General features: G+C 59.1%; 53 protein-coding genes and 2 pseudogenes (2 of these 55 running past the window's edge). 20 read left to right on the plus strand and 35 right to left on the minus strand.

Features of this window, described 5'->3' with window-relative positions; all coding sequences use genetic code 11:
- The 8 genes and pseudogenes from ACSQ3J_RS22635 to ACSQ3J_RS22670 all read left to right on the plus strand — a co-directional run.
- Positions 1-308, plus strand: the 3' portion of a protein-coding gene (locus ACSQ3J_RS22635; protein ID WP_436040358.1) for a carbohydrate ABC transporter permease. 745 nt of this gene lie to the left of the window's left edge; the window shows 308 of its 1,053 coding nt (coding positions 746-1,053); its start codon lies off the left edge, out of view; it ends in the stop codon at positions 306-308.
- 9 nt (positions 309-317) lie between these two features.
- The gene (locus tag ACSQ3J_RS22640; protein ID WP_436040360.1) at positions 318-1,403 is read left to right on the plus strand and encodes an ABC transporter ATP-binding protein; all 1,086 of its coding nucleotides are present in this window, start codon (positions 318-320) and stop codon (positions 1,401-1,403) included.
- Positions 1,387-2,145 carry a 2-dehydro-3-deoxy-D-gluconate 5-dehydrogenase KduD gene (kduD, locus tag ACSQ3J_RS22645; RefSeq protein ID WP_436040362.1) on the plus strand — a complete coding sequence of 253 codons (759 nt, stop codon included), beginning with the start codon at positions 1,387-1,389 and terminating at the stop codon, positions 2,143-2,145. Before ACSQ3J_RS22640 ends, kduD begins: the two co-directional genes overlap by 17 nt.
- A 14-nt stretch (positions 2,146-2,159) precedes the next feature.
- The gene (locus ACSQ3J_RS22650; RefSeq protein WP_436040364.1) at positions 2,160-3,053 is read left to right on the plus strand and encodes an alpha/beta hydrolase family protein; all 894 of its coding nucleotides are present in this window, start codon (positions 2,160-2,162) and stop codon (positions 3,051-3,053) included.
- Positions 3,054-3,295: 242 nt separating this feature from the next.
- Positions 3,296-3,961, plus strand: a complete 666-nt coding sequence (locus ACSQ3J_RS22655; protein ID WP_060502339.1) for a L,D-transpeptidase — start codon at positions 3,296-3,298, stop codon at positions 3,959-3,961.
- Positions 3,962-3,971: 10 nt separating this feature from the next.
- Positions 3,972-4,508, plus strand: a complete 537-nt coding sequence (locus ACSQ3J_RS22660; RefSeq protein WP_060502338.1) for an OmpA family protein — start codon at positions 3,972-3,974, stop codon at positions 4,506-4,508.
- Positions 4,509-4,643: 135 nt separating this feature from the next.
- Positions 4,644-5,102: pseudogene (locus ACSQ3J_RS22665) on the plus strand (DDE-type integrase/transposase/recombinase); the annotation flags it as partial.
- 263 nt (positions 5,103-5,365) lie between these two features.
- The gene (locus ACSQ3J_RS22670; protein WP_436040367.1) at positions 5,366-6,052 is read left to right on the plus strand and encodes a GNAT family N-acetyltransferase; all 687 of its coding nucleotides are present in this window, start codon (positions 5,366-5,368) and stop codon (positions 6,050-6,052) included.
- 158 nt (positions 6,053-6,210) lie between these two features.
- Here the strand turns inward: ACSQ3J_RS22670 and ACSQ3J_RS22675 are convergent, their stop codons facing one another.
- Both ACSQ3J_RS22675 and ACSQ3J_RS22680 read right to left on the minus strand, forming a co-directional pair.
- Complete coding sequence (locus ACSQ3J_RS22675) at positions 6,211-6,603, minus strand: GFA family protein (RefSeq protein ID WP_060502335.1); 393 nt, start codon at positions 6,601-6,603, stop codon at positions 6,211-6,213.
- Between the two features lie 69 nt (positions 6,604-6,672).
- Positions 6,673-8,010: an aspartate aminotransferase family protein gene (locus tag ACSQ3J_RS22680; protein ID WP_436040369.1), complete on the minus strand. Its 1,338-nt coding sequence runs from the start codon at positions 8,008-8,010 to the stop codon at positions 6,673-6,675.
- A 142-nt stretch (positions 8,011-8,152) separates the two neighbouring features.
- Here ACSQ3J_RS22680 and ACSQ3J_RS22685 point away from each other — a divergent pair, with 142 nt between their 5' ends.
- Positions 8,153-8,701: a cupin domain-containing protein gene (locus ACSQ3J_RS22685; RefSeq protein WP_060502333.1), complete on the plus strand. Its 549-nt coding sequence runs from the start codon at positions 8,153-8,155 to the stop codon at positions 8,699-8,701.
- Between the two features lie 21 nt (positions 8,702-8,722).
- Here ACSQ3J_RS22685 and ACSQ3J_RS22690 read toward each other — a convergent pair whose 3' ends face one another.
- From ACSQ3J_RS22690 to ACSQ3J_RS22720, 7 genes are all read right to left on the minus strand, one after another.
- On the minus strand, positions 8,723-10,165 hold the full coding sequence (locus ACSQ3J_RS22690) for a M20 family metallopeptidase (protein ID WP_436040371.1): 1,443 nt from the start codon (positions 10,163-10,165) through the stop codon (positions 8,723-8,725).
- 119 nt (positions 10,166-10,284) lie between these two features.
- Positions 10,285-11,829 carry an ABC transporter substrate-binding protein gene (locus ACSQ3J_RS22695; protein ID WP_060502331.1) on the minus strand — a complete coding sequence of 515 codons (1,545 nt, stop codon included), beginning with the start codon at positions 11,827-11,829 and terminating at the stop codon, positions 10,285-10,287.
- 24 nt (positions 11,830-11,853) lie between these two features.
- On the minus strand, positions 11,854-12,717 hold the full coding sequence (locus ACSQ3J_RS22700; RefSeq protein ID WP_060511929.1) for a serine hydrolase: 864 nt from the start codon (positions 12,715-12,717) through the stop codon (positions 11,854-11,856).
- Between the two features lies 1 nt (position 12,718).
- Positions 12,719-14,347: an ABC transporter ATP-binding protein gene (locus ACSQ3J_RS22705; protein ID WP_436040374.1), complete on the minus strand. Its 1,629-nt coding sequence runs from the start codon at positions 14,345-14,347 to the stop codon at positions 12,719-12,721.
- The gene (locus ACSQ3J_RS22710; protein WP_060502328.1) at positions 14,344-15,162 is read right to left on the minus strand and encodes an ABC transporter permease; all 819 of its coding nucleotides are present in this window, start codon (positions 15,160-15,162) and stop codon (positions 14,344-14,346) included. The genes ACSQ3J_RS22705 and ACSQ3J_RS22710 overlap by 4 nt, the downstream gene beginning before the upstream one ends.
- Positions 15,159-16,103 (minus strand): ABC transporter permease, encoded by a 945-nt coding sequence (locus ACSQ3J_RS22715; protein ID WP_060502327.1) that lies wholly within the window; start codon positions 16,101-16,103, stop codon positions 15,159-15,161. The genes ACSQ3J_RS22710 and ACSQ3J_RS22715 overlap by 4 nt, the downstream gene beginning before the upstream one ends.
- Before the next feature lie 178 nt (positions 16,104-16,281).
- Positions 16,282-17,187, minus strand: a complete 906-nt coding sequence (locus ACSQ3J_RS22720; RefSeq protein ID WP_060502441.1) for a LysR family transcriptional regulator — start codon at positions 17,185-17,187, stop codon at positions 16,282-16,284.
- Positions 17,188-17,470: 283 nt separating this feature from the next.
- Between ACSQ3J_RS22720 and ACSQ3J_RS22725 the strand changes: the two genes are divergently transcribed.
- The gene (locus ACSQ3J_RS22725) at positions 17,471-18,742 is read left to right on the plus strand and encodes a Vps62-related protein (RefSeq protein ID WP_060502326.1); all 1,272 of its coding nucleotides are present in this window, start codon (positions 17,471-17,473) and stop codon (positions 18,740-18,742) included.
- A 36-nt stretch (positions 18,743-18,778) separates the two neighbouring features.
- Here ACSQ3J_RS22725 and ACSQ3J_RS22730 read toward each other — a convergent pair whose 3' ends face one another.
- The 6 genes from ACSQ3J_RS22730 to ACSQ3J_RS22755 form a co-directional block, all read right to left on the minus strand.
- A complete protein-coding gene (locus tag ACSQ3J_RS22730) occupies positions 18,779-19,990 on the minus strand; it encodes an MFS transporter (RefSeq protein ID WP_436040377.1) in 1,212 nt (403 codons plus the stop codon).
- 81 nt (positions 19,991-20,071) lie between these two features.
- Positions 20,072-21,508, minus strand: coding sequence for a M81 family metallopeptidase (locus ACSQ3J_RS22735; protein WP_060502324.1), 1,437 nt, complete (start codon positions 21,506-21,508; stop codon positions 20,072-20,074).
- A 23-nt stretch (positions 21,509-21,531) separates the two neighbouring features.
- Positions 21,532-23,451, minus strand: a complete 1,920-nt coding sequence (locus tag ACSQ3J_RS22740) for a beta-N-acetylhexosaminidase (protein ID WP_436040379.1) — start codon at positions 23,449-23,451, stop codon at positions 21,532-21,534.
- Positions 23,452-23,468: 17 nt separating this feature from the next.
- Complete coding sequence (locus ACSQ3J_RS22745) at positions 23,469-24,245, minus strand: SDR family oxidoreductase (protein ID WP_060502322.1); 777 nt, start codon at positions 24,243-24,245, stop codon at positions 23,469-23,471.
- Positions 24,246-24,272: 27 nt separating this feature from the next.
- On the minus strand, positions 24,273-25,136 hold the full coding sequence (locus tag ACSQ3J_RS22750) for a MurR/RpiR family transcriptional regulator (protein WP_060502321.1): 864 nt from the start codon (positions 25,134-25,136) through the stop codon (positions 24,273-24,275).
- A gap of 122 nt (positions 25,137-25,258) precedes the next feature.
- On the minus strand, positions 25,259-25,648 hold the full coding sequence (locus tag ACSQ3J_RS22755; RefSeq protein WP_060502320.1) for a RidA family protein: 390 nt from the start codon (positions 25,646-25,648) through the stop codon (positions 25,259-25,261).
- Between the two features lie 114 nt (positions 25,649-25,762).
- On the opposite strand from ACSQ3J_RS22755, the gene ACSQ3J_RS22760 reads away from it, so the two are divergent.
- On the plus strand, positions 25,763-26,254 hold the full coding sequence (locus ACSQ3J_RS22760; RefSeq protein WP_060502319.1) for a hypothetical protein: 492 nt from the start codon (positions 25,763-25,765) through the stop codon (positions 26,252-26,254).
- Between the two features lie 23 nt (positions 26,255-26,277).
- Positions 26,278-27,753 (plus strand): M81 family metallopeptidase, encoded by a 1,476-nt coding sequence (locus ACSQ3J_RS22765; RefSeq protein WP_436040382.1) that lies wholly within the window; start codon positions 26,278-26,280, stop codon positions 27,751-27,753.
- Between the two features lie 105 nt (positions 27,754-27,858).
- On the opposite strand, the gene ACSQ3J_RS22770 is transcribed toward ACSQ3J_RS22765, so the two are convergent.
- The 8 genes from ACSQ3J_RS22770 to ACSQ3J_RS22805 all read right to left on the minus strand — a co-directional run bounded on the left by ACSQ3J_RS22770 (position 27,859) and on the right by ACSQ3J_RS22805 (position 35,967).
- A complete protein-coding gene (locus ACSQ3J_RS22770; RefSeq protein ID WP_436040384.1) occupies positions 27,859-28,992 on the minus strand; it encodes an ABC transporter ATP-binding protein in 1,134 nt (377 codons plus the stop codon).
- 93 nt (positions 28,993-29,085) lie between these two features.
- A complete protein-coding gene (locus ACSQ3J_RS22775) occupies positions 29,086-30,249 on the minus strand; it encodes an extracellular solute-binding protein (protein ID WP_436040433.1) in 1,164 nt (387 codons plus the stop codon).
- A gap of 102 nt (positions 30,250-30,351) precedes the next feature.
- A complete protein-coding gene (locus ACSQ3J_RS22780) occupies positions 30,352-31,212 on the minus strand; it encodes a carbohydrate ABC transporter permease (RefSeq protein ID WP_436040386.1) in 861 nt (286 codons plus the stop codon).
- A complete protein-coding gene (locus tag ACSQ3J_RS22785; protein WP_436040388.1) occupies positions 31,209-32,096 on the minus strand; it encodes a carbohydrate ABC transporter permease in 888 nt (295 codons plus the stop codon). Before ACSQ3J_RS22785 ends, ACSQ3J_RS22780 begins: the two co-directional genes overlap by 4 nt.
- A 12-nt stretch (positions 32,097-32,108) precedes the next feature.
- Positions 32,109-33,266: a Gfo/Idh/MocA family protein gene (locus tag ACSQ3J_RS22790; RefSeq protein WP_436040390.1), complete on the minus strand. Its 1,158-nt coding sequence runs from the start codon at positions 33,264-33,266 to the stop codon at positions 32,109-32,111.
- 303 nt (positions 33,267-33,569) lie between these two features.
- Positions 33,570-34,130 carry a DUF922 domain-containing Zn-dependent protease gene (locus ACSQ3J_RS22795; protein ID WP_436040392.1) on the minus strand — a complete coding sequence of 187 codons (561 nt, stop codon included), beginning with the start codon at positions 34,128-34,130 and terminating at the stop codon, positions 33,570-33,572.
- A 173-nt stretch (positions 34,131-34,303) separates the two neighbouring features.
- Positions 34,304-35,002 carry an SMC-Scp complex subunit ScpB gene (scpB, locus tag ACSQ3J_RS22800; RefSeq protein ID WP_436040394.1) on the minus strand — a complete coding sequence of 233 codons (699 nt, stop codon included), beginning with the start codon at positions 35,000-35,002 and terminating at the stop codon, positions 34,304-34,306.
- Between the two features lie 2 nt (positions 35,003-35,004).
- Positions 35,005-35,967 carry a DUF1403 family protein gene (locus tag ACSQ3J_RS22805; RefSeq protein WP_436040396.1) on the minus strand — a complete coding sequence of 321 codons (963 nt, stop codon included), beginning with the start codon at positions 35,965-35,967 and terminating at the stop codon, positions 35,005-35,007.
- Positions 35,968-36,301: 334 nt separating this feature from the next.
- Here ACSQ3J_RS22805 and ACSQ3J_RS22810 point away from each other — a divergent pair, with 334 nt between their 5' ends.
- The 6 genes and pseudogenes from ACSQ3J_RS22810 (at position 36,302) to repC (ending at position 42,615) form a co-directional block, all read left to right on the plus strand.
- Positions 36,302-36,556 carry a type II toxin-antitoxin system Phd/YefM family antitoxin gene (locus ACSQ3J_RS22810; protein WP_060502309.1) on the plus strand — a complete coding sequence of 85 codons (255 nt, stop codon included), beginning with the start codon at positions 36,302-36,304 and terminating at the stop codon, positions 36,554-36,556.
- Positions 36,556-36,960, plus strand: coding sequence for a type II toxin-antitoxin system VapC family toxin (locus tag ACSQ3J_RS22815; RefSeq protein ID WP_060502308.1), 405 nt, complete (start codon positions 36,556-36,558; stop codon positions 36,958-36,960). The genes ACSQ3J_RS22810 and ACSQ3J_RS22815 overlap by 1 nt, the downstream gene beginning before the upstream one ends.
- Before the next feature lie 10 nt (positions 36,961-36,970).
- Positions 36,971-38,058 (plus strand): annotated as a pseudogene (locus tag ACSQ3J_RS22820) (tyrosine-type recombinase/integrase).
- 959 nt (positions 38,059-39,017) lie between these two features.
- Complete coding sequence (gene repA / locus ACSQ3J_RS22825; RefSeq protein WP_060502306.1) at positions 39,018-40,217, plus strand: plasmid partitioning protein RepA; 1,200 nt, start codon at positions 39,018-39,020, stop codon at positions 40,215-40,217.
- 3 nt (positions 40,218-40,220) lie between these two features.
- A complete protein-coding gene (gene repB / locus ACSQ3J_RS22830; protein WP_060502305.1) occupies positions 40,221-41,246 on the plus strand; it encodes a plasmid partitioning protein RepB in 1,026 nt (341 codons plus the stop codon).
- A gap of 154 nt (positions 41,247-41,400) precedes the next feature.
- Positions 41,401-42,615 (plus strand): plasmid replication protein RepC, encoded by a 1,215-nt coding sequence (gene repC, locus ACSQ3J_RS22835; RefSeq protein WP_060502304.1) that lies wholly within the window; start codon positions 41,401-41,403, stop codon positions 42,613-42,615.
- Positions 42,616-42,656: 41 nt separating this feature from the next.
- On the opposite strand, the gene ACSQ3J_RS22840 is transcribed toward repC, so the two are convergent.
- Complete coding sequence (locus tag ACSQ3J_RS22840; protein WP_436040400.1) at positions 42,657-44,654, minus strand: putative bifunctional diguanylate cyclase/phosphodiesterase; 1,998 nt, start codon at positions 44,652-44,654, stop codon at positions 42,657-42,659.
- 306 nt (positions 44,655-44,960) lie between these two features.
- Between ACSQ3J_RS22840 and ACSQ3J_RS22845 the strand changes: the two genes are divergently transcribed.
- Positions 44,961-46,004 carry a class I SAM-dependent methyltransferase gene (locus ACSQ3J_RS22845; protein ID WP_060502302.1) on the plus strand — a complete coding sequence of 348 codons (1,044 nt, stop codon included), beginning with the start codon at positions 44,961-44,963 and terminating at the stop codon, positions 46,002-46,004.
- Between the two features lie 34 nt (positions 46,005-46,038).
- On the opposite strand, the gene ACSQ3J_RS22850 is transcribed toward ACSQ3J_RS22845, so the two are convergent.
- The 11 genes from ACSQ3J_RS22850 to ACSQ3J_RS22900 all read right to left on the minus strand — a co-directional run bounded on the left by ACSQ3J_RS22850 (position 46,039) and on the right by ACSQ3J_RS22900 (position 56,269).
- Positions 46,039-47,316: an L-fuconate dehydratase gene (locus ACSQ3J_RS22850; protein WP_060502301.1), complete on the minus strand. Its 1,278-nt coding sequence runs from the start codon at positions 47,314-47,316 to the stop codon at positions 46,039-46,041.
- 88 nt (positions 47,317-47,404) lie between these two features.
- Positions 47,405-48,250: a fumarylacetoacetate hydrolase family protein gene (locus ACSQ3J_RS22855; protein WP_060502300.1), complete on the minus strand. Its 846-nt coding sequence runs from the start codon at positions 48,248-48,250 to the stop codon at positions 47,405-47,407.
- 24 nt (positions 48,251-48,274) lie between these two features.
- On the minus strand, positions 48,275-49,009 hold the full coding sequence (locus tag ACSQ3J_RS22860) for an SDR family oxidoreductase (RefSeq protein WP_060502299.1): 735 nt from the start codon (positions 49,007-49,009) through the stop codon (positions 48,275-48,277).
- Between the two features lie 14 nt (positions 49,010-49,023).
- Complete coding sequence (locus ACSQ3J_RS22865) at positions 49,024-49,473, minus strand: MaoC/PaaZ C-terminal domain-containing protein (protein ID WP_060502298.1); 450 nt, start codon at positions 49,471-49,473, stop codon at positions 49,024-49,026.
- A gap of 3 nt (positions 49,474-49,476) precedes the next feature.
- Positions 49,477-50,556 carry a Gfo/Idh/MocA family protein gene (locus ACSQ3J_RS22870; protein ID WP_060502297.1) on the minus strand — a complete coding sequence of 360 codons (1,080 nt, stop codon included), beginning with the start codon at positions 50,554-50,556 and terminating at the stop codon, positions 49,477-49,479.
- Positions 50,549-50,878 carry an L-rhamnose mutarotase gene (locus tag ACSQ3J_RS22875; protein ID WP_060502296.1) on the minus strand — a complete coding sequence of 110 codons (330 nt, stop codon included), beginning with the start codon at positions 50,876-50,878 and terminating at the stop codon, positions 50,549-50,551. The genes ACSQ3J_RS22870 and ACSQ3J_RS22875 overlap by 8 nt, the downstream gene beginning before the upstream one ends.
- A gap of 12 nt (positions 50,879-50,890) precedes the next feature.
- The gene (locus ACSQ3J_RS22880; protein ID WP_060502295.1) at positions 50,891-52,003 is read right to left on the minus strand and encodes a mandelate racemase/muconate lactonizing enzyme family protein; all 1,113 of its coding nucleotides are present in this window, start codon (positions 52,001-52,003) and stop codon (positions 50,891-50,893) included.
- 10 nt (positions 52,004-52,013) lie between these two features.
- Positions 52,014-53,111 (minus strand): ABC transporter ATP-binding protein, encoded by a 1,098-nt coding sequence (locus tag ACSQ3J_RS22885; protein WP_060502294.1) that lies wholly within the window; start codon positions 53,109-53,111, stop codon positions 52,014-52,016.
- Between the two features lie 4 nt (positions 53,112-53,115).
- Positions 53,116-53,982: a carbohydrate ABC transporter permease gene (locus ACSQ3J_RS22890; RefSeq protein ID WP_037110175.1), complete on the minus strand. Its 867-nt coding sequence runs from the start codon at positions 53,980-53,982 to the stop codon at positions 53,116-53,118.
- Entirely contained in the window at positions 53,982-54,878 is an 897-nt protein-coding gene (locus ACSQ3J_RS22895; RefSeq protein WP_037110178.1) for a carbohydrate ABC transporter permease, read from the minus strand. Before ACSQ3J_RS22895 ends, ACSQ3J_RS22890 begins: the two co-directional genes overlap by 1 nt.
- A gap of 74 nt (positions 54,879-54,952) precedes the next feature.
- The gene (locus tag ACSQ3J_RS22900; RefSeq protein WP_060502293.1) at positions 54,953-56,269 is read right to left on the minus strand and encodes an ABC transporter substrate-binding protein; all 1,317 of its coding nucleotides are present in this window, start codon (positions 56,267-56,269) and stop codon (positions 54,953-54,955) included.
- Between the two features lie 168 nt (positions 56,270-56,437).
- Here ACSQ3J_RS22900 and ACSQ3J_RS22905 point away from each other — a divergent pair, with 168 nt between their 5' ends.
- On the plus strand, positions 56,438-56,793 hold the beginning of the coding sequence (locus ACSQ3J_RS22905) for an IclR family transcriptional regulator (RefSeq protein ID WP_060502292.1). The gene runs 430 nt beyond the window's last position; the window shows 356 of its 786 coding nt (coding positions 1-356); its start codon is at positions 56,438-56,440; its stop codon lies off the right edge, out of view.

Genomic DNA, 56,793 nt, shown 5'->3' on the forward strand with positions numbered 1-56,793 from the left:
TGGACAAGGCATCGGAATGGCAGATCTATTGGCGGATCATCCTGCCGTTGACCGCACCGGCGCTCGCTGTGCTCGCCATCTTCTCCGTTGTCTGGCGCTGGAACGATTTCCTCTGGCCGCTGATCGTGCTGTCGCGCAAGGAACTCTATACGCTGCAAGTGGGGCTGAGCATCTATTCCGGCGAACTCAATGTGCAGTGGCATTTCATCCTGGCGATGACCGTCGTGACCATGATCCCCGTGGTTCTGGTCTTCCTCTTCCTGCAGCGCTTCATCACCACCGGCATCGCCGGAACCGGCCTGAAATAAGGGTGCATCATGGGACACATCAAACTCACCAATATCACCAAGTCGTTCGGCGCAATCGACGTGCTCCATGGCATCAATCTGGAGATCGCTGATGGCGAACTCGTCGTCTTCGTCGGACCGTCCGGCTGCGGCAAGTCCACGCTGCTGCGAATGATTGCCGGCCTTGAGAAACCAACCGGCGGCGAACTCGCCATTGACGGCAAGGTGGTTAACGCCATCCCCGCCGCCGATCGCGGCCTTGCCATGGTGTTCCAGTCCTATGCGCTCTATCCGCATATGAGCGTGCGCCAGAACCTCGCCTTCGGTCTGGAAAATACCAAGATGCCGAAAGCCGAGATCGCCACGCGCATTGCCGAGGCGGCCCGCATGCTGGAAATCGAGCACTATCTCGACCGGCGCCCAGGACAGCTTTCCGGCGGCCAGCGCCAGCGCGTCGCCATCGGCCGGGCGATCGTCCGCCGTCCTGTCGCCTTCCTGCTTGATGAGCCACTGTCCAACCTCGATGCGGAATTGCGCGGCTCGACCCGCGCCGAACTGGCGGCTTTGCATGCCCGGCTGTCGGCAACGATGATCTACGTCACCCACGATCAGGTCGAGGCGATGACTTTGGCTGACCGGATCGTCGTGCTGCGTGCCGGACGCATCGAGCAGGTCGGCACGCCGATGGAGCTTTACAATTCCCCGGCAAACCGTTTTGTCGCTGGCTTCATCGGCTCACCGCACATGAATTTCCTCGAGGGCTCGGTGGAACCTTCGTCTTCCGGCAAGGCCGTCGCCACCTTCGCCGGCGGCAACAGGCTGGAACTGCCGGTGGCCGCCAGCAGCCTTGCCAACGGCTCCGCCATCACGCTCGGCGTCCGGCCACAACATGTTTCGATTGGCAACGGCAGCGAAGGCATCGCGGCCAGGATCAAGCTGGTCGAAGCGCTCGGCTCCGAAACCATCGTCCACACCGATGTCGCCGGCCAGAAAATCCTGGTCGTGGCGCCAGGACAGCATAACCTGACACCGGGGTCGGATATCAATCTTTCGTTGTCTTCGGCCCCCCTCCATCTGTTCAACGAGAAGGGGTTGCGTCTTGAGCACGCTGTTTGATCTCTCCGGTAAGGTGGCGCTGGTCACGGGCGCGCGAACGGGACTTGGCCAGGGCATGGCGCTGGCGCTCGCACGTGCGGGCGCCGATATCGCCGCCCTCGGCTCCAGTCCGATGTCGCAAACGGCCGAAGTGATCCGGCAGGCAGGCCGCCGATTTCATGCGCTTGAAGTCGATCTCTCACAGAAATTCGACGCGAAAGCTATTATCGCCTCGGTTGTCTCTGAACTCGGTGGCATCGATGTTCTCGTCAATAATGCCGGTATCATCCGCCGCGCCGATCTGCTCGATCATTCGGAAGAAGACTGGGACGACGTCCTCGACGTGAACCTGAAGTCGGCCTTCCTGCTGTCGCAAGCCGTTGCCCGGCATATGGTCGAGACGAAGCGGGCTGGCCGCATCATCAATGTCGCCTCGATGCTGTCTTACCAGGGCGGCATCCGCGTGCCAGCCTACACAGCCTCCAAACACGGCATTGCCGGCCTGACGAAAGCCATGGCCAACGAGCTTGCCCCGCACGGCATCACCGTCAATGCCATAGCGCCCGGCTATATGGAAACGGACAATACCGAGGCCTTGCGCAACGACGCCAACCGTAACGCCCAGATCTCGGCCCGTATCCCGATGGGCCGCTGGGGTACACCGGACGATCTTGCCACATCCGTTCTGTTCCTCGCCTCGCCGAGTTCCGGCTACGTCACCGGCATCACCGTTCCCGTCGATGGCGGCTGGCTCGTGCGCTGAGGTGGGGATCGCAGATGCCTATCGCCATTGAACGGCTGAAGACCCTGCTTCGCGTAACGAAATCATCGCTGGATCTCGTGGCATCAACTGTCGTGGAGCATGACGATTACGCCGTCGAACGCCTGCGGTTTCGCCTGCCCGGCGGCGAAGAAATCCGTGGCTTCCTGACGAGACCACCCAGCAGCGCGAGATCCGGCCCAGCCGTCCTCTACGCCCATGCGCATGGCGCCCGCTATGATATCGGCGCCAGCGAACTGATCGATGGGCGGCCTGCCCTCCTTGATGCTCCCGGCCCAATCCTCGCCCGGGAAGGTTACGTCACGCTCTGCATCGACATGCCGACGTTCGGCGAGCGCGATCATGTCACCGAAAGCGCCGCAACCAAGGCGGCCCTCTGGCACGGCCAGACCCTGTTTGGCCAAATGCTCGGCGAGCAGGCCGCCGCTCTGAGCTGGCTTGCCGTACGCCCGGACGTTGACCCCACCCGTATCGGCATGACCGGCATTTCGATGGGCGCAACGCTCACCTATTTCCTGGCGGCCATCGACACACGCATTACGGCTGCCGCGCATCTCTGCTGCTATGCCGATTTTGCGACGCTGGTCGAGACCGGTGCACATGACTTGCATGGCGATTATCTTACCATCCCCGGACTTCTCGCAGAGACCTCGACCGGCGAGATCGCGGGCTTGATCGCCCCGCGGCCGCAATTGATCTGTGCCGGGCTGGACGACCCGCTTACGCCGCCACTCGCGATCAAGCGCGCTGTCATTCAGACGGTGGCTGCCTATGAAACAGCTGCTGCTACAAATGCCGTGACATTGTTGGAAGAGGCTGGCGTCGGACATCGGGAAACGTGGTCAATGCGGCGTGCAGTCCTCGGCTTCTTCAAGCGCCACCTCTCGTGATCACTCCGTTGAATAGCATCGGCTAAGGCAGCAACAGGCGATGTTCCCATTGTTGGTCCATCGGTACAGCCATCGACGGTTGATCCACCTCCCAAAACGCCCACGGTCGTGGCCTGTCAGCCGCCGAAGCGCACTGCGCAGAAGTTCGGCGAAAGATTCGATGCCGAAGAGTTTTCTGTTGTGGCAAATGAAAAATCTGATTTACTGCCATTTCGATAATTGGCTTTTGGGGGATATTGCCGATGGTGTCGACTCGCAGAGATATGTTGCTTGGCGGTCTGGCGTTACTTGGAGCCGGGACTGTCCCGAATCCGGTGTTTGCCGCAGCTGCTTCCTATTTTTCCGGTACGGCGGTCGATAACGGCGTCACGTTCCGGACGACCAATTTTGCCAAGATCGACAAGCAGTGGCGCCGCCAGGTCGTCAAGTATTTCAGTAGCGAGCCGATCGGCACAGTTGTTGTCGATACGAGACACCATTTTCTCTACGTGATCATGGAGAACAAGACGGCAATCCGGTACGGCGTCGGAGTCGGCCGTGATGGCTTCAAGTGGTTTGGCCGCGCCACGATTGACCAGAAATCCCTGTGGCCACGCTGGACGCCGCCAGCCGACATGCGCAAACGGCATCCAGAATTGCCTGAATTTGTTGATGGAGGCTCGCCGAAAAACCCGCTCGGCCCGCGGGCCATGTACCTCCACCGCGATGGTGTTGATACCGGTTACCGCTTTCACGGTACATTGGAGCCGGGCAGTATCGGCAAGGATGCCTCCAGCGGCTGCATCCGCATGTTCAACGAAGACGCGATCGACCTTTATCAGCGTTGCCCCATCGGCACGGCTGTGCAGGTTCTGCCGCATATTGCCGACCAGGCTCCCCAGGTCAGTGACGCCACCCCGGTCGAATAAGGAATCCCTGATGTCTGTTATGATCGGATACGCGCGGCACCTTTTGGCTGCGGCCACGCTCCTGGCGCTCGCCGCCTGCAACACCGCCGATATCGCCTCCGTCGAAGAGCCCGCGGCAGTGCCGATGACCGGCCAAACCAACGATCCGGCCCCCGGTTTCGAAACTGTCTCGGCCGGCAGTGAAGAGGATTTCATCCTCAATGTTGGCCGGCGGGTCTATTTTACGCAGGACTCTGCCGCGCTCGATTCCGTCGCCAAGGCAACCTTGGATAACCAGGCGGCTTGGCTCAACAGCAATCCGCGTTGGCTGGTCAAGCTTCAGGGATTTGCCGACGATTCCGGGTCAGGGTCCAAAATGGAGACGCTGTCGCAGAAGCGTGCCGAAGCGACGATGGCCTATCTCGCTTCGAAGGGTGTCGATCCAGGGCGCATGTGGGCCAAGGGCTATGGCAACGACCGTGAAGTTCGTGACTGCACGGATCGTTCGTGCAAGGTGCAGAACCGCCGCGTCGTCGCCAATCTGCGCACCCAGCGCGACGCAACCTAATCGCAAGAGAAGGTCTTAGCCGGAATCGACAGTTCTCTGGCGAATTGGTCCCAGCGATCGCCTCCGAGTGGATACGATACTCGATGTAGTCCGTTGCAAGCCGCGTTTCGCAACTGTCTGACCACCGTGCCCGCCGTGTCACCGACCCGCAATGCCAAAGCGGCCAAACGCTTTCTCGGCAAGCCTTGAATGGCCTGAAGGACTGGGAAAAGCCAACTGTCATCAATACCGACAAGGCACCGATTATGGCATTGCTATTGCGCAATTGAAGGCCGCAAACAAATGTCCCGTGGGAGTCGTGCACCGACAGGTCACGTATCTGAACAACGTTGTTGAGGCCGATCACGGCAAGCTGAAGCAACCGATCAAACCGGTGAGAGGGTTCAAAACGCTGAAACAGCCTATGCGACGATCAAAGGTTTCGAGGTCATGCGCACTCTGCGCGAAGGACAGGCTGCGATTTTCAACCTGACGGGCGACATCCGTGGAGAAGCACGCATTGTTGGGCGTGCTTTCGGCGTCGGACCAATCGCGCTGGCGGAGGCGGTGGCACTGCTCGCTCAGAGGCTCGAAAATCGCGAGGCTGCCAGGTAGTCGACACTCCTACCAACGGTCATTATGGCCAAAATCGAAATTTGCAACAGAGCCCTCAGGCTACAATGGGAAAGCCGGAAACCAAGGTGGCCGACCTTTGCGCCGAACTCGGTATCACGAGGCAAACTCTTTACCGCTTTGTTGGTCCTGACGGGAGCCTTCGAAAAGATGGTGACCGATTGTTAGCGCGTGGCTCACCTAACCGCGCCAAATGATTTTTGCCGCCATGGCATGCGCAAACACTTATATATGGAGCTGAAATAATGACTGAACCTGGCCTCGGTGTTGCGGTCGATCCGACACCTCGCCCATTTCCACAGAAGCTCGTTCATAGCGGAAGCTCCGTCACTTTAGAGCCGTTGTCAGAAAGTCATGTCCCTGAGCTTTGGGAGGCTGCCCGAAATGCGGAGCGAAGCTGGACATATCTTCGATACGGACCATTCCAGACGCGCGACGACATGAGCCGGCACGTTCAAGATCTGGCTCAGCGAGCCGACCAGCCATTTTGGGCAGTTCGCCCTAAATCAAGTGGTCGTGCTGAAGGGTGGTTGTCCCTCTGTGACATATATCCCGCAGACTCAGCCATCGAAGTAGGTAGCGTCTGGTTCTCCCCGTCGCTTCAGCGGACTCGGGCGGCGACCGAGGCGGTTTTTCTTTTGATTAGGCATGCTCTCGACGAGCTGGGCTACAAGCGGATGGTCTGGAGATGCCAAGCCTTGAATGCCCCGTCTCGCAGGGCGGCCGAACGATACGGGTTTAAACCAGAAGGGGTTTGGCGCGCAGCGGCGATCGTGAAAGGCTGGCAGCGTGATGTAGCCTGGTACTCGATGCTTTCAGATGAATGGCCTTCCCATCGAGCTGCGATATCTGCCTGGCTGGATGACGGCAACTTCCGCGCCGACGGGTCCGCTATCGCGACAGTGACGCGACTGCGAGGTCCGACGCCATAGGCTGTACCGTATATCTGTGCTCCTTTAATGTTCAGGGCCGAGACGGAGCCATTCCGTGACGCGACGGTGCTTGATCATTTCGTTGATGGTTTTCGCAGGGCAGGTCTTCCAGGGTGACCTAAAACGTCCCTGTCATCTCATAGTGGTCTTCACGCTGACTACGGCTCAAAGCGGGTCGTGTCATCGCGATCGCGATCGTATCCCTTTACGAGCGGAAACGGCGGCAGCCAGGATTCACGGCGAACTGTCCAGAGTTCGTAGGTCGGGATCAGTTGGCCGGGCGTGTCCAGAGAACCGAGGTTGACTTCGATTTCGTCTGCGCTGCGTGCAAAAACGGGAGAGCCACAGCGGGGACAGAAAAACCGCCCGGCATAGTCGCGTGTTTCGCCGGAGATTGTTACCGCCTCCTGCGGGAATATCGCGGAGGCATGAAAAATGGCACCGTGATGCTTGCGGCAGTCGAGGCAGTGACAAAGGCCGACCCGGTATGGGGAGCCTGACGCCACAATGCGGACATTCCCGCACAGGCAACCGCCGGTGAACCGGTCCATGCTGGATCTCCTTCAAAATCAACCGCCCGGCATGTTTACGACGAACTGCCGGGCGGCTCAAGCGTGGGGCTATTGGACCCGTTTCAACGCATCCCCGAGCATCGAGACGATGTCTTCGATATGGGATTTTTCGGCGATCAACGGCGGCGAGAAGGCGATGATATCGCCGGTGACGCGGATGAGGAGCCCGCGCTCGAAGCAATCGACGAAGACATCGTAGGCGCGTGCGCCGGGCGCCCCATCGCGAGAGGCAAGCTCGATACCAGCGATCAGGCCGATCGTGCGGATATCCGAAACGTGCGGCAGACCCTTCAACGAATGCATGGCCGCATGCCAATCGTCTTGCAGGTCGGCCGCCCGGGTCAGCAAGTCTTCGTCGCGGTAGATATCGAGTGTGGCGATACCGGCGGCGCAGGCGGCCGGATGACCGGAATAGGTGTAGCCGTGGAACAGTTCGATCTGGCCTTCGGGGCCGTGCATCAGCGCATCATGCACCTTGCGGCTGGCAAAGACGGCACCCATCGGGATAGCGCCATTGGTCAAGCCCTTTGCCGTGGTGACGAGATCGGGTGTCACGCCGAAATAGTCCGTGGCAAAAGGCGCGCCGAGGCGTCCAAAGCCGGTAATCACCTCGTCGAAGATCAACAGGATGCCGTGGGTCGAGCAGATCTTGCGCAGCCGCTCAAGATAGCCTTTCGGCGGGATCAGAACGCCGGTGGAACCGGCAACCGGCTCGACGATGCAGGCGGCGATGGTTTCGGCGCCATGCAGGGCGACCAGTCTTTCAAGATCGTCGGCAAGCTCGGCGCCATGCTCCGGCTGTCCTTTGACGAACGCATTCTTCGTAAGATCGTGCGTGTGGCGCAAATGGTCGGTGCCGGGAACAAGCGGGAAGACGCGGCGATTGTTGACCAACCCGCCGACGGAAATGCCGCCGAAACCGACGCCATGATAACCGCGCTCGCGGCCGATCAGCCGTGTCCTCGTCCCCTGCCCGATCGACCGCTGAAAGGCGATTGCAATCTTGAGGGCGGTGTCGACGGATTCCGAGCCGGAGCCGGTGAAGAACACGCGATCGAGCTTGCCATCCGGACCGCCGGGCGCAATCTCCGCCAGCCGCTCGGCAAAGTCGAAGGCGATCGGGTGGCCCATCTGGAAGGACGGTGCAAAGTCCAAATTGAGCAGCTGGCGCTCGACGGCAGAGGCGATCTGGCGGCGGCCGTGACCGGCATTGACGCACCAGAGGCCGGCGGTGCCATCCAGAATTTTCCGCCCGTCGATGCTGGTGTAATACATGCCTTCGGCCGAGGCGAGCAGGCGTGGCGCCGCCTTGAATTGGCGATTGGCAGTGAATGGCATCCAGTAACTGTCGAGTACCGGGGTGTTTGGCTTGCTGTGCTGGTTCATGGCGACCTCCTGTGAGAGTGCGATGACGCCATGATTTCATATGCCCAAACAAGTCCTTTTCTGTTGAGCCATAAGTCATTGAAAAAGCTTGGTGGGGGTTGTAATAGTTTCGATATTTCGAACATGCGAAACAGGAAAACTCATGTCGGTCGATATCGGAAACCGGTTGCGCCATGTGCGGCTGCTCAACAATCTGTCGCAGCGGGAACTGGCCAAGCGGGCGGGCGTGACCAATTCGACGATTTCGCTGATCGAGTCCAATTCCTCCAACCCGTCGGTCGGCGCACTGAAACGTATCCTGGATGGCATCCCGATCGGGCTTGCGGAGTTTTTCGCCTTCGAGCCGGACCGTCCGAAGAAGGCTTTCTACCGGGCCGACGAGCTGGTCGAAATCGGCAAGGGTCCGATCTCCTACCGGCAGATCGGCGATAATCTGTTCGGCCGCAGTTTGCAGATTCTGAAGGAATGTTATCAGCCCGGCGCCGATACGGGGAAAGTGCCGCTGGTGCACGATGGCGAGGAAGGCGGGATTGTTCTGTCCGGGCGGCTGGAAGTCACCGTCGATGACGAACGCCGGATCCTTGGACCGGGCGATGCCTATTATTTCGAAAGCCGCCGCCCCCACCGGTTCCGGTGCGTCGGCCCGGTGGCGTGCGACATCATCAGCGCCTGCACGCCGCCAACCTTTTGACCGGCGGGCGCGCCGATTGGCTTAATACTGTCCCGGCTTAACGTCCGTCGGGATCGGGCAGACATACGGCTGACCTTCCATCTTGCTCTCCCACTCCGCCTTCGCCTCAAAGCGAAGTTCCTCCGATGTTGCCAGATCAAGGCCGGTCGCCGCCAGCACCTTTGCGGCGTGCACCATCGCTTTGTGGGCGGCCGGGCTACGGCCCTGCGCCACCACCTGCCAGGTATGCGGGTTGGTGCCGATCGCCCAGGCGGGTGCCCAGCACTGTGCCGTCGGTGTCACCCGGCTGACGTCACCGACATCGGTCGAACCTGCCCGGAAATGCGATTGGCCTTCGAAGGCGCGCAATCCGAGATGCAGTGCCGTTGAGCCATCGATCTTGTCGTTGGAAAAGACGTCGCCCTTGATCTGATAGAGGCGAATGCTGCTTTTGACCGCTTCATCGGTAAAGGTGGCCTGGATTTTCCGTGCGAAAGCAATGTCATCATTGTCGAAAGGCACAGGACCGAGTGCGACCATGTTGTCATGGATGGCGTTTTCAAGCGTCAGATTGGGCAGAAGGTTGGTCGAAGCAGTATCGAAGACGGCTTCGACTTCCGTTTCGGTCATCGTGGCAGCACCTTGCGCGACTTTGCCGACCCGCTCGGCAAGGGCGAGCGCCTGCGTCATTTCCGGCGCGCGGATCAGGTAAAGGACTTCGGCCTTGGCCTGCACGACATTGGCGGCCCGCCCCCCGGCGTCGGTGATGGCATAGTGAACGCGGCAATCCTGCGGCATGTGTTCTCGCAGAAAATTGACGCCGACATTCATCAGTTCGACGGCATCGAGTGCTGAGCGGCCGAGATGGGCGCTGTTGGCAGCGTGCGCCGCCACGCCCTTGAACCGGTAATAGGTTTCGAGCACGGCCAGATTGTTGGTGGACCGAACCCCGTTGAACGGGGCTGGATGCCAGGTCAGCGCCGCATCGACATCATCGAACGCACCGGCGCGGACCATGAAGGTCTTGCCGGAGCCACCTTCTTCTCCGGGGCAGCCGTAATAGCGGATAGTACCTGGCAGGCTCTCAGCTTCCATGTGTTTGGCAAGCGAAATCGCTGCGAGTAACGAACCGGCGCCGAGAAGATTGTGGCCACAGCCATGGCCGGTGCCATCGGCTGTCAGTGGCTGCGGAGCATCGGCGCCTGCCACCTGGCTCATCCCCGTCAGTGCATCGAACTCGCCGAGAAAGGCAATTACCGGTTTGCCGCTGCCGAACTCGCCGATGAACGCCGTTTCCATACCCGCGATGTTCTTCCGGACGGTAAAGCCATTCTGCTCCAGCATTCCGATCAGCAGGGCCGACGACCGGTGCTCATCGAACTTCAGTTCGGCAAAATCCCAGATCTGGTCGCTGAGCGCGGTAAACTGCGGTGCCATGGCGTCGATGGCAGTGGTCAGGGAGAGCAGGGAAGACTTTTCGGGCATGGGTATCCTCGTATCGACGCAATTCCGGCGTCGGAAATCCGGTCTGGCGGATCGCAATCCGCCGGTTCTGTTCATCGTATAGAGAAGGTGATGCGCCGCCGCGGCGGCGCAATGGACGCTTAGTCGTCGACCGAAACTTCCCACAGCCGAGCGTTGGACTGCCAGACCGGCTGGCCCTTCAGCGTCTTGGTTGCGCCCCAGACGTCAACCATGTCGTAGAGGAAGATACCGGGCATTTCCTGCAGCATCAGTTCATGGAACTGGTCGAAGATCGCCTGACGCTTTTTCGGGTCGATTTCGGCATAGGCTGCCTTCATCAGTTCGCGCGCCTTCGGATCGTCCCACATCAATGAAGCATTCTTGTCCTTGTCGCCAACGTAGAAGCTGTACATCAGCGCCGGGTCTAGGCGCGGCGAGACGGATTGCGAGATGATCTGGTAGTTGCCGGAGCGGCGGCGATCGACCTGCGTGGCATAATCGATCACTTCGATCTGAACGTTGAGCCCGATCTGCTGCAGCATCGCCTGCGCCATCACCGCTGCCGGGAAGCTCGGCACGTTGCCACGTTTGTTGGCAATGATGCTGATCGGTTCGCCCTTGTAGCCGGAGGCGTCGAGTTCCTTCTTGGCCGCTTCCAGATCATACGGCAGACGCTTCTTCTGCACATCGCTGTAATAAACGCTGTCCGAGGAGATCATCGAACCGTTCGCCTCTCCCGTGCCGTTCGATGCGGCGGCGACCAGCTGATCGAGGTCGAGTGCCTGGGCCATGGCGCGGCGGATGGCCGGCTTGCCAAGGATGGGATCGCGGGTCTGGATATAGAACAGGTTCTTGCCGTTGTTGCGGGCAATGATCAGCTGCGTGGTTTCGCTGTCCTTGAATTCCGGGATGAGATCGGGGGAGATTTCAGCCGTGTCCAGCACACCCGATTGCAAGCCTGCCTTGACGGTCGAGGCATCCGGGATGACCATGAATTTGACACCATCGGCCAATGGCCGCTTCGAACCGACCATGCCATCCGGCTTTCCGTCGTTTTTCGGCGAGACATAACCGTCATACTTGGCCAGATGAACGTATTCGCCCTTCTTCCATTCGTCCCACTGGAATGGACCGGTTCCGATCGGCTTGTCGAACGTACCGCCGGCAGCCACCGAATCCGGTGAAATGATGCCGGTATAGCCACATTCCGGGCGCGACATCAGGCCGAGGAAAACGGCGGACGGCTTTTCGAGCGTCATGGTTACCGTCGCGGCGTCGGCAGCCTTGATACCGGTGACGTGCACCGCGCCATTGCCGTCGAAATCCTTGAGGCAGGTCCATTTGGTCGCCGGATCCATGTAGCGGTTCCAGTTCCAGACGACATCTTCGGCCGTCAGGGACTTGCCGTTGTGAAACTTCACGTCAGCACGCAGCTTGAAGGTGTAGCTCAGGCCATCCGGCGCCATGTCGACGCTTTCGGCCAGAAGCGGCTTGACTTCACCATTGTTGGCATAACCGACCAGGCCTTCAACGATATGAAGGATGATGCTGTCGGTATTGCCGTCGCGGTTGACGCCGGGATTGTTGCTGCGCAGGTCGGAGCTTTGCGCCACGACGATATCGCGGGCGGCGGCGGTGCCGGCAAGTGCTGCCAGCATGGTGCTGGCCAGGAGAATTGTCTTCATTGTTCTACCCTCTTTTTTGGTTGGTTATGACTGGAATTCGTCCCAGCAGGCGCGCGACAGCCTGCCGATGGTTTCAAGTGACATCGTGTAGCCCGGCGTCCCGTCCTCCATCGCCTGCGGCACCTGGTCCGTATAGGCGGCGATGATGTAGAACGGCGCGCCCTCGCGGTAGACGACGCCTGCATCCATGCGGCCGCGCTTGCCGCGTCCGCCCTTGCTTGCCACCTTGGTTTCGAATGGCAGGCGCGAATGAATGCCGTAGCGCAGGACCTGGTTCTTCAGCGTCTGCAGGGCATATTGGCAAAGCTCCATCGGGCAACCGAGCTTGGCAGCGGCGGCGCTTGAGGTCTGCGCATCAAGAATGGTCTGCAAGAGCATGACCTGGTCGTTTGCCGTTGTTGTCGTCACAGCACCGAGCGCGTGGTCTGGCGACAGCGCCAAAGGCGGGATCAGGAATCGGTGATGGGTGCCGCTCATGCCGATCGTCTTGCAATAGAGATCGACCTCTTCCAGCGTCAGCCGCTCGAACACCATCTTGGTGCAGACATTGTCGCTCAGCACCATCATGCCGGTGATCGCGTCGCGCAGCGAAATGACGATGCCCGGCGTCAGGTAACGGAAGATGCCGCTTGCCACTTCTTCAGCGAAGCGCTCCTCGTAGACGATCTGTTCGTTGAGATCGAGGCGGCCCTCGCCAACAGCCTTCAGCGCCGCCATCATGATCGAGGTTTTTCGCGTGCTGGCCGACGGGGTCTCTTCGTCCGCGCCGCGGCCAAAGGTTTCACCGGTCAACAGGTTGCGGACAGAGTAGCGGGTGACGAAGGGCTGCGCATCGCAGATCGCGTTCAGCCGGCCGGCCGTCTTGCTCGAAGTCGTCATCGTGTTCATCTCAGGCCTCCAGACGCCATTTCAGTTTGACCCCGCCATTTTCGTTCAGATCGAGCGCGGGGATGGCCGAAAGCAGACGGCGGGTATACGCCTCCTTCGGCTTGTCGAAGATCGTGTTGCGATCGCCCTGCTCGATGATCCGGCCGTCCTGCATGACGATGACACGATCGGCCACCTGCTCGACGACACCGAGATCGTGGCTGATGAACAGGCAGGAGAAGCCGTAGCGCTTCTGCAGATCGGAAAAGAGCGTCAGCACCTGCGCTCGGACAGTGACGTCGAGCGCGGAGACCGGCTCGTCGGCGATCAGGAATTTCGGCCGCCGGGCAATGGCGCGGGCGATTGCGACGCGCTGGCGCTGGCCGCCGGACAGTTCGTGCGGATAGCGCAGGGCGTATTCAGTGCCGAGCCCGACTTCCTCCAGCGTTTCATATGCACGCTTCTTTTTTGCGGCCCGGTCGATATTGGGCACCAGCCGCAGAGCTTCTTCGACCAGGGAAAGGATGGTCATACGCGGATCGAGCGACGAATAGGGATCCTGGAAAACCATTTGGCAATTCAGGCGGTAATCCCGCCAGTCGGCAGACCGTTCGCGGCCCTGAAACAGAATGTCGCCCGAACTCTGGTTGACCAGCCCGGCGATGGTGCGGCCAAGCGTGGTCTTGCCGGAACCGGAACCGCCAACCCGCGCGACCACCTCGCCTGCATGAATATCGACGCTGACGCCGTGCAGCGCCCGCTTTGGCACGGCCTTCTTGAACAGCGATTTGCGGCCGGGATAATCGACCACGATGTTGCGCGCCGAGATCATCGGTGCGGAGACGGTATCAATAGGGCGAACGTCGCCCCGGATCGGCAGCGACGAGAGCAGCTTGCGCGTATAGGGATGCTGCGGCTTTTCGAGGATCTGTTCGGTCGTCCCCTGCTCGACCAGAGATCCTTTTTCCATCACGACGATGCGGCTGGTGTAACGTGCCACCATTGGCAGGTCATGGCTGATCAGGAGAACTGCTGTACCCTCGGCCTTGGTCAGCTCGACCATCAGTTCCATGACGTCGCGCTGGATGACCGCGTCGAGTGCTGTTGTCGGCTCGTCGGCGATCAAAAGCGCCGGCTTCAGCAACATGACGGAAGCAAGCATGATGCGCTGGCGCATGCCGCCGGAGAACTCGTGCGGATAGGCGGACAGCGCGCCTTCTGGATCGCGGATTCCAACGCGCTGAAGCATGGCAAGGATGCGCTCGCGCCGCGTGGCGGGTGTCATGTTGGTGTGGAGCACGAGCCCCTCCTCCAACTGCCGGCCGATGGTCATCGACGGGTTGAGCGAGGTCATCGGCTCCTGGAAGACCAGACCGATTTCACCACCGCGCAATTCGCGCAACCCGGCTTCGCTCATCGACAGCACGTCGCGGCCCCTGAAGGTTACCTGCCCGCCCGTCACCTTGATGGCCGGAGGCAGGAGCGAGATGATTGCGCGGGTCGCCAGCGACTTGCCGGAGCCGCTTTCGCCGACGATGCCGAAGATTTCGCCCGGCTCGATGTCGAAGCTGACTTTCTTCACCACCTCGACGCCGCGATGGACGACCTGGAGGGACAGATCGCGCACGCTGAGAAGTCTTTCCTGTGTCATTTCAGACCTCGCATGCGGGGATCGAGTTTGTCGCGGAGCGCGTCACCGAGAAGGTTGATGCCAAGCAGTGTCAGCGCGATGCAGAGACCGGGGAAGAGGCCAAGCCAGACGGCCTGCTCGATGAATGGCCGGCCTGCCGCCAGCATGTTGCCCCAGGTGGGTGCCGGTGGCGGTACGCCGAGGCCGAGAAAACTCAAAGCACTCTCCGAAAGGATCGCCCAGCCAAACATCGAGGTGGCAAGAACGGTGATCGGCGCCAGGCAGTTCGGCAGGATATGGCGCATCATCGTGAACAGCTCGCTGTTGCCCATAATCTTTGAGGCTTCGATGAATTCGCGTTCGCGCAGCGACAGCACGGCGCCGCGGACCACACGGGCCATCGACGGCGTATAGGCGATACCGAGTGCAAAGATGATGCCGTACTGGTTCGCGCCGAATACGGCGAGCAGACCGAGCGCCAGAAGGATGCCTGGAAAGGCCAGCAGCGCATTGTTGATTGCCATGATCACCGCATCGACCCAGCCGCGTGCATAACCGCTGACCAGTCCGATCAGCGTCCCGGCGATTGCTGCGAGCGAGACCGTGAGGAAACCGATCCAGACGCTGGCACGGGCGCCGACGATGATACGGCTCAAGACATCGCGGCCGAACTCGTCGGTTCCGAGCCAATGTTCGGCGCTTGGCGCTGCCAGGCGGGCGGTGAAGCTGAGCTTCATCGGGTCGTACGGCGTCCAGAAGAGACCGAGGAGTGCGACGGCAAGCAGAAGAGCGATCAGGACACCGCCGATGAGGCCGTTAAACGTATAGTTTTTCATTCGGCCACCACACGCGGATCAAAGAGAGGATAGAGCAGGTCGACGATCAGGTTGACGAGCACATAGGACAACGCCACGAACAGCAGGCAGCCCTGAATGACGGGATAATCACGCTGGAAGATGGCATCGACCATCAGCCGGCCGAGACCGGGAATGGTGAAGACCGTTTCGATGACGGCGATGCCACCCAAAAGGTTGCCGAGGATCAGGCCGATCATCGTCCAGGTTGGTCCGAAGGCGTTCTTGAAGGCATGCTTCCAGAGGACGGCGCTTTCAGACAGACCCTTTGCCCGTGCATGCGTGATGTAATCGAGCCGGAGCACTTCAAGCGTCGAAGCGCGCGCCATGCGGATCAGCACGCCCATCTCATGGATGACCAGCGTCATGATCGGCAGGACGAGATACAGCAGCCCACCGACGAGATTGTCGCCGATCGAGACATAGCCGAGCACCGGTAGCCAACCGAGCTTCAGGCCGAAGAACAGGAGCAGCAGCAAGCCGAGCCAGAATGTCGGGATTGACAACAGCACTGTGGCAGTACCGACGAGCGCAAGGTCGGTCAGGCTGTTCTGCCGCCAGGCGGCAATGACGCCGGCCGGAACGGCGATCAGACTGGCCAGGAATACGGCGACAAGCACGATCTGGGCGCTGACGGCAAAATGTGAGACCACCAGTTTCAGCACCGGCTCACCGGTGACGATCGACTTGCCAAAGTCGCCGGTCAGTACGTTGCCGCCCCAGATCAGGAATTGTTCCGGCATCGACTTGTCGAGGCCGAGTTCAGAACGCATTTCAGCGATCTGTGCGGGCTCAGCCATGTCACCCAGCATCAAAGCTGCCGGGTCGCCGGGAATGAAGCGGATGAGTGCGAACACCGTGATCGAGACGATCACAACTGTTGGCAACGCCATAAACAGGCGATTGAGAATAAATCGGAGCATCGGTTCCCCTGAACACGATTGGAAGCGGGAAGTCTGCCGTTGGCCGGCTTGTTTGTGGCAGGACTATGATGGTTTTGACAAATATGCGCAATATTATGCGATTTTGTCATATCCCTATGCGGATGTGGACCGGCCTGCCTGGCGGTGGATATTCAAAAAGTGCAAGCACCAAAACCAGTTAGCGCGGTTGCTGCGATAGCGCGATCTGACGCTTGAGTGCATCCATCAACGCCTGCGCAGCAAGCGACGGCGGCACGCTTGCCGGTTTCGCAAGCCCGAATTCCTGCGTGGACACAGGAATGAACGGACGCTGGACGATTCGCAGGTGCCGGTAGAGATTGGCGTAAAAGCTGCTGATGATGCCGATGCCGAGACCGTGGGCGGCATAGGCGCAGGCCGAGCTGTTGGTATGGGTCTCGATCTTGACGTTCTGTTTTACCCCTGCCCGCTTGAACGTCTGATCGAGCAGCATGCGCGTCGGCCGCTGGCGACCGATCAGGATCAGCGGAATGTTGCGCAGGTCCTTCGGGGTAATCTGCTGTAGCTCTGCGAGCGCATGACTTTCCGGGATGACGCAGACGCTGACGCCGCTTGCCACCGGCTCCATTTCAATGGCCGGCCCCACCTCTCCCTCGTAGCGCAGGAAGCCGAAATCGATGACCCGCTGCTCCACCAGCCGGGTGATCGCCGTCGTCGTTTCAAAAAAGGTCTCGATGCGGACGCTGGGGAATTCCCTTGCATAATCCGTCAGCATTGCCGGGGCGAAGTCCTCCCACATGCTGCTTGGCAGCCCGATGCGCACGACCTCAGGTCCAGCAGCACCACTGCGCAAATCTTCGGCGAGGCCTGAGAAACGGTTGAGGCCAAGCAGGATGTTCTCAGCGTCGCGGGCAAGAATGGTCGCCTCCGGCGTCGGGATCAACCGCCCCTTGTCGCGGGCGAACAGATTGAGCGACAGGTCGGATTCGAGCTGTGCCAGTAGCCGGCTGACGCCGGACTGGCTTAGTCCCATGCTTTTCGCCGTCGCGATCGTCGATCCCGTCGCAAGCAGGGTCTTGAGCACTTCCAACTGCCGAAAATTGATCATCACCCATGCCTCTTCAACGCGAAATCGGGATTGCCTTTCCGATGGGTAGCGCCTGGGCGCGGGGAAAGCAAAAGGCTTCCTTGCTGCACTATCAGGTGGACGCGACGATATGCTGGGGCGGCGCGCCATGAGGAAGTGGTCCTGTTGATAGGCAACCAGCTATCGGGCGTTTGGCGCAGGGAAAGGGCCATTAAGAATAGCCCAAAAACGGACCTTTTAAGTTGTATTTATTTGGGCTATGCAACCTATGTTATTTATATAAATTCTATTGGAGGTTGCAATGTCGAGTGTAATTTTACAGTCGGTCCAGACGACGCATGCCGTGCAGACGACTGAACCCGTCACCTTCGGTTCGCTGAAGCTGATGTTCACCGATATCTTTGATTATCGCTGGAACGACGCCGGCAGCGGTGGCGATTACGATGTCGGGTTCTACAAACCACGCGCGCCTGCGGAAGGCTTCCGGTCTCTCGGCAGCATCGGCGTCAAGGGATATGATGGTCCAAACAATCGCTATTGGGCATTGTGCATAGCTGCCAGCGACAGCGACCCAGACGCTGTTCGGGCGCCAACGGACTATGAGTGGGTCTGGGACGACGCAGGCTCCGGCGCGGACGAGGACGGCGCATGCTGGCGGCCGGTTCCACCGGATGGCTATTGTGCACTGGGCGATGTGTTCGTGACGACGCATGGTAAACCGTCGCTGGACGATGTTTGGTGCGTACGTGCCGATCTGGTCGGAGATGGTGTTGTCGACGAGTGGATTTGGGACGATGCGGGCACCGGGTCCGACGATGATTTCAGCGCCTGGACCGTTTCCCCGATGGGCGGGTTCATCAGCGAAACGCACATTCTGATTGCTCCGAACACCTTTTTTGGTGTCCGCAGCCACGACAGGCCATCTCCGTTGGTCAAAGTTCTGAAGCTCAATCCGCCAACGGAATATGCGGGAACCCCGCCAGTTCCATCCCTTCCGAGCCGGGCCAAGCCGGAAGCTGAATCGACCCCGGTTTGGGACCGGAAGGTGACGCTTCCGTTTACTGCGATTGTCGATTCTCACTATGACGTGGCGTGGAAGGTCGCAAACTCACCCTTCTATGTGCTGGAGCGATGGGTCAACTTCGAACTCGCCGCATTCGACGACAATGGATTGGAAACGCCGCACGAAATCGAAGTGAAGGTTGAGGCTGGTGTATCCCAGCAGCAGACCGACACGTTCAGTCATGAGGTGGGTATCAGCGTCAGCTACGAGAGCGGCGTCAAGGCCGGCGTGGCCAGCAGTAAGGTGACTGGCACGCTTTCCTACAAGTTCGGCTATCAAAGTGCCACCCAGATCGGCAGTTTCCGCAGCCAGACTATCACCACGAAGCTGGTCACCCCTGCCAACCACAGCGCGGCCATGTGGGCGCCACGGCACGCCTTCCAGCTTGTCCGGCACGACGGCAGCAAGGTGTCGGAACCATTGGTGCTGGATGATAATGTCCCGGATTTCTACGTCCGGCAGTTCCCGGCACCGGTGAACTCCAAGCCTTTGCGCGTCAAAGGGCGCTGATTTCAACGACAGGAGGCGGCGAGGCCGCCTCCTGTCTCACCTTTGGTTATCGCTTGCGCCTTGCCCGCGAACATCCAGATAGAGCATCAGGCCAAGGCCGATCAGGCCGGCGAAGGCACCGAGGATCGAGGTGCCTGAATAATCGCTGAATCGGGTACCGATCGCAAACAGGATGGCGCTCAACCCGCCGCTCAGGAACAGGTTTACCGAGATCAGCGAGCTGCCGAGGCCCGGACGGTCGGCAATGAGGTCCTGGATATAGGTGATCGGGATACTGATGAGGGCAGCAGCGGCAAAGGCGCTGAGCAGGGTCAGGGCATAGACATGCCACGGAGCCGAGGAAAGCCCGAGCAGAGTGAGGTAGACAGCATAAAGTCCTGTGCTGATAGCAAGCGCCGTCACCGCGCGCAACTGCATGCGCGCCCAGACGAAAATGAACACAACTTCGAGAAAGGCGACGATGCCGACAATCACGCCGATGTCCGTCACGGTCCCACGCGCAGCGCCGGTGATAATCAGCGGCTGGACTGCGGTGTTGACATGCAGGGTAGACGTGATCAGCGAGATCGCCATCAGGCGGCCGAAGACGCTGGGTGCGAAGACTTCGCCGAAGGATGCTAAATAGGAATGGCGATGGCTTTTTGCCGGAGGGGGCCCCTCTGAAGTGGGCAACTTGAAGAAGATCAAAGCCAGATTGGCGATACAGCCGAGGCAGGCGAGCAGATAGGCGGGCAGCATGCTGCCGCGTCCAACCAGAACCAGCGCCACCAGGCCCGGAACCAGAACCCAGGCAACCGAGATCGCGGCACGGACACTGGAGTTGATCGCCGCCGCATCGCGTCCGCCCTCGGCATTGGCGATGGAGCGCACTTTGGCAAAGAGCAGCGATGTCATCGAGTTATAGACCGGCAGCATGACCAGCGTGCAGAGGACAAAGCTGGCAGGAACCGGAGCCGCGTAGACAAGGCCATAACCGAACACGCCGAACGATATGACTGTCATCAGCAGAACCCGGTAATTGCCGATACGATCGGCGAGAACGCCGACCCAGAGGCTGACGATGACGTTGACGGCTGCCGCGACGAAAATCAGGATCGAATAGAAACCGTTGCTCAAACCAAGCTCAGTGATGCCGATCACCGACTGATAGGGCCCTGTCGCGGCTCCCGTAAAGCCGAACAGGAAGATCGCGATCATGCTCAGCCGGACCACGGGGTGGCGGAAGGCGATCGGCAGCGTTGATGTCATGATGAGAGCACCGGAAAGGAGGTCAAAGAGCGGCCGGACATCCGGACGGAAAATAGAAGTGCCGAGCGCGTTAAACCGTCATCATTCCCGCCAGCGGGCCGACAGCACGGCCGCGGGGGCATAGTCGAAGTCTCGGTCGAAGGGAAAGATGGGCCTTGCCCTGCGATGACTTGTCAGATTGGCGATATCCTGATTGACGACGCCATCGGTTAGCGCCATCAGGTTGGGATTGGCGATCGGCGCCAGTTCCGGCGACAGATAGCCGGACTTCACCACCAGCAGCCGCACGGCCTTGGGATCAAGCCCCAGCCGCCGGAAATCCTCGATATTGTGATAGGGACGGCGGCGCGCGGCTAGCACGATCTTGATGCCGCCAACACCGACGACGGCCTGACGATCCGCGGCAGCGCCGCTGTCATCGAGGCGAAGCACTGTTGCCGTCACCTCGGCCGGAACGCTTGCCGGAGCCAGACTGCCGCCGATCTTGAGAGGAAGCGTCGCGCCCTCCCCGGCCGCAAAGCAGGCCTCGACCGCCGGACGATCGGTGATGCCGGCGAGAAGCGCGCCCTGCCAGTTGCGGGCAATCAGCGCACGCAGCACATCAGCCCGGTCGCCAACCCCGCCGCCGGTCGGGTTATCGGCGGAATCGGCGAGAATGACGGGCGACGTCTCCGCAGATGCCGCGATATCGAGCATCTGCTCCAGCGGCCCCGTTACTGGGCCAAAGCCAAAATTTTCACGCGCATTCCAGTATTGTTGCGCGATGTCCTCGGCCGCCTTGGATGCGGCCTGCCTGTCTATACCGGTCACGACGGCGCAGGCCGTTGCCCGCGGTTCGTCGGCCCAGACATAACCGATCATCAGATTGGTATCGAGAATGCCAGGCTGCGCATCGGATGCAGGCAAGCCAAGATAGATCGATCGGGCGGGTTCGTCTTCGGTCGAGGTGCATTCGCCGGGCAACAGCACCGGCACCTTGGCCCAGACGACACCCGGGCGATTGCCCGTGCGCAGGGTTTCGACCAGCATCGACCAGGCCCGAACCATCGTTTCACGCGTGTCGATATGCGGGGCAGTGCGATAGGCTGCGAAAATATCGAGCTGGTCGATGATCCTCTGGCTGACATTGCCGTGCAGATCGTAACTCGCAGCGACCGGGCAATCCGGCCCGACGACGGTGCGGGCTGCGGAAATCCAGTCGCCCTCGGCGTCGTCCATGCCCTCGACATTGATCGCGCCGTGCATGGCCAGATAGAGGCCATCGATCGGCAAGGCGGCCTGAAGCCGTTCGAGAAACTCCGCCTTGAACCCCTCGTAGGCCTTGCGCGATACCGGACCGCCGGGCACGGCGCGAGCGTGCAGCAGCGGCACATGCTCGATCCCGCCGGCATCGAGGAAGTTGAAATACTCCGCACCGAGCAGATCGGCATCGCGCAGCACCCTGAAATCCTCGGCGGCCATCAGGACCGGCGAATAGGTGCTGCATTCGGTATGAATACCACCAACGGCGATGCGCATTGTTTTCCCCATGATATCCGTTGTTACAGTTTTGGACTGAGTGGGACGATGGCTGCGAAGCGCAACCAGTCCTTCTGATTTTTCGGTGTCCATGCGGCCTCGGCTATTGCCGGAAGACGCGGGAAGACCAGACGGTTGAAATAACCGCGCGACAGGTAGTGCTCGCACCAGATGCAGGCCTGCACGCCTTTCATCCGGTCTTTCAATTCCTCGGGAAAATCACCTTCCGCCTCATAGCCGTAGGTGTGAGCGGGTGGCACGGTCCCCGCCCAGCTGGCGCCCGGCTCCTGCCATTCCTCACCCTGCACCATGTCGAGATAATAGGCCTGCCCCGGGGTCATCACCACGTCATAGCCTTCGCGGGCAAGCTCGATGCCGACTTCAGGCGTCTCCCATGCCATCAGCAATGTTTCCACCGTGTCGACACCGCCGCCATGAGCGACCTCGTTCCACCCGGCAAGCTTCTTGCCGCGCTTTGTCAGCATGTCCTTGATCTCTCTCAGGAAATAGGACTGCAGCTCGAACGTGCCTGAAATGCCTTCCTTTTCCATCAGCTTGCGGGCGAGCGGCGAGGCAAGCCAGGCCCCTTTCGCCACTTCGTCGCCGCCGATATGGATGTAAGCAGAGGGGAAAAGCTCGACCATCTCATCGAAGACTTTCCCGAGAAACTCATAGGTGAACGGTACGGCCGGATTAAGCGCGTTGTTCGGATAGCCCTGTACCGAGTGATAACTTTCGGGTGCCTCTTGGCCATCGGACAAATCGCGAAGGGCAACCAGTGTCGCCGAATTGTGACCGGGGACATCTATTTCCGGAATGATCTCCACATTGAGCGTCAGCGCGTGCGCAACGAGTGTGCGAACATCATCCTGACTGTAAAACCCGCCGACTGGCTCCGCTCCATTGCCGAGTTGCGGCAGAAACGGACCGTCCGGGCTACGGACAACGCCGACAGTTGTCAGCTCCGGATAGGCCTTGATCTCCAGCCGCCAAGCTTCGTCGTCGGTCAGGTGCCAATGGAAAATGTTGAGCTTGAACCAGGCAAGGATATCGATCAGCCGCGCAACATCGGCGACCGGGTAAAACTGCCGCGAAACGTCGAGATGGCAACCACGCCATCCGTAGCGCGGCTCATCCGAAATCGTGCCGGAGACCGGAAAGCGGAATTTTCCCGGCTCGCGGCGGGCGCCGTTCAAAAGCTGCGCAAGCGACGTCAAACCATACTGCCGGCCGGCGGCTCCGCCATAGCTGAGCGTGACGTCTTCCGAGGAGAAAGACAACGCATAGCTTTCTGCCAGGAGAGTGGCATCCAGCGTCAGATGCAGCACCCTGCCCTGGCTATTCGCCGCCAAGCTGAGTGGCGCATGATCGGCTTCGAACAGGCGGCGGAACAGGCCGATCACGGTATCGATTGCCTTGATGTCTTCCACCGATGCGCCGGGCGCGGGATAGAGGCAGACCGGAAATGTATCGCCGGGCTTCACATCGATCTGGCGCGGCCATGGCTGCAGCGCATAGGGCAGGTCAAGCTTGCCTTCCGGCAACAGCACCGGTGGCGGCTCGCTGGTCCGGCCTTCCAGCAGAAGGTCGGATACGGCGACGGGCACATGGCGGCCGTCCGCCAGCGTCAGATAGGCGGATTTCGCGCCATCGGTGCAATGCACGGCTTTGCGGTGCAGTCCGCCAACTGTGAAAGTCCAGGAGGCTCCGGGCGCGAGCATGAAGCCGGCCGTTGGTGCGAATTCATGGTAGTTGGCGTTGCGCTTGACGAAGACTGCATTTTCGCAGGCATTCTTGTCGATCACCCGCGTCAGCGAGGTATAGACAATTGTAAAGTCTTGAAGGGCCGTGTCCGACAGGTTGAACAGGCTGAAAACGAAACGGCCGTGCGGGCCGCCGTCGGTATGCCACGCACTTTCAAGACGATAGGACGCCGATTGCATGTCCGTTCCTCTGATGTCTAATAGTTTTCGGATTGAGAAAAGGTGCGGGCAAGCTCGGCCTGTCCTGCGGTCAGGCCGCAGTCGACCGGCAGGCAGACGCCGGAGATTGCCGCGGCCAGCGGACTGGCGAGGAAGCCGACGGCATTGGCCACATCATCCGGGCTGGCGATCCGCTGCAGCGGATACCAGCGGCGTGCGTCCTCGAAGACGTTCGGATTGGCGGCCGCGCGGACCTCCCATGCCTGGGTACGCACCGTTCCCGGCGACACCGCGTTCGCTCGGATGCCGTATTTTCCATATTCGACGGCAATCAGCTTCGTTAGGTGCAGAAGGCCAGCCTTGGCGGCGCTATAGGCAGGGTGGCCAAAGACATTGGTACCGTTGACCGACGCGATGTTGATCACCGAGCCCTGGCTTTGCTTCAACGCATCCTCGACCGCACGAAAGCAGAGGAAGGCCGCCTCAAGGTTCAACGCATTGTCCATGCGCCAGATTTCAGGCGTCGTGTCATGCAGGCTGACAGCGCGGGCGGCACCGGCATTGTTGACAAGTGTACGGACCGTACCAAGCTCCGCTCCCCGAGCCGCCATCGCTGCAACGCTTGCCGCATCGGTGATATCGCAGACCAGGGCAACGAATTTCGCCGGATTACCAAGGCTCGCTGCCGCCTTCTCGACGGCGGCACCGTCCAGATCGGGCATCAGCACGACATCATGATCTGCACCAAGACGGCGGGCGATGGCCCGGCCGATATCGCCTGCCGCCCCCGTTACGATTGCAACAGATGAAGTCATGACGGGTCCCCTGTGAGCATGGTGAAATCAATCCCCGAGAAGCTGGCGGTCGTCGCCATCGCGATGGGCGACAAGCTGTTGTTTGATGCGCCGCAACGTTACTGTCGCCTGTGGCTGAATATTGTAGGCAACCAGGCTGGCCAGGATATCGAGGAGCGCGACATAGGCGATGCGGGTTGAGGTCGGGCGATAGATATTCGTCCCTTCCGGCAGATCGACCGGTACCGTGATATCGGCAGCACGGGCAACCGGACTACCGCTCTGCGTCAGCGCAATAGTCGTTACTTTCTGGTCGCGGGCGAGCATGAAGGACCGGACCAGTTCGGCATTGCGCCCGGAAAAAGACGACCCGATGACGACGTCACCCGGCCGGGCCGCCGCCGCCATCATCATCTGCATGCTGTGATCGGAGCTTGCGGTGATGCGCAGCCCGAGACGAAACAGGCGGTTTTGCAATTCGCTGGCGATCATCGATGAATTGCCACCGGAGCCGAACGCATAGATCATATTGGCGCCGGCCAGCTTTTCGGTGGCCTGCTCGATCGCAGCGAGATCGAGGCTGCGATGCAACATGAACAGCGCGTTCTGTGCCTTGGAGATGATATCCTGCGCCACATCGGCCGGCTCCCGGCTTTTCGGCTCCGGCTTGAGGTAACGCATGCCGACATACGCGGTGCGCGCCAGTTGGACTTTGAAGTCGGAAAAGCTGTCGCAACCGAGACGGCGACAGAAGCGTGTAACCGTCGGTGGCGACACGTCGGCCCTGCCGGCCAGCTCGATGATCGAAGCATTCACTGCAAATTCGAAGTCGGTCAGCAATATTTCGGCGATGCGGCCTTCAGCCGGCGAAAGCCGGCCTTTTTCTTCCTGAAGCGTCGAGAAAATATCCATCAGAGTGCACTTTCAATGAAATCGCCAGGCCACCTCAAAGAGGCTTCCTGTAACCGCGGCAATGCTGCGATCCGGCACACGATTCTCACTTGATGTCCACCCGTTCCCGTATTGCCTGAACTCTAGGAAGTCTTTTCTTTATAGGCGACGCAGTCGATCTCGACCTTGCAATCGACCATCATCGATGCCTGAACGCAGGCCCGTGCCGGGGGATGTTCGCCGAAATAGTCCTGGTAAATCTTGTTGAACGTCCAGAAATCACGGGGATCATCCAGCCAGACGCCGACGCGAACGATATGCTCGGGTCCGTAATTGGCCTCCTTCAGGATGGCCAGCAGATTGGCGATTGTCTTGTGGGTCTGCGGAATAATGCCGCCCTCGATGATTTCGCCATTTTCCATTGCAACCTGGCCGGAAACATGCAGCCAGCCATTCGCCTCTACCGCGCGCGCGAACGGCAACGGCTTGCCACCAGCGCCAGCCTGCACGGTGCCATAACGTGTAATGGACATACGCCTCGTCCTTGCAAATTATTTTCTTGATCCGTTGACAAATGACCATAGAAAGCAGAATTTGGCCAGAGAAAAACGCCATTTATGAAAAGAATTTCAATACACGGAGCAATCGTGCGCGATCCCTTCCGCAATCCTTTCCCTTCTTCTGATGTGGCCCGCCACGCGATCTGGCAGATGCTGGTCGAGCGTGACATCGATGCTTTTCTGGCGGCCGACTGGTCAAAAGTCGCTGGCGATTTTGTCGAGGAAGGTTTCATCGGTATCGACGCCAAGCGGGAGGTAAGCCCCGACAAATGGCGCCTAGCCTTTCCATCACTGACGGCCTATCGCGACGAATGGCTGCGCCAGGCAGAGGATTTTGCCCAGCAGTCCTTTGCTGAAGACACCCGCAACGCCATTTTCACCACCACGACGCTCGAGGACATCGAGATCGAGGGCGATATGGCGCTTGTCCGCAAGAAATTTGATGGCAGCCTGAAAAAATCGGATGGGAGCGTCGATATTCTCAAGTGGCAGACACTCTATTACTGCCGCCTGCATCATGGACATTGGAAGATCTGCGGCTTCACCGGATATCTGCCCAATCCGATGGGTGCGGCCTAAAAGAGTAGAACGAGGCGAAGGCATTGCGCATTTTCACCGCCGTCCTGGCGACCGAGACCAATACATTCTCACCGATCTGCGTTGATCGCCGTGCTTTCGAGGCGTCGCTCTATGCCCCGCCGGGCGAACACCCGGAAACACCGACGCTGTGTTCGGCACCGATCACGGTCGGTCGTAGGCTCGCTGCGGAAAAGGGCTTTGAGTTGATCGAAGGAACGGCCACCTGGGCTGATCCGGCTGGTCTCGTCAATCGCCTGACCTATGAGAGCCTGCGCGACGAAATCCTCGATCAATTGCGGGCGGCACTGCCGGTGGATGCCGTTGTGCTCGGCCTGCACGGCGCGATGGTCGCCGATGGCTATGAAGATACAGAGGGCGATTTCCTCGCCCGCGTCCGTGAGATTGTCGGTCCGGAAATCCTTGTCTGCGCCGAACTTGATCCGCACAGCCATCTGACGGTGAAGCGCCGTATGGCTGCGGATTTCTTCGTCTATTTCAAGGAATTCCCGCATACGGATTTTGTCGATCGCGCCGAAGATCTTTGGCGTATTGCGCTCGATACGCTGGCCGGCCGTATCAAACCGGTGATGTCGGTGTTCGATTGCCGGATGATCGACGTCTACCCGACATCGCGTGATCCGATGCGGTCGTTCGTCGACAAGATCATGCGGATGGAAGCGGAAGACCCGGACATCCTGTCAATCTCTGTGATCCACGGTTTCATGGCCGGAGACGTGCCGGAAATGGGCACGAAATTGCTCGTCGTTACCGACGGTAAGCCGGAAAAAGGCGCAACCCTCGCCCGCGAACTGGGTCTTGAACTTTTCGCCAAGCGTGGCACGTTCATCATGCCGCAGATTGACGAGAAACAGGCCGTTTCCCTTGCGCTCGCCGCAACGGCCGGACCGGTGGTGATCGCCGATGTCTGGGACAATCCTGGCGGTGGCACGGCGGGCGATGCGACGGTACTTCTTGCCGAGCTTTTGGCCCAGGGCGCCAAAGACACCGCAGTCGGCACGATCTGGGATCCGATGGCCGTGCAGATTTGCATGGCTGCCGGAGAAGGAGCTGAAATCCAGCTTCGTTTCGGGGCAAAATCGGCACCGGGAACCGGAAATCCCATCGATGGCATCGTCAAGATCGTCAAACTGGTGCGCAACGCCGAAATGCGTTTCGGCGAGAGCTATGCCCCCTTTGGCGACGCCGCACACATCCACCTCGATGGCATAGACATCATCCTCAACTCTACCCGGGCACAGAGCTTTGACCCGAGCCTGTTCTCGGTGATGGGCATCGACCCGGCTGGAAAGAAGGTGCTGGTCATCAAGTCGACCAACCATTTCTATGCTTCCTTCGCGCTGATCGCAGCAGAGATTCTCTATTGCTCGGCAGGGACCCCCTACCCGAACAATCCGGCGCGCACGCCCTATCGCCGGGCGCCGCGTGACATCTGGCCCATGGTGGAAAACCCACACAATCTGGAACAAGGCGCAGCCTGAATTGACCGGTCAGGGCTTTCCGCCACGAACCGCCAAAAGAATAAAGGGGACGCATCATCTGCGTCCCTTTTTGCATTCAATGGAATACAGCCGCTTTTCGCACCATCAGCCGCCAGCGATTTTCAACAGGCCGACATCGATGTCGGTCAGTTCTACCCGGCGTTCCAACGCGATGCCGGATGCGTCGAACAGATGGCAATCGGCGGCCTGAATGCCGATCGAAACCGTCTCATCGGTGCGGATTGGGGCGCTGCCCGGCAGCATCGCGCAGAAATTCTCGCTCTCACCATCAAGCGCGGCATAAGCGACAGTCTGTGCCCCCAGCCGCTCGATGACCGACGGCGTCAAGTTCATCGACAAATCCGCCTTGCCGAACTGAATATGTTCCGGCCGGATACCCAATGTCAGCGGCTGGCCGACAAGATCGGAGCGACCCGCCACGGGGATCGTTGCTGTTTGCCCCTTGAATTCGACCTCGACGCCTGCATCGCTGACAGCCTTGCAGGTGACGGGCAGCATGTTCATGCGCGGATTCCCGATGAACCCGGCGACGAACATGTTGGACGGCTTGTGATAGAGCTCAAGCGGAGCACCGATCTGCGAAATCTCCCCGGCATTGAGGACGACGATCCGGTCCGCCATCGTCATCGCCTCAACCTGGTCGTGCGTGACGTAGATCATCGTCGCCTTCAACTGCTTGTGCAGCTTGGCCAGTTCGATCCGCATATCGGCGCGGAGCGCCGCATCGAGGTTGGATAGCGGCTCGTCGAACAGGAAAATCTTCGGTTCCCGCACGATTGCACGGCCAATCGCAACGCGCTGGCGCTGGCCGCCGGACAGCAGCCCAGGCTTCTGCTGGAGCCGCTGATCGAGATGGAGAATGCGTGCGGCGTTCTCGACCTTTGCCTTCAGCTTGTCTTCCTGCATCTTTTCGACGCGCAGCGGAAAGGCGATGTTCTCGAACACGGTCATATGCGGATAGAGCGCGTAGCTCTGGAAGACCATGGCGATGCCACGCTTGACGGGTGGCAGGTCGTTGACGCGCTTGCCATCGATCATGATGTCGCCGGAACTGGTCTCATCAAGACCGGCTATCATGCGCAGCAATGTCGACTTGCCACACCCGGACGGTCCGACGAAAACGACAAATTCGCCGTTGCGGACCTCCAGGTCGATGCCTTTCAGCACTTCGAACGTCCCGTAGAATTTGTGAACCTTGTTGAGATTGAGCTGTCCCAAGAAACTGTCTCCGGCCGCCGGCGGAAAGCGGCCCGTTCGTAGCAGAAAAGGAATGGACCGCGAACCAAGCTGATGGTTCGCGGTCCGATGGTCTTATTTGTACTGCTCGAGATCGGCGGCAGCCTTCTTCAGGGCATCCGCCGGTTCGGCCTTGCCGGTGACGACGGCCTGGACCATTTCGATCATCACGTTCTGGAAGCCCTTGTAATCCGTGAACAACGGCTCCGGACCGCCATAGGTGATACCGTCGATGAACGGCTTCCAGTAGGGATCCTTCTTGACGAATTCATCGACCATCGGCGACGGACGCAGTGGCGTCAGGCCGGCACCGCCCTGCAGCTCGTACTCACCCTGCGGGCCGGGCGATGTGATGAACTTGGCAAATTCCGTGGCCTTTTCCTCGACGCCGGAGCCCTTGAAGATCGCCAGGCTGTCGGTGATCAGCAGAGTGCCTTCACCCTTTGCAGCCGGGCCAAGCGGCAGCGGAGCGACGCCCCAGTTGACCTTGGTGTCCTTCAGACGGACAGCCGCACCGGAGCCGGACTGGAGCATGCCGACCTTGCCGTCGAGGAAGATGGCGCGCATTTCGTTCTGCTCGTAAGCGGTGGCGCCTTCAACCGAATAAGGTGTGATGTCCTTGTAAGCCTGGAGAGCTGCGAGAACCTCCGGGCTGTCGATGACGATCTTGTCACCATCGATGACCTTGCCGTTGTTGGTGTAAACCCAATGCATGAATTGATGCATGGTGTTGTCAAACGTCTTGGCAGGGAGGCCGTAGCCGGCAATGCCGGTCTTTTCCTTGATCTGCTTGGCGAAGGCGATCTCTTCGGCCCAGGTCTTCGGCGGCGTTTCGGGATCGAGGCCAGCCTGCTTGAAAAGGTCCTTGTTCCAGTAAAGTGCCTTGGTCGAGAAGGCGACCGGAACGCCCCACTGATTGTCATCGAACGTGACTGTATCGGCGATATGCGGGTAATAGCTCTTCTTCTCGTCTTCGGTCATCGGCACCGGGACGATCAGATCGTTCTGGGCAAATTCCTTCAGCGTGCGCGAGCCGACATAGGCCATCGCGACCGGGGTGCCGGCCACGGCAAGCGTCGTTGCCTTGTCCTGGCACTGTGCCCAGCCGACAACTTCCGGCGTAACCTTCCAGCCTGGGTTCTTTTCTTCCCACTGCTTGATGTACTTCTCATGGACCGGATCCATGGTGTCGCCGCAATAGATCCAGCTGATTTCCTGGTCGGCCGCATGCGCGGTCATGGCGCCAAGCGCGGTCGAGCCGAGCAAGGCAAGGGCGACAATCCCCGTCTTGAAATGAATTGACACGTTAGAAGCTCCCGTTTCTCTGGTGGTTGACTGCTTTTATTGTTTCACCGCGCCAGCGGTCAGCCCGCTGACGAGATAGCGCTGGAGGAAGAAGATCACGATGATGGCCGGGGTGATGCCGACGAAGCTCGCCGCCATCAACTCGTTCCAGATCACTTCCTGCCGGCCGAAATAGGCAAACAGCCCAACCGGCAACGGCATGTATTCGGTCTTCGAGTTGAAGGTCAGCGCGAAGATGAATTGCTGAGCGTAGGATCCGATGAAGGTCGTGATCGCTACGACGGTGATGCCGGGCATGGCGATGGGGAGGATGACCCGGCGAAGCGTGTAGAAATGGCTGGCACCATCGACGAAGGCCGCCTCGTCCAGCTCGCGCGGAATGCGCATCATATAGGTGCGCAGCAGCCAGATCGCTGAAGGGATCAGGAAGGCGACTCCCGGAACGATCATGGCAAAATAGGTGTTCAGCACGCCGAATGTCCGCATCAGCCGGAACAGCGGAATGAGCAGGACGGCACCCGAAAACATGTTAACCGCAAGAAACGCGCCGAGCAGAAGCCCGCTGCCGCGAAACGTGAACCGGGCAAACGCATAGGACGCCGGTACGACGAGGACGAGGACGATCGCAGTAACGATGATCGAGATGAAGAACGAGTTGAAGATATAGCGGGCAAACCCGGGAACGCTTATCCACATTGTCCGGTAGGCGGCAAAGGAGCCGTTTTCCGGCCAGAACTTGTAGGGCGAGGAAAACAGAAGGCCGAGCGGCTTCAGCGATACCAGAAACCCTTCGACGAACGGCGCCAGGATGAAGGTCAGGAAGAGGAAGATACCGGCATAGATGCTGATGACCTCGTACCAGCGGTAGCGGTTGATCATGGCGGGTTGCGTGCTCATCGGTTGGATTCTCCCGCAGAAAGCCGGCTGGTCACCCGGAAATAGGCCACGCAGAAAATCGACAGGAAGATGCAGATCAGCACAGCGCGGGCGGCACCTTCACCATATTTCTTCGAGCCGATCGCCGTTCGGTAGGTATCGATGATCATCGTCGTCGTTTCGCCGTTCGGCCCGCCCTGCGTCAGAATCCAGATGATATCGAACGAGTTGAACGTCGATATCAGCGACAGCATCGACATGGTGATCATCGAAGGAATGAGCAGCGGCAAGGTAATGCGGCGGAAACGATAGAAGCGGCCTGCCCCGTCGGTCCATGCGGCCTCGTAGAGGTCCTGCGGTACGGCCTGCATGGCTGCCAGCATGTAAAGCGTCACCATGGGAACACCGATCCAGACGTCGGTGATGATCGTCGCCCAGAAGGCGGTCGAACCGTGGGCGAGGAAGGCAATCGGACCGTCGATGATGCCCCAGTTCTGCAAGACGCCGGAAATCATGCCGAACTGGCCGTTGTACATCCAGCCCCACATGAAGATGCCAATCGCCATCGGCACAATCCATGGCGGCATGGTCAGCACGCGAAACAGCGCCCGGCCCGGGACCGCCGCGTTCAGCATGCAGGCGCCGAAGACACCGATGATCATCTTGATGGCAACCGAGAAGAAGGTCCACACGAAGGTGCGGATGATGACCTCGGCAAAGGTGGTGTTGAAGATCTTCTCGTAATTGACCCAGCCGACCCAGTTGGTCGTCTTTTTCAATGATGCGTCGGTGAATGACAGGATGAATGTATCCAGAAGCGGATAGGCGACGATCACGACAACATAGAGAACGGCTGGCAGCAAAAGCATCCAGGCGAAGATGAGGGTGCTGCGCTGAACGTTCATTTTGCGCTCTCCTTACGCCGCACGGGAGTGGAGCGCCTCGTCAAAGCGATCCCAGATCGGCCGCAGATCAACGACGGTGCGTTTGCGGCGCGCCTCGTCCATCGACAGTGCAAGAATGCCCGCTTCCAGCGCGTCGAGCGTCGAGACGGGGAGCGGCCGGCCATCGCGGACATGGCCGATAATGTCGGTGGCCATCTGCTCGTCGGCGCCGTAGTGCTGCGACAGTGCTGTCGCTGCATATTTGTTCTCGACGACCTTCTTGCCGGTCAGCATCTCGTGGACATCGAAATAGCCACGGATGAAATCGCCCTCGGCCATGCCGCGGGACCCCATGATGCAGAAACGGCGGAACTGGTCGGGAACATTCAGGTTGGTATGGAAATTCATGCCGACGCCATTGGCATATTCGACGATCGCCACCTGGTAATCGATGATATCGCCATCACTGTCGAACACCTTGTCGGAGCCCATCCAGCCGCTGGGCTTGCGATGGAAGAGTTCGAGGTCGTTGATGCCTTCGCGGGCCGGGTCGTTCGCCGGAATAAAGCTCTTGCGGCCACCGAAGCTTGCTACCCGCTCGGGCCGCGCACCAACGATGCCGTTGTAGAGGTCGAGATCATGGCAGCATTTTTCCAGCATGAAACTGCCGGAATAGCGCTCATAACGGCGCCAGTCGCGCATGAAGAACGCGCCATGATAGGGTTCGATATGTTCGGAGGCCTCAATCGAAACGATCTGGCCAAGCGTTCCGGCAGCCTGGGCGGCGCGCAGGTCCCGGTACATCGGCGCATAACGCAGCACCAGGCCAACCATCAGCCGCTCATGGCCGAATTTCGCCATCAGCCGGGCCAGTTCGATGCTCTCTTCGACTGTCGTGACGACCGGCTTTTCGCTGAAAACCTTCAGCCCGGCCTCAAGGCCAATGCGAATGTGATCGAGATGCAAATGATTGGGCGAGCCGATCATCAGGAGATCGAGCTTCTCGTTGGCAATCAGCTCTTCAGGCGTTGCGTAGGCGGTGCTGGCGGAGACGCCGTTTTCCACAAGGCCCGGCAAACCGGCGGGGCTCGGATCGACGTAACCCGCGATCTCGAAGCGCTCGTCCATGGCTTTGAAAACATAACCCAGATAGCCCAGACGGAATCCGAGTCCGATGATGCCAACTTTCATTCTTCTGGTATTCCCCGATTTTTATCGTAATTTATTTTCTCAGATTGAGGCAGATTTTCAAACGCGTCAATCGAAATCCGCAAAATCACTGGTTTTATGAAATTCATTTTCATGATCCTTCATGTGCAATGGCTCTAAACAAGGAAAATTATTCATAACCGGGCCCGCGGTGCCCTTGAATTGTGAAGACGTGCCACGGCATGCCGAGGAGTGCGTTCGACAGGGGCAGTCATCTGGCATGGCTGAGAAGTGCCGCGCTTTCAAAGGACGGAGGAATATGGCTGCGGCGCCTTTGCAGGCTACCTATTGCCCATTGACCAAAGCAAGGACGAGCTGATGGATATTGCCGCCGTTGCTGAGTTCGGCCCGGTCGAAGTCCCGGCTCTGTTGCCGCTGGGCCCGTGAGAGTTCACCAAGACGAGCGGTCAATTCCGTGCGGATCTTCTGGCACTTTGGGTCATCGGCGACTGAAAGACCCACGGAAACGGCTTCAATCTTCTTTACCATATCCTTGATGAGATCGCCATGCACAAGTTCATGCTGGCGTACCCCCGAAATGAAGGTGTCCCATCTTTTCGCAACCGGGGCCGGCAAGCGTTCCGCCGGTTTTGGCAAGACATAGGTTATGATCAGCTTGGGCCGTGCGATAGCCAGAACACAAGCAGTGCCACGCGGCTCATATTTCCGGGTCCAGGTCAGTTTGAAATTGGTGACGGCCATGGCCCGGCCGGCAGTTCCGATTTTTGGGCCACGTTCACCAATGGAGGCGTACAATTCGGCGCCGGTCTTGCCGGCAACGGAATAGGGCTGCACGTTTTCGACGGCCTGCCAGTTTGCCTGTGCAATATTTGGTATCAGGGCCATACAACCCGCCAGCAAACTCAAAAAACGAATGGGGTTCACGGGCGCTCTTTCAAAATTGTGCTGCATTATTCGTTCGCGATCACCGGGCAGGCGCTGTTTGCGATGAGGCCGTCCGCCGACCGGTTGTCGATTGTGAACCGGTTTTGCCCCCGATGGAAAGAGCCGGCGCGGGGTTAATCATACTCATCGTCTTCGGTGATCTTCGTTCCCATCATATCTGCATCATCAGCCACTCTTTTCCGATTGAGCAAGCCGCTGTCCTCGAGCATTTCGATATCCGGCAGATCCCGCAGGGTGTCGAAACCGAATGTCGACAGGAACGCAGGTGTTGTGACGTAGGTATAGGGTGCACCCGGCGTTGGGCTACGTGGGCCGGAGGTGATGAGCTTTGCCTGGCGCAGGCCGGCAATCGTGTCCCGGCTGACTTCCTTGCCGAACATGGCCGACAACTCACCGCGCGTCACTGGCTGATAGTAACCGATCGCAATCAGAATAATCGCCTCTTGCTGGCTGAATCCTGCCATCGGCTGCGTGGCCGCACCTGCTGCCCGGATCGCCGGCGCATAGGCGGCTTTTGTCCTGTGGTGCCAACCGCCCGCGACAGAAACCAAGTCAAACGGCCGGCCGCGCAATTCCTCGCGGATGTCGTCGATGATCAGGTCGATATTGCATTCTTGACCAACAATCCGGGCAAGGGTCGCACGATCGACAGGGGTGGCCGAAGCAAAGATCACCGCTTCTATACGGTTCATCCATTCGCGCCAGCGGAGCGCCGGTGACAGGGACACCAGTTCGCGATCGAACAGTGCGATGTCTTGACCTGCTGCTTTCCGTTTGCGCCCTCCGGTTTTGGCAATATCCTGTCCAGACATGGTCATAAGCCGTAAATGCGAAAGGTGGAGCGCCCTGACAGTTCCCGTACACCGCCGAGCATTTCAAGACGCTCAAACAACCGGCGGCTAGCCCAGCGGGAAAGATTGCCGTTGGTCGCGGAGGCCGACAGCGCATCCTCATCGAGCAATTGCTGCAGGACGGTTTCTGCGCCCTTGGTCCGCACTTTGGGTGCCACGGCTAGGAATTGCTCGGCACGGCGGTTGATCTCCACCGCCTGGCGGATCGCCTCACGTGCGCCTTGAACGAGAGCGAGGCAGACGGATCGGGCAAACGCCTCCTCATCGGGCCTTATGCGTCCCCTCCCCCCGGTCATCCTGAAGGCTGGGTCGTAGCGCTGCGCCATCAGCAGCGGAACAGGCCTTTGCCAGTTGAGCTTTTTCGCCAAAACCCAGTCCGCCAGCCACCAGCCAAGAATTTCCGCGTCCGGACGAAGACGCCATACCGTCGTTACCAGTTCAGCCACGACAAAAGGTGCGGCCCGCCCGTCCTGGGCCAAGTCGCCGGTGAGCTGGGAGAACTCCGCTAGCCTATCGTCCCATTTCAGTGCGAGGAGATCGGCGATGTCCCGCAATGTTTTTTCGTCGACCAGTTCACAATTCTGGGTGCTATGCGCCGACAATCTTTTATAGGCCAGGAAAATATTGCCGGCCGGCCCTGCATCGCCACCCGGCGCGCGCAACAAAACGGCATCACGTAGCGCGGGCTCATCTTCCGTCCGCCCCGTCAACCGTACTGCCGTAACCGCACATCTCAACCCGAGGCGCTGGCGCCAGGCGCCGGACCAGGCTGGCTCCGAGCGCACCAACTGGTCCAATGAACTCAGGGCCGCTCCCGCCATGAACGCCACATCGGCATCATTCGGCTCCCCGCGAGATTTGACCCACCCAGGTATGACCGGCAGGGGAATCGTTGTAGAAAGCGTGGGGACTGATCTCGAATCCATAGGCGAAGCTTATTCGAGAGGGGCGGTTTTAACCAGAGTAAATGTCAAAACCGCACAGGAGCCTTCTAAACGAAAACGACTGATAATATTAGTTTGCCGTTTGTTTGGTTTGGACCGCCTCAAATTTCTCGGAAGCAAGAGCGATTGCTTGCGACTGATCATTATCTCTCGGCAACCGTAGCCATATCGTAAATACGCCGATCGGTCCCCGGGCCCTCCCCTCCCCCAGCATGCGGGGGTTATTGAGCGGGCGGCGGATTGTTTTGACTCAAACCGCCTTGTTTTCAGCATTTTACACCGGTATCTAGCTAGACAGGCTAGATTGGAGCGGAACATGGAATGGCAGTTACAGGATGCGAAGAACCAATTCTCAAAAGTGGTTCAGAAAGCGAAATTCGAGGGTCCGCAGATTGTGACCTTACGTGGCGAGCGGGCTGCAATCGTGCTGTCGGCCAGAGATTATGATGCACTGAAAGCTGGGCGACCGACGCTTGTCGATGATCTTCTTGCAGCACCACCATGGGACGACTCTTCTGCCGACAGTATTTCGGCCCGCGAACGGTCGCCCAGCCGGAGCCCGGTGTTCTGATGTATCTGGTCGATACGAGCGTTATCTCCGAGGCGATCCGCGGTGCGCCAGAAGCGGTTGCCTGGTTGCGCGCGCAGGATTCGGCCGCCATCTACATCAGCGTGGTTACGATTGGCGAAATCATGCGCGGCATCGCCCAGAAGCAGGCGACGGATCGGAGAACTGCAGCGCATCTCGCTGAATGGTTGCGCAAACTCCGGCATGACCATACGGCGCAGATACTCCCGGTCACCGATCAGGTGGCTGTCGAATGGGGTCGGCTTGCCGCCCTTCGGCCGTGGAGTGACATGGACGGGTTGATCGCAGCCACTGCGATCGTTCATGATCTTGTTGTCGTTACGCGCAACGGCGCTGACTTTACCGGCGTCGGCCTATTGGTCGTCAATCCGTGGGATCTCGCTTGATGGTGTTGATATGACCGCTGACGAAAACGGGACTGCCGCTCCCGAGGCTGGCTCCAACGCTCCTCTCGATGGGCGCATCGACGAGACCCCGGCTCAACGGCCTGCTTCTCGTCCTGCCCGTCTCGATGGTCCTGGCGTCCATGTCCACGGTGGCGTCGAGGCTACCGGCTCCGCCAATACGCGGCGTGCCTATGCGAGTGATTGGAAGCATTTTTCCGCCTGGTGCCGGCGCCAGTCACTCTCTTCCGTTCCCCCGGAGCCGCAGAATGTCGGGCTATACCTCTCCGCTTGTGCCTCCGGTACTGTTGGTGGGAATAGAAAGCCAAACTCGGCTTCGACGATCGAGCGCCGGCTTTCCTCCTTGACCTGGAATTACGCCCAGCGCGGTCAATCGCTCGACCGCAAGGACCAGCATATTGCGGGGGTAATGGCTGGCATCCGCAACAGCAATGCACGGCCGCCGATGCAGAAGGAAGCGGTGACGCCGGAAGACATCAGCGCCATGCTTGAGACGCTCGACCGGGGAACGCTCCGCGGGTTGCGGGACCGGGCGATGCTGCTGATCGGTTTCGCTGGCGGCCTTCGCCGCTCGGAAATTGTCGGGCTGGATGTCGGGAAGAACCAGACGGAGGACGGCCGTGGCTGGATCGAGATTCTCGACAAGGGGCTGATTGTCACTTTGCGGGGGAAAACCGGTTGGCGTGAAGTTGAGATCGGCCGCGGCTCGTCTGACGCCGCCTGCCCGGTCGCCGCGCTCGGTACGTGGCTGACCCTGTCGCGCATCGCGCACGGCCCTCTTTTCCGGCGCATAACCGGTCAAGGCAAAGCCGTGGGTGCTGACCGGTTGAATGATCAGGAAGTTGCCCGCCTGGTCAAACGCACGGCGCTGGCTGCCGGTGTCCGCGGAGATCTTGCGGAGGGCGAGCGGGCACTCAAATTCTCCGGCCACTCGTTGCGTGCCGGACTTATTTCCTCGGCTGAGCTCGATGAGCGCCCGGTACAAAAATAACTCGGCCGGGCCTCTGTCGAAATGACCCGCAAGCATCGGCGCCGCCGTGACCGGTTGAGGACAACCTGACGACAGCTACTGGCTTTTGAACGGCTGTTGCGACGTCACGGAAGGCCCGGAGAGCAAGTCTGATTGGGGCAGATTCTCTTGCTCGAATTGCGACGCAGACATCTCCTGACGAAGCGCGAGGAGGAGGAGGACCGGCGGCTTGCCGGTTGTCGCAAGCAAGGTGCGAAGCTGGCCGACCAACTTCACCACCGATGGGCTCCAACTGTGTTACTGGCTTCGGCGTCGCAAGATTGACTGCAAGTCAACCGCGCTTCAAGGCGTCGAGCGGATCGCGTTGTGATGTGCAGGATGACAAGTGCGAATGAACCTCTGGCGCTACAAGCCCGGATTCTTCATTTAGCAGCTGGGATCAGAAAGGACGATTCCCGTAGGGTGACGGCGTTCCGTGAAGACTAGCATTCGGCGCGCTATCCTTACTTGATGGCCTGCACGCGAAATTCGGAATGGCGAACTGTCTCTGGTCAGACGTTTTATCCACTGTCATTTAAAGTCACCTTCTGCGGTAGAGTAAGCGGCGGATGAAGCCGGGAAACTCTCCTTCCGATTTTGCAGAAGTTGTACATGTACAACACACCCGGCCCGTCATCTTTGGTTATATTCCGGGCGAAAACGAGCCATCAAATTCGTATGCCGAGTGCCGCCGTCAACAGCGTCTGGTGGGCATGGCTGAGGACTATGGGACCATCGGCCGGAGGGCGCGGGCCAATCGGGGAATCGTGGTTTTTGGACAATTGAAGGAGAGGGAGGGCAGGCGACAGGCCAGTGCATATTCCGGGGGAAACTCGCGGTTCGAGCCAACCAGCTATCGCGTGGCGGCGAGTTGTACATGTACAACGAAAAATGTCCCGAGTCGTGATGCTGTTGGTTAATCTCCTGTTAACGAAAAAGACTTTGCCACGCCGGATAGAATCGGGCCTAATGAGATCAGCGCATTTTGAGCGCTTATTAAAAAATAAGCGCGGATTGAGTCGGGGACAATATGTTGAACATCGCAGGCAATAAAAATGGTGAGAGCCTGCGCTCTCTGATCTCGTCCGACGCCGAGGAATTGTCGCGCCAGCTGCAGGCACACCAGCAGCGAACATTCCCGCCTACTGCTCAAAAAAGCATTCGCCAATTCACGCCTGCCGAAGCCGCCGATTTCATCGGTATTCACCAGGGCTATCTTCGCCAGATCGTTGCGGATGGACATGGTCCCGAACCGCTGGCGAATGGCCGCCGTCAATATTCGGTTCAGGATATCGAGAACCTTCGCCATCTTCTTGATGATGGAGGGAAGGGGCCTCGCAAATATGTCCGCCATCGCCGTGACGGCGAAAAGCTCCAGGTCATCTCGGTGATGAACTTCAAGGGTGGCTCCGGCAAAACCACCACGTCGGCGCATTTGGCGCAATTTCTTGCTCTGCGTGGCTATCGGGTTCTCGCGATTGACCTTGATCCGCAGGCGTCACTATCGGCACTGTTCGGTCATCAGCCTGAATTCGACGTCGGAGAGAACGAGACGCTGTATGGCGCCATACGCTACGACGGTGCGAGGCGGGACGTAACAGATATAGTCCGGGCGACCTATACGCCCAATCTCCACATCATTCCGGGCAATCTGGAACTGATGGAGTTCGAGCATGAAACACCCAAGGCTCTTGCCGGCCGGCACAAGACAGACTCCATGTTCTTTGCCCGCATTGGGGAATGCCTTGCCGAGATCGAAAGCGCCTATGACATCGTGGTGATCGATTGCCCGCCGCAGCTCGGATTCCTGACGCTATCGGCGCTCTGCGCAGCCACGGCGGTTCTCATTACTGTGCACCCGCAGATGCTGGATGTCATGTCGATGAGCCAGTTCCTGCATATGACCGGTGACCTTTTGTCGGTTGTCGAAGAAGCCGGTGGCTCGATGGACTACGACTGGATGCGATATCTTGTGACGCGTTATGAGCCGAACGACGGACCGCAATCTCAGATGTCTGGGTTCATGCGCTCCATCTTCGGAAACCGGGTTCTGGAAAATTCGATGGTCAAGTCGACGGCCATTTCGGATGCGGGGCTGACCAAGCAAACGCTATACGAAGTGGACAGGAACCAGTTCACGCGAGGCACATATGACCGTGCGCTCGAATCCCTCACTGCCGTGAATACGGAAATAGAGGATCTCATCAAGCGGACATGGGGAAGGAAGTAATTCATGGCCCGTAAGAACGTTTTCAACCTGATCGAATCGGATGTGACCTCGGCCGTGGAGAATGAGCCGGCGTTCACAAATTCCCGTCCGCTCGCAGGCTTTGAAAAGCCGTTGAAACGCGCAAGCCCCGTCGGGGCGATATCCCAGTCGCTCGGAGGCGTTCATGAGAAGGCGCAGCGCGTCGATGCGCTGGAGAAGCAGCTTGCCCAAGGACAGGCGATCGTTGAACTGGACACTTCAGTGGTGGACAGTTCATTCGTTGTCGACCGGCTCGGAGTCAGTTCCGAGGATCAGGAGCTTCTGATTTCGCAGATTCGTGAACACGGGCAACAAGTCCCAATTCTTGTCCGTCCGCATCCAGAGAGGGAAGGGCGCTTTCAAGTTGCCTATGGCCACCGGCGGCTTGCCGCCGTCAAGACTATCGGCGGCCCCATCCGCGCCGTTATCCGCGACCTGACGGACGAACAGCTGGTCGTCAGCCAGGGGCAGGAAAACAACGCCCGCACAGACCTGACATTTATCGAGCGGTCTTTCTTTGCTTCACGCCTGGAGGAACGAAACTTCAGCCGCGATGTGATCATGTCTGCACTGGGGGTCGATAAAGCAGCCCTTTCACGCATGATCGCGCTTGTGAACCGGCTTCCGGCTGAACTGATCGAGGCGATCGGTGCCGCTCCCGGTTTTGGCCGAACACGCTGGGCCGAGCTTGCCGATCTGATCGAAGACAAAAGCCGGAGAGAAAAAGCCCTCGAATCGCTTCTCGCTCCTGGCTTTGGCGACCTGACATCCGATGCGCGTTTCCAGGCGGTCTACGACCGGCTGCGAGAGAGCAAGGATAAGGCACGAAGCGCTTTCTGGAATGCCGGCACGCAGCGGAAGGCCGTGAGAATATCCGAAACGGGCGACGCATTGAAACTCGTGTTCGACAAGACGGTAGAGCCTGATTTCGGCGCTTATGTCGAAGGTAAGCTCTCCGCGCTTTATGCAGATTTCGTACAATCGAAAGAGACAACAGGAACAGGAGACTGAACCGCAAAAGAAAAAGGCCCCCAAACGTTTCCGTCGTGGAAGCCCTTCTCTGAAGTTTCGCAGCTAGAGAATCACATTTTCACGAATCATAGTCAAGAGTCTTTGGCATCGTTTTGGTGAGCAGATTTCTTTTGCCTGTTACAAGGTGAAGAAAATGCAGGTTGGAAGTGTGACGACGCCCTTTGGGCGGCGGCCGATGACGCTTGCCATGGTGGCAAATCAAGTTTTAGGCCAGGAATTGGAGCCGGAAAAGTCGGCCGACAAATGGAAACTCTATCGTGCTTTGTGCGAGGCAAAATCGCGCCTCGGCGTAACAGACCGTGCTTTGGCCGTTATGAATGCTCTTTTGAGCTTTTACCCGAAGAATGAGCTGTCGGCGAACAACGGCCTGGTCGTGTTCCCGTCCAACACGCAGCTCTCGCTGCGTGCGCATGGAATGGCCGAGCAAACACTGCGCCGGCATCTGGCGGTTCTCATCGAGGCGGGACTTCTGTCGCGCAAGGACAGTGCCAATGGCAAGCGCTATGCACGTCGTGACCGGGCAGGGGCGATCGACGAGGCTTTTGGCTTTTCACTGGCACCGCTACTGGCGCGGGCAGACGACATCGAGCGTCTCGCTGACGAGGTTGTTGCCGAGCGGCTTCATATCCAGCGGCTACGTGAGCGATTGACCATCTGCAGCCGTGACGTATCGAAATTGATTGAGACTGCTCTGGAAGAGGGCGTCCCGGGCGATTGGATGACCACCCATGTACATTACAGAGCCCTCCTGACAGTACTCCCACGCAAACCGACGGCCGTGGAACTGACCGTGGCGCTGGAGCAACTTGGGGCATTGAGGGACGAAACGGCTAACCAGCTGGAAATGCGAATTAATAGACAGAAAATAAGCGGCAATGCCTTACAGAATGAGCGGCACATACAGAATTCAAATCCCGACTCTATTTCTGAATCTGAACCTGCTATCAGAAAAAAGCAGGGTGAAAATTCAATAAATCATCGGCAACAGCCGCGCGAGCCGATAAAGGCATTCCCGCTGAACATGGTGCTGACGGCATGCCCGGAAATCATCATGTACGGGCCGGGCGGGGGCATTTCCAGCTGGCGTGATCTCATGAACGCCGCTGTGGTCGTGAGATCCATGCTCGGCGTCAGTCCGAGCGCCTATCAGCAGGCTTGCGAAATTCTTGGCCCTGAAAACGCAGCGGCGGTCATGGCGTGCATTCTGGAGCGGGGTGGCCTGATCAATTCGGCAGGAGGCTATCTTCGGAATCTAACAGGCAAAGCTGAAAAGGGCGAGTTTTCGCTGGGTCCGATGTTGATGGCGCTGATGCGGGCAAATGCTCCCGGAGACCGGAAGGCTGGGTAGGCAAAGTCGTGTTATTTGACTGTCGGCGGTGGCGTTGCTGTCTAAGCCGGCCTGCGCAGACGGGGCGCTTGATCGTCTATAGGAGGTGGCGAATGGAAATCCTCAGGAGGGGCTGGGCGCCCGACATGAAACCCCTGGACCTGGTCGATGCGGAATTCGCGCATAAGCTCAAGCTGCTCATCCGTTTCGACGCCTTCGACCAGAATTTTATGTCCCCGATTGCGAACCAACCCGATAATATCCTGCAGCATGGCCTTACCTCTCGGAGTGCTGCTGTCGTGCAGAAACGAGCGGTCGATCTTGACGGTGTCGAAATCGATCAGGCGAAGCCAGGAAAGGCCGGCAAAGCCTGTGCCGAAATCATCAAGCCAAATTCGAATGCCCAGCATCTTCAAATCACTGATGCAGCGCAGGATGTCCGAATTCATTTCCATTTCGAGACCTTCGGTGATCTCAAAGGCGAGCCGCCCGCCGGCAACGCCGGTCTCGCCAAGGATCGCAGCGACGGATGTGGCAAAACCCGGTGTCTTCAGCTGAATAGGCGACACGTTGACGCTGACGACACGAACGTGATTGTCGATCAGCAGTTCGGCGCAGACTGTCCGGATCGCCCAATATCCAAGGTTCAGGATGGCCCCCGTCCGCTCCGCTATCGGGATAAACAGGCCGGGAGAAACCGCGGTTCCGTCAAGCATCGTCAGGCGCATAAGAGCCTCGACGGCTTCAACGCGGCCGGACGAGACATTGCGGATCGGTTGATAGACCAACGATACGAGGTTCTGGCTGATGGCAATTTTCAAGAGAGCCGCGATATTTTCGCTTTCATCACTGCTATGGGGATCATTGGGGTCGAACAGCTTGGCGCAGTTGCGGCCGCTCGCTTTGGCACCGTACAGGGCGCGGTCGGCCTCATGGATGATCTTTTCGAGCTTCGTGCCGGCCTGGCTTCGCGTAAACGCAGCCCCGACACTGACCGTGACGATCGACATGCCATCGCGGCGCTGCTGGTGCAGCAGACCCATGTTTTCGACGGTCCGGCAGATGTTTTCCGCCAGTTCTGAAACCTGCTCCAGCGTTTCCACACGCGCGAGCACAATGAACTCCTCGCCGCCATAGCGCCCGATCGAGCCGTTATGCTGCTTGATCGAATCGGCAAGGGCATCGGCAACCAGGATGAGGCAACGATCGCCTTCCTGATGGCCATAGCAGTCATTGTACTTCTTGAAGAAATCGACATCGATGAGGATTGCCGCAAAACTGGTGCCGTATTTCTGCCAGCCGCTCCAGTAGTCCCTCAGCCGTTGATCGATGGCACGGCGGTTTTCCAGTCCGGTCAGCGGGTCGGTATTCGACAGTCTAAGTAAGGCATCGCCTCGTTCGGACGCCTCCTTTTGCTGAACCTTTGCCTCAAGGGCGTTCAGGAAGACCTTGTAGCGTTCTCTGTTCAGCTTCCAGTTGACGTAGGAGGTGAAGACGAAGCAGGAGATGCAAAATGTGCCGAATGCGAGCTTATAGGAAGGATCTACCACCGGAAATGACTGCAATGCGGCCAGGAAAATAAGAAGAATGACTGCCGATGCGATCAGAGAAAGGCGGAACTGGAAGCTGAAGAACAGATTGACGCTCATCATGAAGATCGCGCCGAAGACCATGTAGTAGGAAATGCTGATGGTGTCCGCGGTCATGAGCGACGGATACAGCCAACCGGCATAGGCAACGACAAGGCCGGTTGCACAGGTCGTATCAATGATATCTGCGCTGGCATTCCAGCGGACCTCGGCTTCCAGCAGGAAGAAAGCAATCGTCCCGATGACGAAACGGGATGCGATTACGTATTTGGCAACGTCTGGAACGAGCAGGATGTCGGTAATGGAAAACAGCAGGTAGACCGCAATCGCGATCCACATTCCCTGCCGGGTATCGTGGCGCCGCGTGCTCTGGCCTTCTTCACGGTAGAGTGTGCGAAGCTCCGCCGATGCCGGTCTCGGCGGCTCAGCATTGAGATCAATCTCCACTACATCGGCCAGCGTGTGCTTCATGCACGTTCCATGGGGTTGCGTCGCATCCTTCCACCCTTGAACTGCCCTTATCGGTACTGCCACCACCCGATGCATATGCACGCGCAGGGCAGCGAGGCAGCCCAGCAAGAAAAGGCAGCACTTTTCGGCACAATATTGGACGTACATTAAGTTTTCCTGAATTTGCCGAAGGTTAGCGGGTCGGTGCGGTAAACCCAACTGATACGCGAGCGCGTTAACCATGCCATGCGGATACGTGCAATTTCGATTGGCACTGCACTCGTTTTTCCCCATAATGTTAATGATCTATTAACGCACGAGGCTCGAGTGACCCAAATCAAGATAGCTTTTGACGGCGAAAGCCTAATCACCCCTGCGGCGATAACCTCTGAACTATCCTCCTCCCAAAACGAACTTCACTATGAGCAACTGGCCACTGGCCGCGTAGAGGTTGCGCTTGCGCTGAAAATTGCGCAGCAACAGATCCAGGAGGATCAAAATCCGGCGTTGATCATCCATCGTCTGATCGGCGTACTTCACGAAACGCGCCGCCGATATCATCACAATGTCTGGCAGGAATTGATCCCGATCGTTCAGAATCATCCGGTCGCGGATTTCTTCCATCAGGATCCCTTCACGCGCTGGTCCTTCGTGAAGCCCCGTGGCTATTCCGGTGATGCGCAGCTGATCGATTTCATCTATGGGCACCCGAGCGTTGCGGACGAAATCGCCAAGGCGTCGCCGCTGGGCAAGGAACTCTATGGCTATACCAGCCAGTCCCCTTCGCCAGTTGCCGTGCGCGAACGGCGCGATCTCCTAACGCGCTATGTGGATGAAATCGCAACAGAAAAAGGTCCAGAGACCGAAATCCTGACGGTGGCAGCTGGCCATCTTCGCGAGGCCGATAACTCCGTCGCTCTGCGGGAAAAGCGGATCAAGCGTTGGGTGGCCCTGGACCAGGACCCGCTTAGTGTTGGTTCGATGGTCCGTGACTTCAACGGCACATGCGTCGAGGCGATCGACGGCTCCGTTCGCGGCCTGCTGACGAAATCGCACAAGCTTGGCAAGTTCGACTTCATCTATGCGGCAGGTCTCTATGACTATCTCGCCGACAAGGTGGCGATCAAGCTGACGCAGACCTGCCTGGATATGCTGAAGCCGAACGGCGTGTTTCTGTTCGCGAATTTCTCGCGCGACGTCGATGACGACGGCTATATGGAAACCTTCATGAACTGGGCGCTATTGCTGCGTTCGGATGTGGAAATGTGGAACATCATCAATGCCAGCGCCGACCGTAATTCGGTCGAGGCGCGCGTGGAATTCGGCGAAAACCGGCACATCGTTTACGGCATCATCCGCAAACGCAGCTAAGGTTTGAGGGGGCGGGATAACCGCCCCCAGCCTCTCAACCTTTGAACAGATACTGCTCAATCGAGGCCGGCTTCATCTCGATCGAGAATCCTGCGGCCTTGGGCGGCATATAGGCTGCATTCTCGATGATGCAGGGCTCCAGAAAATGTTCGTGCAGGTGGTCAACATATTCGATCACCCGGCCATCCTTGGTGCCGGATACGGTGATATAGTCGATCATCGAAAGGTGCTGGACATATTCGCAAAGGCCGACGCCTCCGGCATGCGGCCAGACCGGCAGGTCATATTTGGCTGCAATCAGAAGAACCGCCAGCACCTCGTTCAATCCGCCCATACGGCATGAATCGATCTGGACGATGTCGATCGCGCCCTCGGCGATGAACTGCTTGAACATGATGCGGTTCTGGCACATCTCGCCGGTCGCGACCTTGACGGCGCCAATGCCGGCGCGGATCTTGCGATGCCCGGCAACATCGTCGGGGCTGGTCGGCTCCTCGATGAAGAAGGGCTTGGCGAATGCCAGCTTGTTCACCCAGTCGATGGCCTCATTGACTTCCCAGACCTGGTTGGCGTCAATCATCAGATAACGATCAGGACCGATGACTTCACGGGCGATGCGCAGGCGGCGGATATCGTCCTCAAGATCGCGGCCAACCTTCATCTTGACGTGGTTGAAGCCTGCATCGATCGCTTCCTGGCAAAGGCGGCGCAATTTCTCGTCGTCATAGCCGAGCCAGCCGGCGGATGTCGTATAGCAGGCGTAACCTTCGGCCTCGAGTGTCGCGATGCGCTCTGCCTTGCCGGTTTCGGCGCGCTTGAGGATCGCGACGGCCTCGTCGCGGGTCAACACATCGGTCAGATAGCGATAGTCGACGATGTCAGCGATCTCTTCGGCCGGCATGTCGGCAATGAGACGCCAGACAGGTTTTCCCGCCTGCTTGGCGAGCAGGTCCCAGACCGCATTTACGACGGCGCCGGTGGCAAGATGCATGGCGCCCTTGTCGGGTCCGATCCAGCGCAACTGGCTGTCGCCGGTCAGATGCCGCCAGTATTTGCCGGGATGAGCGAGGACGTCAGCAAGTTCGGTCCCGACGACCAGGTGCTTCATCGCATTGATTGCCGCGCAGCAGATCTCGTTGCCGCGGCCGATGGTGAAGGTCAGGCCGTGACCCGAAAGCCCATCCGTGTCGGTGTCGAGAATGACGTAGGCGGCGGAGTAATCCGGATCGGGGTTCATCGCATCCGAACCGTCAAGGCTTTGCGAGGTGGGGAAGCGAAGGTCGAACACGCGGAGATCGGTGATGCGGGTCATGGGTTTGCTCCGAAAAGATATGGCGGCAGGCTGTCGTCGTGGGATTTCGAATTGGCCGGCGTGGCAAGGTGCTACGCCGGCCAAAACCTCAGATGTCTGCCCGTGTTGTTTGCTTCTGGCTTCCCAGACCCTCGATGCCGAGTTCAACGACATCACCAGGCTTCAGGTAGCGCGGCGGCTTCATGCCCATACCAACGCCGGGCGGCGTGCCGGTGGAGATGATGTCGCCGGGATGCAGCGACATGAACTGGCTGAGATAGGAAACGAGGAAGGCGGCGCCATAGACCATGGTCTTCGTCGTGCCGTTCTGCACGGTCTCACCGTTGACCTTCAGCCAGAGCCCGAGGTCCTGCGGATCGACGACCTCGTCCTTGGTCACCAGCCAGGGGCCGATCGGGCCGAACGTGTCGCAGGATTTACCCTTGGTCCACTGGCCGGAACGCTCGATCTGGAAGGCGCGTTCGGAAACGTCGTGGACGGTGCAATAGCCGGCGACATAGTCGAGGGCGTCGGCTTCGGAGACATACTTTGCCGTCTTGCCGATGACGACGCCGAGTTCGACTTCCCAATCGGTCTTTTCCGAACCGCGCGGGATCAGCAGATCATCGTTGGGGCCGACAATAGCCGACGTCGCCTTCATGAAGACGACGGGTTCCGGCGGAACTGCCATGCCGGATTCCGCCGCATGGTCGGCATAGTTGAGGCCGATGCAGATGAACTTTCCTGTACCGGTAACGCAAGGACCGATGCGCGGCGTGCCAGAGACCAGTGGCAGGCTGACCGGATCGAGCTTTGCCAGTGCCGAAAGTGCCGCCGGATCGATATCCTTGCCGCCAATATCGGAGACGTGGCCCGAGAGATCACGGATCTGGCCGTTAGCATCGAGCATTGCCGGCTTTTCGGCGCCGGGTGCGCCATAGCGAAGAAGTTTCATAAGCGTGTTTCCTGTTTCAAGGCGTCAGATCGTCCAGCCGCCATCGATGGCATAGGCTTGGCCGGTGGTGTAGGTCGCGCCGGCGAGATAGACTGCGAGGTCGGCGATTTCTTCCGGTGTGCCGAGTCGGCCCATCGGCTGGCGGGCGATGAAGGCGGCGCGGGCGGTATCATAGTCGCCCTGCGAGCGCATGCGCTCCTGCAGTGAGGGGCTTTCAACCGTGCCGGGGCAAATGGCATTGCAACGAATGCCCTGCGCAACATAATCGGCGGCAACGGCCTTGGTCAGGCCGATCACGGCAGCCTTGGTGACGCCGTAGGCGAAGCGGTTGGGCACGCCCTTGATGCTGGAGGCGACCGACGACATGTTGACGATCGAGCCGTCGCCGCGCGCCAGCATGCCCGGAAGCACGGCGCGGATGGTGCGGATCATCGCCTTGACGTTGAGGTCGAAGGCGAACTCAAGGTCGCTATCCTTCATCTCCAGAACAGAGCCGCCGTGAACGACACCGGCGCAATTGAACAGTACATCGATGTCGCCGATTTCGGCAATCAATGTCGAAACGGCATCAGCTTCCAGAACATTGAGAATGTGGGTGGAGATGCCCGGTTGCTTCGCCAGAGCGGCAAGAGCTTCGGCGTTGATGTCGGTGGCATGGACGATCGCGCCCGCCTTGGCAAAGGCGAGGGCGGACGCCTGGCCTATGCCTTGCGCTGCAGCAGTGATCAGGACTTTCTTGCCGGTCAGATTGGCGGTCATGTCATTGGCCTCTTTTAGGTTTTCTTGCGTTCGACGATCAGAATGTGGTCGGCGGCGAGCACGACTTCGTCGCGTTGGTTGATGACTTCGCAGCGTTCAATGACGCGGCCGGATGCAGGCCGCTTCGGGTCGTCATCCTTGGCCGCGATCGTCACGCGCGTGCGGATCGTATCACCAATGTGGACCGGACGGACAAACCGCAGCCGATCATAGCCGTAGGAAAATGCGACCGGATTGATCAGCGACGCGGTGAGGCCGACGCCGATCGAAAAGATCATCGTGCCATGGGCGATGCGCTGGCCACCCGGCAGGGTCTTGGCGAATTCGGCATCCATGTGATGCGGAAAGAAATCACCGGTATGGCCTGCATGCACGACGAAATCGGTCTCGGTGATCGTGCGGCCTGTGGTCAGCCGGACAGCGCCCAACTCATAGTCTTCGAAATGGATTGTCTGTTCGCTCATGGCTTACGTCCCGGGTAAGGGCGCCAGCGGCGTTGCCGGCTGCGCACTGGATTGATAGGCGGCTTCGACCAACGCCATGGTCTGCCAGGCATCCTCGACGGAGCCGATCAGCACGTCGTCTTCGCCGGTAGCAAAGCGCTGCAGGTTGGCCATGCGATTGGCGAAAGCATCGGGAAACCATGCACCTTGCAGCGGCACGGAAACCCATTCGTCGCCCCCGGCCGGGCGGATCCAGAGTTCGTCCGGCTCGCCGCGCGGATAATCGAGATTGACGCCGAGTTTGATATAGGCACCACCCTTCGTACCAGAAATGCGGAACTCGCAGGCTTGGAACTTGCGGCCGAAATCATGGTCATGATTGACGGAGAGAACGCAGCGCAGCCTGTCACCATAATCAAGGATTGCGGCTGTGCGGGTCTGGGCAACATCATGGTTCGGATGACCGATCGTCTTGGCGTGGACGCCGAGTGGGTTGCCAATCAAACCACGGATGAAATCCAGGTAGTGGATGGAGTGCATGGCAATCTCGATGCGCGGCAGACCCTTGAGGAAAGGCCATAAGCCCCACGGTGTCGCCAGCGCCAGCCAGGCGTCGAAATCGACGATTTCGCCAATAAACCCGCGTTCGACGGCATCTTTGAGAGCCAGCATCATTGGCGCGAAGCGCAGCTGGAAATTGACGGCCGCTTTCAGCTGCCGCGCACGGCAAATCGCCAGAATTTCCGTTGCTGCCTCTAAATCTGAACCCATCGGTTTTTGAATGAGCGCGGCAGCGCCAACGGGCAATTTCGACAGTATCGCGGCATGTGTTGCGGGCGGCGTTGCGAGATCGAAGATTGCGTCTTTGACTGCGAGCGCGTCATCTTCTCGGGCAAAGGTGCGGATACCCCACGCTTCTGCCAATGCGCGAGCTTTCTCTGCATTGGGATCGTAGAGACCGGCAACCGGAAAACCGGCTTTCCTGTAGGCGGGTAGATGGGCATCGCCGACAATGCTTCCGGCACCGAAAATGACGATGGGGTGAGGTGCGACAGGCTTTGGCCACCATTGCCGCAGCGTTGCCGGATCGAAGTACTCAATCATGATGGAACACCTCTTCCATCATTGCCCACCACTCACCGTCCTTGCGGGTGGCAAGCGGCTTCTGGCAGGGCATGCAGACCGACCACCATTCCTGGTTTTTCGGATGCGCCGCCATCTTCGCCATATCGGCGTCAAAATCTGTCCCGGTATATTCCCAGTAGCCGAACAACAGATTTTCCGGCTCCTTCAGGAATATCGAATAGTTGGTGATGTTGCACTCGGAGATCAGGGCAAGGATTTCCGGCCAGACGGCCGCGTGCAGCCGCTTGTATTCTTCGATCTTCGTCGGTTCCAGCCCGATCACCATGCTCATGCGCTGCATCACCGCCTCCCGTCAGGCCCGGAATTCGCGGGTGAATTCTGTAACCGAGCGCGATTTGACGGCATCCCAATCCCAGGAAATGCCAATGCCCGGCTCGGATGGCGCCAGCGCCTTGCCGTCGACAATCTCCATGCGCTTGTCCGTCAGATCATCGAGCTGGGGAATATACTCGACATATTTGCCGTTCTGTACCGCGCAAACGAGGCTGACATGCAGTTCCATCAGGAAATGCGGGCAGACGGGAATGTCGAAAGCTTCGGCCGCATGGGCAACCTTCAGCCACGGCGTGATGCCGCCAATGCGGGCAACATCGACCTGGACGATCGAGCAGGCACCCTTCTGCATGTACTCGCGGAAATGCCGGATCGAATACATGGATTCGCCGACGGCGATCGGCGTGGTGGTCGAGCGCGACAGCCGGATATGGCCGTCGAGATCATCAGCCGGAAGCGGTTCCTCGATCCAGGCGAGATCAAGTTCCTGCAAGCGTCCGGCACGCCGGATGGCTTCATCGACCGCAAAGCCCTGATTGCAATCGGTCATGATCTCAAAGGCTGGACCGACAGCCGCGCGCACGGCCGACAGCCGCTCATAATCTTCCGAGCCGTGCGGACGGCCGATCTTGATCTTAGAGCCGGAAAAGCCCTTGGCTTTCGCCTGCAGCGCATCATCGACCAAATCCTGCTTGTCGATATGCAGCCAGCCGCCTTCGGTCGTGTAGAGCGGGCAACGGTCGCGGGCGCCGCCGGCGAGCTTCCACAGTGGCAGGTTCTGCTTCTTCGCCCGAAGGTCCCACAGGGCTGTATCGACAGCGGCCATAGCCAGCGCCGTGATCGGGCCGATCGTCGTGGCGTGAGTAGCAAATTCCATTTTATGCCAGATCGCCTCGATGCAATCGGCATCCGCGCCGATGAGCAGCGGCACGAGATGGTCGGACAGCAACCGCATGACCGACGAGCCGCCTGTGCCGATCGTGTAGCTGTAGCCGGTACCGGCCGCGCCGTCGGAATCGGTGATGGTGACGAAGGGCGTTTCCTGGCTGACAAAGCTCTGGATCGCGTCGGTCCGCTTGACCTTCGGCTGAAGGTCGACCATGCGCAGTTCGATTTTTTCAATACGGGCCATTACAGATTCCTCAGGCTACCAGGCTCTTGCCGGTGGTCAGGTCAAACAGATGCGCTTGCGAGAGATCGAAGCTCATCTTGATGCTCTGGCCGGAGGGCAGGGGGCGCGGATTGAGCATGCGCGATACCCAATCGCGGCCGTTGAAGCCAACAAAGACCAGTGTCTCATTCCCCAGTGGTTCGGTGATCGAAACCGGCAATTCCAGTTCCGCGACCGCTTCGGCATCACCGGAGTTCAGACCATGGCCGGCCGGAAAGAAATCGTCGGGGCGAAGGCCGAAGGTCAGCTTCTGACCGGAGGTCAGGCTCTGGCGGAATTTCGGCGGGATCGGCAAAGTGGCGCCGCTGGCGAAGACCAGTTTTCCGTCAGCGACCGTCACGTCGTCCATGTTCATCGGCGGCGAGCCGATGAAACCGGCAACAAACTTGGTCAGCGGGCGGTTGAACACTTCTTCCGGGGTGCCGACCTGCTCGATATGGCCATCGCGCATGATGACGATACGGTCGGACAGCGTCATCGCCTCGACTTGGTCATGCGTCACGTAGATCATCGTCGCCTGCATGCGGGCATGCAGCTTCTTGATTTCGGTGCGGACCTGCGTGCGCAGTTTGGCATCGAGATTGGACAGCGGCTCGTCGAACAGGAAGACGTCAGGACGGCGGACGATCGCCCGGCCCATGGCGACACGCTGACGTTGGCCGCCAGAGAGCTGCGAGGGGCGGCGTTCGAGCAGATGCGTGAGATCGAGGATGGCGGCGGCATCCGCTACCTTTTCCTTGATTTCTTCCGGTGGACGCCCGGCGATCTTCAGCGAAAAGCCCATGTTCTCGCCGACCGTCATATGCGGATAGAGCGCATAGGACTGGAACACCATGGAGATGTTGCGCGCACGCGGCGGCAGGTCGTTGACGACATTATCACCGATCTCGATCGTGCCGCCGCTGACATCTTCGAGGCCAGCGATCATTCTCAGCGTCGTCGATTTTCCGCAGCCGGACGGGCCGACCAGCGCGATAAACTCGCGGTCCTTCACTTCCAGGTCGATGCCGTGCACCACTTCCAGCGCGCCGTAGCGCTTGACCAGTTTCTTGAGACTGACGGGAGCCATGAAATTATCCTTTGACCGCGCCGAAGGTGAGGCCGGAGACGAGGTGTTTTTGTATGATGAAGGTGAGTGTCAGCGCCGGAATGATCATCACGACGGCGAGCGCACACATGCCACGCCAGTCGATGGTGAATTCGGCGGTATAATCGAGCAGGCCGACCGGCAGCGTCTTGGAATTCACCGAGCGGGTGATCTGCGACGCCAGCGCGTATTCGTTCCAGGAGATCAGGAACGCGAAGATGCCGGCTGATGCGATGCCGGGACCAGCCAGCGGAAATTCCACCTGCCAGAAAGCCTGCCAACGGGTGCAGCCGTCGATCTGGGCAGCTTCGGCCAGATCCTTCGGGACCTGCCGGAAGAAGCCGTCGATCAGCCAGATGGTGAAGGGCACGTTCAGCGCGACATAGGTGAGAATGAGCGCAAAATGCGTGTCGATGATGCCGGTGCGGGCAAAGATCATGAACAAAGGCAGCGACAGCGCAATACCGGGCACAGCGCGGGTCAGCATGAAGCCAAGGAAGATCGCCGATTTGCCCTTGAACTTGTAGCGGGCAAACGCGTAGCCACCGGCCATGCCGATGCCGAGCGCGATGATCGTCGATGTGATCGAAATAATCAGCGAGTTGCGGAAATAGGACCAGACCGGAATGCCACCCTGGCCGGCACCTGAAAACATCGACCGGTAAGCATCGAGCGACAGGTCCTGCGGGATCCAGACCGGTGGCTTTGCCATGATCTCCACGGTCGGACGCAGCGAGGACAGGATGATCCAGAAACCGGGCAGGCAGATGATCAGCATCGCCACGAACAGGGTGACGATATGGGCGAGCGAATAGAGGCGCTTGCGCAGACGATGGGACGAATTGATATCCATTACCACTCAGCTCCGATCTGCTGGCGCGCGGCTGCGAGCTTGCGGAAGAAATAGACGGTGAAGAGGATCGACAGCACGATGGCGAAATAGGCCATGGCGTTGGCCATCCCCATCCGGGCATCGCCATAGGCCGTACGGCCAACCAGCGTCCACAGGAGCTCGGTGCGCTTGGCAGGACCGCCGTCGGTCATGATCTTGACGATGTCATAGGCCCTTGCGACGTCGAGCGAGCGGATGGTCATGGCGATGAAGGCGAACGGCATCAGATAGGGCCAGGTCACATAGCGGAAGGTCTGCAATGGCGTGCAGCCATCGACGTGGGCAGCCTCGATCGGATCGCGCGGCATGGCGAGAAGGCCTGCCAGGATCAGGATGGCAAAGACCGAGGTGGACGACCAGACTTCGGCAACCGTGATCGAAAACAGAGCCAGATTGCCATTGATCAGCCACGGGATCGCCTGGTCCGTCAGCCCCAACGATTGCAGCGCATTGTTGATCAGGCCGATATTGTCATTGAACAGGAATTTGAACTGGAAGCCGACGAGTACCGGCGAAAACATCATCGGAAACATCATCAGGGTGCGCAACAGCCGTTGACCGCGCACGGCCTTGGAGACCAGCAAAGCAAGACCGAGGCCCAAAAGCATTTCGGCATTGAGCGCAATCGTCAGGAACAGAACCGTGCGGCCGAAGGCGACCCAGAAATCCCAGCTCGAAATGACGGTGATGTAGTTGCGCAGGCCGATGAAGACATAGAGCGATTCCGGCTTGGTCAGGCGAAACGGCGTAAAGCTCGAATAGAAGGAGAGCGCCAGCGGCACGACGACAACAGCCGCAAGAACCAGGAACGCTGGAAACAGCAGCAGCACTGGTGCCGATAATCTGGATAGTTTCATGTCGCGCCCTTTGATTTGCGCCGGAAATTGAAATGCGGCGCCACGGCAGAAGCCGTGGCGCCGCGTCAGTTCAATCAAAGCTTGCCGGCATCCTGTAGGATGGTCGTGGCCTTCTCGGCAGCGCTATCGAGAGCCTGCTTCGATGTCTTGTCGCCAAGGATCGCAGCCTGCAGCTCAGGATAGACCGAGTTGGAGATTTCGATCCATTCGGCTGTCTGCGGAACCGGGAAGGCATGCTTTGCCGCTTCCTGGAAAGCCTGCAGAACTTCGGTCTTGTAGGCATCGCCTTCGGCGGCCTTGATGTTGTAATCCCAGACGGCGCTGCGTGTCGGCAGCGGGCCGGTCGCCGATTCCAGCTTCTGGCTGTCTTCGTTGGTCAGCCACCAGACGAGCGAAGCGGCTGCTTCCTTGTTGGCGCAGGATTCCGTGACCGAGAAGCCGTGGTGACCCGACCAGCCGGTGCGCTTGCCGGACGAACCGGCCGGCTGAACCTTCACGCCGACATTACCGGCAACCTTGGAGGATTTCGGATCGTTGAAGAAGCTCGCCCAGCCAGGCCAGTCGAGATTGAGAGCGATCGAGCCGGACGCAAAGCCCTGGCCGAGGTCGTCCCAGAGATAATTGGTCGTTCCAGCCGGAACGGCCTTGTCCTTGTAAAGCTTGACGAACCAATCGAGTGCGCGGACGCCAGCGTCGGAATTGAAGGCCGGGCGGCCATCCTTGTCGAGATATTCACCGCCTTCGGCCACCAGCATTTCATAGAAGCGGCCATTGATCGCCTCTTCTTTGCCGGCGAACTGCGTGCCGTAGAATGTCGGAGGCGACGAGAAGAATTCGGCCTGGTCGGAAACCTGCGCCCAGGTGTCCGGCGGGGTCAGGTCGTAGCCGTACTTGGCCTTGAAGGCCGTTTTCTTGGCTTCGTCCTGATAGAGGCTCTTCTGGTAATAGAGTGCCGACACGTCGAACTGGGCACGTGGCAGCATGACCAGCTTGCCATCGAGGGTCGAGGCGGCAATCAGCGCCGGTACGAATTTTGCAAGTTCCTCAGCCGGGATCAGCGGCGTCAGGTCGGTATAGATATCGGGATATTGCGGCGCGAACGACGAATGGTTTGAACCGACGCACCAGCTGAGGCCACCGGTGGCGATGTCTGACTTGATTTCCTTGTCGAGTTCGAAATGGTTCTTCTTCGAGAGGATATTGACCTTGGCGCCTGTCGCCTTTTCCCACTCGCCGATGCGCTCATAAAGCTTTTCGTATTGCTGGCCACCGATGAGCTTGGCATCGATCGTCACGCCGTCGAATTTGCCGGGCAGGTCTGCGGCTTGCGCCGCGACCGAGCAAGCAAACAAAATTACTCCGGCAGAGACGCCGGAAAGCAGCTTGTTCATGATTTCTCCTCCTCACGTCCACACCATCCCAATGGCGGGAATTCCTCATTTGTGAGGAATTGATTTATATACAAACAGCAAATGCACCCTTGCGTCAAGCCACAACTTTGCTTTGTCGTGCGCCTCGTATGCGTATATGAAGTATCTCATTCACAGGGGGAGATGTTGATGGACACTGACGAATCCGACCGCTACCGCGCACCGGCGCTGGACAAAGGTCTCGATATTCTTGAGTTACTGGCCGGTGTCGATGGCGGCCTGACGCAGGCTGAGATTTCCAAGAAGCTTGAGCGCAGCCCGAACGAGTTCTACCGTATGCTCGACCGGTTGGTCCGGCGCGGTTATGTGACGCGGATTGATGGCGACCGCTACTCGCTGACGCTCAAGCTGTTCGGCTTGGCGCAGCTGCATGCGCCGGTGCGGCGATTGGCATCCTATGCGACCCCGCTGATGCGCGACCTTGCCCAGCGCAGCCGTCAGGCCAATCATCTTGCCGTTTTTGATCGTGGCTTTGCTGTCGTCAT

Source organism: Rhizobium sp. LjRoot98 (genome assembly GCF_964252935.1).
Classification (GTDB): Bacteria; Pseudomonadota; Alphaproteobacteria; order Rhizobiales; family Rhizobiaceae; genus Pararhizobium.

What these genes read in the sequence shown, in the direction of transcription:
- ACSQ3J_RS22805 (WP_436040396.1), bottom strand. Translation starts at nt 35,967, where the DNA reads ATGGATTCGAGATCAGTCCCCACGCTTTCTACAACGATTCCCCTGCCG.
- ACSQ3J_RS22730 (WP_436040377.1), bottom strand. Translation starts at nt 19,990, where the DNA reads ATGACATCAACGCTGCCGATCGCCTTCCGCCACCCCGTGGTCCGGCTG.
- ACSQ3J_RS22655 (WP_060502339.1), top strand. Translation starts at nt 3,296, where the DNA reads ATGGTGTCGACTCGCAGAGATATGTTGCTTGGCGGTCTGGCGTTACTT.
- ACSQ3J_RS22715 (WP_060502327.1), bottom strand. Translation starts at nt 16,103, where the DNA reads ATGCTCCGATTTATTCTCAATCGCCTGTTTATGGCGTTGCCAACAGTT.
- ACSQ3J_RS22700 (WP_060511929.1), bottom strand. Translation starts at nt 12,717, where the DNA reads ATGAACACGATGACGACTTCGAGCAAGACGGCCGGCCGGCTGAACGCG.
- ACSQ3J_RS22870 (WP_060502297.1), bottom strand. Translation starts at nt 50,556, where the DNA reads ATGATTGAGTACTTCGATCCGGCAACGCTGCGGCAATGGTGGCCAAAG.
- ACSQ3J_RS22675 (WP_060502335.1), bottom strand. Translation starts at nt 6,603, where the DNA reads ATGGACCGGTTCACCGGCGGTTGCCTGTGCGGGAATGTCCGCATTGTG.
- ACSQ3J_RS22755 (WP_060502320.1), bottom strand. Translation starts at nt 25,648, where the DNA reads ATGTCCATTACACGTTATGGCACCGTGCAGGCTGGCGCTGGTGGCAAG.
- scpB (WP_436040394.1), bottom strand. Translation starts at nt 35,002, where the DNA reads ATGTCTGGACAGGATATTGCCAAAACCGGAGGGCGCAAACGGAAAGCA.
- ACSQ3J_RS22690 (WP_436040371.1), bottom strand. Translation starts at nt 10,165, where the DNA reads ATGCCCGAAAAGTCTTCCCTGCTCTCCCTGACCACTGCCATCGACGCC.
- ACSQ3J_RS22705 (WP_436040374.1), bottom strand. Translation starts at nt 14,347, where the DNA reads ATGACACAGGAAAGACTTCTCAGCGTGCGCGATCTGTCCCTCCAGGTC.
- repA (WP_060502306.1), top strand. Translation starts at nt 39,018, where the DNA reads ATGTTGAACATCGCAGGCAATAAAAATGGTGAGAGCCTGCGCTCTCTG.
- ACSQ3J_RS22885 (WP_060502294.1), bottom strand. Translation starts at nt 53,111, where the DNA reads ATGGCTCCCGTCAGTCTCAAGAAACTGGTCAAGCGCTACGGCGCGCTG.
- ACSQ3J_RS22785 (WP_436040388.1), bottom strand. Translation starts at nt 32,096, where the DNA reads ATGAACGTTCAGCGCAGCACCCTCATCTTCGCCTGGATGCTTTTGCTG.
- ACSQ3J_RS22710 (WP_060502328.1), bottom strand. Translation starts at nt 15,162, where the DNA reads ATGAAAAACTATACGTTTAACGGCCTCATCGGCGGTGTCCTGATCGCT.
- ACSQ3J_RS22890 (WP_037110175.1), bottom strand. Translation starts at nt 53,982, where the DNA reads ATGGATATCAATTCGTCCCATCGTCTGCGCAAGCGCCTCTATTCGCTC.
- ACSQ3J_RS22855 (WP_060502300.1), bottom strand. Translation starts at nt 48,250, where the DNA reads ATGAAACTTCTTCGCTATGGCGCACCCGGCGCCGAAAAGCCGGCAATG.
- ACSQ3J_RS22880 (WP_060502295.1), bottom strand. Translation starts at nt 52,003, where the DNA reads ATGGCCCGTATTGAAAAAATCGAACTGCGCATGGTCGACCTTCAGCCG.
- ACSQ3J_RS22650 (WP_436040364.1), top strand. Translation starts at nt 2,160, where the DNA reads ATGCCTATCGCCATTGAACGGCTGAAGACCCTGCTTCGCGTAACGAAA.
- repC (WP_060502304.1), top strand. Translation starts at nt 41,401, where the DNA reads ATGCAGGTTGGAAGTGTGACGACGCCCTTTGGGCGGCGGCCGATGACG.
- ACSQ3J_RS22660 (WP_060502338.1), top strand. Translation starts at nt 3,972, where the DNA reads ATGTCTGTTATGATCGGATACGCGCGGCACCTTTTGGCTGCGGCCACG.
- repB (WP_060502305.1), top strand. Translation starts at nt 40,221, where the DNA reads ATGGCCCGTAAGAACGTTTTCAACCTGATCGAATCGGATGTGACCTCG.
- ACSQ3J_RS22640 (WP_436040360.1), top strand. Translation starts at nt 318, where the DNA reads ATGGGACACATCAAACTCACCAATATCACCAAGTCGTTCGGCGCAATC.
- ACSQ3J_RS22695 (WP_060502331.1), bottom strand. Translation starts at nt 11,829, where the DNA reads ATGAAGACAATTCTCCTGGCCAGCACCATGCTGGCAGCACTTGCCGGC.
- ACSQ3J_RS22865 (WP_060502298.1), bottom strand. Translation starts at nt 49,473, where the DNA reads ATGAGCGAACAGACAATCCATTTCGAAGACTATGAGTTGGGCGCTGTC.
- ACSQ3J_RS22735 (WP_060502324.1), bottom strand. Translation starts at nt 21,508, where the DNA reads ATGCGCATCGCCGTTGGTGGTATTCATACCGAATGCAGCACCTATTCG.
- ACSQ3J_RS22875 (WP_060502296.1), bottom strand. Translation starts at nt 50,878, where the DNA reads ATGCAGCGCATGAGCATGGTGATCGGGCTGGAACCGACGAAGATCGAA.
- ACSQ3J_RS22745 (WP_060502322.1), bottom strand. Translation starts at nt 24,245, where the DNA reads ATGACTTCATCTGTTGCAATCGTAACGGGGGCGGCAGGCGATATCGGC.
- ACSQ3J_RS22850 (WP_060502301.1), bottom strand. Translation starts at nt 47,316, where the DNA reads ATGACCCGCATCACCGATCTCCGCGTGTTCGACCTTCGCTTCCCCACC.
- ACSQ3J_RS22895 (WP_037110178.1), bottom strand. Translation starts at nt 54,878, where the DNA reads ATGAAACTATCCAGATTATCGGCACCAGTGCTGCTGCTGTTTCCAGCG.
- ACSQ3J_RS22685 (WP_060502333.1), top strand. Translation starts at nt 8,153, where the DNA reads ATGTCGGTCGATATCGGAAACCGGTTGCGCCATGTGCGGCTGCTCAAC.
- ACSQ3J_RS22740 (WP_436040379.1), bottom strand. Translation starts at nt 23,451, where the DNA reads ATGCAATCGGCGTCCTATCGTCTTGAAAGTGCGTGGCATACCGACGGC.
- ACSQ3J_RS22790 (WP_436040390.1), bottom strand. Translation starts at nt 33,266, where the DNA reads ATGAAAGTTGGCATCATCGGACTCGGATTCCGTCTGGGCTATCTGGGT.
- ACSQ3J_RS22775 (WP_436040433.1), bottom strand. Translation starts at nt 30,249, where the DNA reads ATGACCGCGCATGCGGCCGACCAGGAAATCAGCTGGATCTATTGCGGC.
- ACSQ3J_RS22840 (WP_436040400.1), bottom strand. Translation starts at nt 44,654, where the DNA reads ATGAAGCACACGCTGGCCGATGTAGTGGAGATTGATCTCAATGCTGAG.
- ACSQ3J_RS22780 (WP_436040386.1), bottom strand. Translation starts at nt 31,212, where the DNA reads ATGAGCACGCAACCCGCCATGATCAACCGCTACCGCTGGTACGAGGTC.
- ACSQ3J_RS22815 (WP_060502308.1), top strand. Translation starts at nt 36,556, where the DNA reads ATGTATCTGGTCGATACGAGCGTTATCTCCGAGGCGATCCGCGGTGCG.
- ACSQ3J_RS22725 (WP_060502326.1), top strand. Translation starts at nt 17,471, where the DNA reads ATGTCGAGTGTAATTTTACAGTCGGTCCAGACGACGCATGCCGTGCAG.
- ACSQ3J_RS22670 (WP_436040367.1), top strand. Translation starts at nt 5,366, where the DNA reads ATGACTGAACCTGGCCTCGGTGTTGCGGTCGATCCGACACCTCGCCCA.
- ACSQ3J_RS22860 (WP_060502299.1), bottom strand. Translation starts at nt 49,009, where the DNA reads ATGACCGCCAATCTGACCGGCAAGAAAGTCCTGATCACTGCTGCAGCG.
- ACSQ3J_RS22795 (WP_436040392.1), bottom strand. Translation starts at nt 34,130, where the DNA reads ATGGCCCTGATACCAAATATTGCACAGGCAAACTGGCAGGCCGTCGAA.
- ACSQ3J_RS22810 (WP_060502309.1), top strand. Translation starts at nt 36,302, where the DNA reads ATGGAATGGCAGTTACAGGATGCGAAGAACCAATTCTCAAAAGTGGTT.
- ACSQ3J_RS22900 (WP_060502293.1), bottom strand. Translation starts at nt 56,269, where the DNA reads ATGAACAAGCTGCTTTCCGGCGTCTCTGCCGGAGTAATTTTGTTTGCT.
- ACSQ3J_RS22750 (WP_060502321.1), bottom strand. Translation starts at nt 25,136, where the DNA reads ATGGATATTTTCTCGACGCTTCAGGAAGAAAAAGGCCGGCTTTCGCCG.
- ACSQ3J_RS22680 (WP_436040369.1), bottom strand. Translation starts at nt 8,010, where the DNA reads ATGAACCAGCACAGCAAGCCAAACACCCCGGTACTCGACAGTTACTGG.